Here is a 56013-nt window from a genome sequence, read left to right as displayed (position 1 = left end):
TGACAGACTCGGAATAGCCAAGAGTACCTATGCAGGTTACGAATCGGGCCATCGCCGTCCTTCATTGGAAACGGTAAATTTATTAGCAGGCTTATATGATACATCCACTGATTACATTCTAGGTCGAGTGGATTATCCATCTAAAGATATTACCACAGAGTCACCTCGAGCCATGGAATTGACGGATTCACCAAATATGAAGCTTGCTGTCGATGGAATCTCTCTTTCTGAAGAGGAAACGATTCAATTCATCGCTTTTATTAGAGCTAAACGAGAAGTTGAAATCATTCTCCATAAACAAAAAGAAACATAGCAGACATTGAGCTTAAGAAGTTATGGGGAATGAACCGCACTTCATCACCAGGTACTTATAATATTCACGATGTGACTGGCATGACTGTAAAATTCCATGGCTTTAAACAGTTAGGATATGACGGTTATGATTAATGGCTGAGTTCTCCCTTTTGACGCTACATGTAATTTATCCTGGATGACAGCTTTAACTTACTGACAGGTCTTTGCAGCTGTTTGAATTCTAATAGTGCCCGAGTTTAGAAAATTTAGTTTTATTAATTATAATAGAAGAAAGTCGGCTAATTAAATGCATCCACCATCATTATTCTGTCATCTTCTTTAACTTACTTCAAGGGAAGATGAGTATTCCGCTGTTTCTCGCAACCATCTATGCTTATTTAAGTAATCTCCGACTTTCCCTCTTGATTTATTTGCAATCAAAGAAAAACCACAGCAAAGCTTATGGTTTTCCCCGTATATAAATGGAAATTGCAGTCTCATTTTTAAACCTGAAAGCGAAATTTAAAAATTGCTCAATATCTTGGTATGTTTAAAACTTTCTCATTCGATACACTGTTTCTCAAAAATCAAGGCATCTCGTCATCTTTTTCCCGATTTTTAAAGGCTTCATGTGTGACAATATCCTCGATTTGTTCATATTGCCGGCTATGTTCCTTCTCTTCGCTAATTCTATTATCGGGTAGATTTCCTGGATGTCCTTTTTCTTTGTGATTAAAACTTTTACCACGACTCATACTCATTCTCTCCTTTCTAATTGTTTGTTTAGTTTTCCCAAGCTATCATAAAATATGATTTAATTTCTCTTTTTCCTTTTTTGCAGCAGGTTTGGATACACCTGCAACGCCGGGCGGCATAATTATGAAAGGCTGTTTTCGCATACTTTGTTGCTATTTACCAAGTAAAGCGGTGTGGTTGATTTCCCCTCCAGATGCTCGCTTTCCGCGAGGCGGGCGGTGAGCCTCCTCGGCGTTAAATCGTTTGATTTTAAAAATAACAATCTTTACGAAAAGAGCCTTATGAAATGGTTGCTCAATTTCGAACAGCCGCTTACCGCATTAAAATTGCAGATGAAGCTAACTGGGATAATTTGATCTAAAAAAATGGCACCATCTTAAAAAGATGACGCCATTTTTTCTTTCTTATCACTTAAGGACGTTCTATTTCAAATAATTCCCCTAGTTTTGTATAAGTATGACCCGCTAATCTTGCTACAGGTTTTAGCCCATTCTGATCAATTCGACCGTTATGGTAAATATCTTGCTCTATATGATAACAGACTATTTTCCCTATCAATAAATCACAACCTGGTTTATCCTTGGAACCCGCCATTGGTATCGCATGCTCTAATGTACATTCAAAGCGTACCTTCGCTTCTTTCAATCCTGGTACGGATACCTTATCACTAACAGCTGTCGTGAAATGGGTCAGACCCAATTCACTTTCGTCAGACGGGAGTTCCTTCGCCGTTCGATTTGCATCAGCCACATTATTTTCATCAGTGATATGAACAACGAATTCACCTGTTTGAATTGCATTTCGGGCAGTGTCCTTTGAAACCCCTTCTTTACGCTGGACAGAAACGGAAATCATCGGAGGATTTGAACTGACTATGTTAAAAAAGCTGAACGGCGCTATATTGACTGTGCCTGTTTCGGATTTTGTCGTAACCAAGGCTATAGGTCTCGGTATGATGCTTCCAGTCAAAAACTTATAATTATCCCGTTCAGTCAGACTTTCAGGATTAACAGAAATCATCTTTCTTCATTCCCTCCCATTCTTATAAAAAGTTCTTTTGAAACCATGAAGCCGCTGCCTCAACCTCTGACCGTGTTAACTGATGACCGTAATTTTCCCACTGAACATCCACTATAGCACCCGCTTGCAGCAAAAGTTTATTAAGTTCATCAGTTTCTGCTGACGGGCAAATCGGATCGTTTTTACCTGCAGCAATAAAAACAGGTATATCCGAAAGGGATGGCAATGCAATCCCTCGTCTAGGCACCATTGGATGATGAAGACTCGCTCCTAGTAATGCCCCTTCGAAATGGAACAGCAAACTTGCCGCTATATTTGCACCATTGGAATAACCTAATGCTACCACTCTTTCACGGTCGAAGTCATACTTTTTGGACGCTGATTCCAAGAAGTCATAAAGCTCCTTCGTACGAAAGATCAAATCTTCTTCATCAAAAACCCCTTCGGATAATCGGCGAAAAAAACGAGGCATTCCGTTTTCAAGCACATTTCCCCTTACGCTCAATACGGATGATCCTGGTGAAACCAATTCCGCTAATGGCAAGAGATCTGTTTCCGTTCCTCCAGTGCCATGTAGAAGCAAAAGCAATGGCGCTTCTGGATTACTTCCTTTTTGAAAAATATGCTTCATCATTTATCCTCCTCAAGTACTCTCGGCACTGCCGGCAGTAACGTTTTCTCCATGATCGCCCTTTTTTCTTCCAGCCATGGCGGCAGCATTAAATTACTGCCCATCGTTTCCTTCGTTTCATCATGAGCGAAGCCAGGTGGATCTGTGGCAACTTCAAAAAGTATGCCTCCATCTTCCCTGAAATAAATGGCATCGAAGTATTGACGGTCTGTAAAGGGTGTCACACCATAGCCATGGTTGGCGATATGCTCCCTCCATTCTTTATGATCTTCATTATCGATTGCACGCCATGCAACATGATGGACAGTTCCCACTCCGATTTTCCCATTTGGCAAAACCGTTTTTTTAACATCTATCAAATTTCCGATGTCCGATGTGGATTTAAAGCGGATGTAATCGCCCTCCTCCCCAATTTTTTGCAGGCCCATCACTTTCTCTAATAGTTCCATCGTTTTGATCGGTTTTGACGTCAATAATACGGCACCACCGAATCCCTTGACCGCCTTGGCAGCTGGTACACCGCCGAATGACCACTCGTTATTTTTCCCTTCTTTACGCTCAACCAGTTCAAGTTGCAAACCGTGTGGGTCTTGGAATTCCAGATATTCCTCGCCGAAACGAGAAACCTTTTTAAAGTCTATGTTAAATTTACCTAAACGCATTTCCCAGAAACCCATTGATCCTTCCGGAACAGCATATGTTGTAATCCCCACTTGTCCTGAGCCAATTCTCCCCTTGTATGCCCCAGGCCAAGGAAAGAAAGTGATGATAGTTCCCGGAGAACCTGATTCATCACCGAAATACAAATGATAGGTTCCTGGGTCATCAAAATTAACGGTTTTCTTCACCATACGCAGTCCCAATACTCCAGCATAAAAATCCACGTTCTCTTGAGGATTGCCTACAATTGCGGTTATATGATGTATTCCTGCATTTTGCTTTTGCATGCCCAATACTTCCTTTCCCATTGATTAATTTGTTGGTTTTGTATTCAGTGGTTTTAAATTCGCTTCAATATCCTTTCTTTTCGATTCTAAAAAAGGTGGCAGGGCAAGGTTTTCTCCTAAGTGCTCCTCTGCTTCATCCACTGCAAAACCTGGTCCATCAGTAGCCAATTCAAATAAGATGCCATTCGGCTCCCTAAAATAGAGTGAATGAAAATAAAAGCGGTCCACATAACCCGAGTTCACGAATTTTGATTCACTAATTTTCTCTATCCATTTCCTCAGTTCCCCTTCATTTTCCACCCGGAAAGCAATATGGTGTACTCCACCCCTCCCCAACCTTTCCCGTGGTATGTCATTCCTTTCTTCTATATGGAGTTCGGAGCCTGTTCCTCCCTCACCTGTTTCGTAAACGACTATCGGATTTTGCCCCCTGATTGAGGATGGGTATGTGCCTGACTTCCTGAAACCCAATACGTCGGTAAGAACGCGTTCTGTTTGTACAATATCAGGTACAGTAAGTTTTACTGGCCCTAATCCAAGAATGGAAAACTCTTGCGGCACCGGGCTTCCATCCCACGGTAATCCTCCTTGAACGCCTTTATTATCCTGATCGGAAACCAAAAGAAGCCTCTGCCCTTCAGGGTCTTTAAATGAAAGCACCTTCCTTTCAAAACGGCTCGATATTTCATCCTGCTCAACATTAAATTCAACAAACCGTTTTTTCCAATATCCTAGTGCTTCATCATTTCTTACCCTTAAGGAAATTTCTGAAATACTATTATTCCCCTCATGAGTGCGGGCTGCATTGGGAATTTCAAAAAACGTCAATTCCGTACCCGGTGAACCAATTTGATCTCCATAAAATAAGTGATATACACGTACATCATCTTGATTCACCGTTTTTTTAATTAATCGCAACCCTAAGACTTTTGTGTAGAATTCAAAGTTATTTCCCGCTTTAGCTGTAATCGCCGAAACGTGATGTAATCCTTTTAATTCCATCCAAACCACTCCTATCTTTATAAATCTCCCCTTACGGAAATGAATTAATCCTAAAATAATATCTCGAATTCAAGGTATTTAACCTTCAAAATACTTTTAATACAAATATCTTGATTTAAAGATAAACGACATAGATAAATTTGTCAACCATTTTCATACAAATAATTTTACCCGTTTTCACTTATCATAAAATATGTAAATCAGGTCAAAATAAATCGGTAGTATAAAGAATGGAGGTGTGATATATGGTTAAAGATTTTTTTAGCGCAATTGAAGATAGACGCTCTTATTATTCCCTTAGCAAGGAACGTGTTGTTCCTAATAAAAGGATTAAAGAAGTTATCGATCATGCCGTTCAATATTCCCCTTCCGCTTTCAACTCCCAAAGTGCAAGAGTGATTGTATTAACTGGTCAAAACCACGAACAATTATGGGATATCACAAAAAAAGCATTAAGAAAAGCAGTCGGTGCCAAAGATTTTGAAAAAACTGAAGAAAAAATGAATTCATTTATAAATGGTTATGGTACGGTTTTATTCTTTGAAGATCAGGCCATTATAGATAGGCTTCAAGAACAATTCAAAACGTATGCCGATAACTTTCCGATTTGGTCGGACCAATCATCTGCCATTTTACAATTTGTCGTATGGACTTCCTTGGAAATTGAGGGGTTTGGTGCAAGTCTTCAGCATTATAATCCTTTAATCGATGACGAAGTGAGAAAGACATGGGATATATCACGTGATTGGAAACTCATCGCACAGATGCCCTTTGGAAAACCAACTGCAGAGCCAGATGATAAAGACTTTTCACCACTTGAAGAACGTGTGAAATATTATCATTGAAACAATAGGGGCTGTCTCTGCATAACGAGCCAGCCCTTTCATTTATTTCACTTTAGTAATCCGGAAATGCAGCAAGAAATTTTGAAAATACCAATGTCGCAAAGCCTATATATTCTGCAACCGGCATGATTTTGATATCCTCAATGGCGTTCAACATGTACATTTCGCATCCCCCCTAGTAAACTATTGAATTGGTGAAGAACGCCCTAGTAGCCATTCCTTCAAATAATATGGGAGTACACCGGAATATTGTTTAGCAGCATGTCCACTTTTCAGTAGGCTATATGTCTTATCCTTACATTTCAAATGCTTCATTACCGGATAAATCATTTCCTGTGGGACCAATCGATCATTCTTATTCGCTATTACTAAAACACTAGCATCAATTTTCGATAGCTTCGCTTTTTTTCCCCTTACCTCAAAACTCCCATTAACCAAGCTGTTATTTATCAAAAGGTCTTGGGTTATTTGTTTTGCGGCTGCTCCGGATAATGGTACATGCCCATTAGCCCAAGCATTGAAGCGGCGCCAATTTTGAACGTATTCATCATCATCCGCTTGATTCAATAAAGATAGATAGGGTGATATATAGATAGGGGATGTCATTAATCGGATTCCATATTTAACTGCACTGGCTGGGAGCGTTTGATAAATATCAATCGTATCGTTAAAATCCGCGGTACCTTCCTTTAACGCTACCTGCCATTGATCAAAAAATTCTGAGGCACTGAAATCTACAGGTGTAACGGAAAGGATCAAATTCTTGATTGGCTCGTCTGAAATGGCAGCATATAATGCGGCTATTGTACCGCCGAGGCAAAACCCCATAACTGTAATTTCTGATGCTCCAGAATGGCGTAATGCACGCTGTACTCCTTTTTGAATATAATCGGCGATATAATCTTCGATCGATATTTCACCATCTTCAAAGCCCGGACTTCCAAAATCAAGCAAATACACATCAAAACCTTCATTTACAAAAGATTCTATTAAACTATTGCCGGGGGACAAATCAAGAATCAAAGGAGTATTGATTAGTGAATATATAAGAAAAACCGGCACCTCATATTTTTTCTGTGCTGATGGATAATACCAGAGCGTTGATTTGTTTTTTTTCCACACTGCAATTTTCGGCGTCAGTCCCATTTCAGGCATTGGCTGATTGGGAATATCCATAAAACGTTTCCATTTAGGTATGGATTCGGATTGATTTTTCGGCACTTTCCGCTTAGACATTTGAATTTCCCTGTCCATGTAAATCGAACCCAGGTAACTGTGAGCTTAACAATAAGGAGTTATTTATAATATCCACCAATCTTTTTTTACGCCCTTCCATTTCATTGGATTCCCAACTTGACTTCTTTTTCTTACTGAGCGATGAAGAAGAAGTGCGTTTATTACTAACTGAAGATTTACCTCTGACATTCCCGCCCCTATCCTCTACAAGTCTTGAGACCAGCTCTTCTAAACTATCAATCTTTTCTTCGAGCTGGATGACTAATTTCGCTAAACTCGCTACATCTTTTTTTGTTGGATAATTCATGATGATGGACATTCTTTCTGAGGCTTCCTGCATTCTATTTATTCTTGGAATCTGCAATCGGGCATTGTCGCTTACTGCTTCTATCAACTCACGGTTATTTAGCAAATTCTGAATTTTATCATTAAGCTGTTGCTCTTTTTGTGTGCCTAGTAATTTAAGCCCTTTATAAAAATCTGATTTTCCTGTCATATATTTCTTCCTTCCTCTCTCCGTTTACGCTAATGCCGAAACTCCACCGTCAATGATTAAAATATGACCGATCATATAGTCAGAAGCCTGTGAGGCTAAAAATACGGCGGCACCCTTTAAATCATCTTCATTGCCAAACCTGCCAGCCGGAGTATTACCTAATATGTCGTAGTTAGACTGTTCAAGAATATTCTTTGTGATTTTAGTCGGGAAAAATCCAGGTGCAATTGCATTGACTTGGATTCCGAATCTAGCAAGTTTAACTCCTAAATCCTTGGTCATTGTAATGATGGCACCCTTACTGGTGTTATAAGCTATCGTATCCAATACCTCAGGAAGCGACCCGCCAAGACCTGTCACCGATGCAATATTTATGATTTTTCCGGAATTTTGCTGCTTCATGACCTTCGCTACAGCCCGTGAAAATAGGAATGTACCTGTAACGTTAACATTCAATACTTTTTCCCACTTATCCTTGGGAACATCCAAAAGCGGACCTGACCAGGACGTACCGCTATTATTGACAAGAATATCAATCGTGCCGAATTGAGTAACCGTTTCCTTGACGACATGGTCAATGGCACTCTCATCCGTGATATCACATTCAAAGGCAACGGCATTTACTCCCATCGATCGCAAGTCTTCACATGTCTCTTCACATAAAGGAAGATTTCGTGAAGCAATGACTATATTTGCACCAGCCTCCCCCAACGCGATGGCAATCTGTTTGCCCAGTCCCCTGCCGCCGCCGGTGATGATAGCCGTTTTATTAGTCAAATCAAACATATTACTCAATGTAGTCAACTTTTCAGCCCTTTCTTTATGAAGAATTTTTTATATAAAACTGTCTATATCATTATAGATAAGCCTATCCAATATTGTGCTTAAAATAGCCAAATGCCCCTGCCTTTTGTTTCATCAACATGTATCTTTTATATCAATGAGAATGCTTCGGTCAGCTGTCGGAAATTCGGCCTACCGGAAACTTAATTTGTCCTGCTGGAAGTAGATCCTTCGAACATTTCGTCACTTTTTTCGACCGATAACTGGATTATTCGACTGAGTGAGCAAAATCGGATACTTAACCTGTTAAATCGTTTACACTATAGAACAGTAAGGAGGTTAAAAAATGACTATACATCACTTTCATTTAACCGCCGAATGGCCCGGCGGCAGAAATGATATCGGCACGATTCATTCAGGGAATCTTCAAACACAAATAAGTATTCCTACTGGAATGGAAGGACCAGGGATCGGGACTAATCCCGATGAAATGCTTCTTGGGGCGGCATCGACCTGCTATATCATTACCTTTGCTGCCATGTTAGAGCGAGCCCATATAGAAAAGGCGAGCTTATCCATGCAATCGGAAGCGTTAGTGGATGTTACGAATGGTGTATTCACCTATAAGAAAATCATCCATCGCCCTGCACTTGTATTAGTATCGGGCACTTCTGAAAAAGTGGTTGAAAAAGCGAGGAAACTTGCTGAAAAAGCTGAAACTTCATGTATGATTTCTAGAGCGATCAAAGGTAATGTAGCGGTGGAACTGAATGCGAAAATTTCCATAGCACAGCAACCTTGAAACAGAAAAAGTGCCTAACCCTATGTTGGTTTAGGCACTTTTTGAACTATTGAATCAAGTTCACTTTATTTTCAACCTCTTGGCACACTTCATCAGCCGTTAAACCATTTGCCTCAATGATGGACGCTTTCAATGAAGTATCGCTTATACCCATCACATTACTTTCCAAACCTGTTACCACACAACAATCCACGTTTTTTGCGTCAGCTTCTTGTTTAATCTCCACAACATCAAAACCTTTTTCGCGAAGTGCTTCCTGAATATTCGTTAAAGATTCTTCAACACCGATTTTTGACATCAACACACACCTCCTCTACCTTCTAAGCTGTCCTTTTCACCTTCAATATATGTATAGGATGCAAAGGAAATAGGGAAAGTAATATCGAGGTGATAAACATGAATGGGAAAAACAAGAAAGATGCTTCACAAACTCGTTTAGGTTCTTCTCAGATAGAGGGGCAAGGTACCACTACGAAAGAAACCGGGGCCTTCACTCAACCTTCTTCACTTAAAAAGCAAAAACGCTCCTGATAAAAAAGTATCTTAAATCAATCATGGAACTCCGCCTTCATGATACGCAAAAAAACGCTTGGTTTAACCGCCAAGCGTTTTTCCTCTGAATGACCCTTTCTTTTCCTTACATTCAATAAGGGTCTTATATATTTTGTTTTCTGATTTCCCTTTGAATTTTTAGATCATTCAATTGATCTCCATCAATTGTTTTTGAATCCATTTTTGCATTTTCGGCTTCACATGGGTTTAAATCACTTGCCCTTAAATTATTATTGGGCGCTGCTTGCTCGTTCCATTTGGTCATCATGATCTCCTCCTCAGTCCTTTATTCTTCCCAAACCTAAGAATATTCATGAATACACCCCATCATTTATTGCAAAGATAGGAATGGAGGTGGTTTTATTGGAACCAAACAAACCCGGCAATAAGAATGTACCGGATTTTAAAGAGTTGAACGACCGTATCATCAGAGAAGCATCACAGAGTCCCCGTTTAGTGATTCAAACAAATTTGGATGCAAAGAATGTAAAGGATGAGAACCCTTATGCGGATCGGATTAACAGTGAAGGATTTTCTGATTTTTTTGAGGAATAAAACAAACCACTTTGTACAATTTGGACGTTGATTTCCACTCCAGGCACTCGCTTTCCGCGGGCTGTCCGGGAGCCCCTCGGCGCTTTTGCGCCTGCGGGGTCTCGCACTCCCTCTCCAATCAACTTTGTTTTAAAATTTGGCTGTTTTCGCATACTTTGTTGCTATTTACCAAGTAATGTGGTGTGGTTGATTTCCCCTCCAAATGCTCGCTTTCCGCGGGGCGGGCGGTGAGCCTCCTCGGCTTAAACGCCTGTGGGGTCTCGCCTGTCCCGCTGCTCTCGCAGGAGTCTCGCACTTACGCTCCAATCAACCTTAAATCATTTAGTTTTAAAAACAACAATCTTTACGAAAAGAGCCTAAATTTTAGATAAAATCCCTTTTGTCTACAAAATGAAACCGGCTTAATAAGCCGGTTAATTTTAAAAATATTTTTTCTTCCAAAAAATGAATGCCGTCGTCCCAGCCAATGTGATGGCAATTAATAATGTGAAAATGAAAGCAAACCGATTATGTTCAAATGGTAGTTCGACATTCATTCCGTAAAAACTTGCCACCATCGTCGGAAGTGTTAAAATAATGGTCACTGAGGTTAGAAACTTCATGGCATTGTTGACATTATTGGAAATGATCGAAGCGAATGCATCCATCATACCGCTAAGAATGGATAGATACACTTCCGCCATTTCGATTGCCTGAGCATTTTCGATGATTACATCCTCTAGCAATTCTTTATCTTCTTCATACATTTTCAAATAATTGAAACGGAGGATCTTATCAAGTACTACTCGATTGGATTTCAATGATGTCGTAAAATAAACCAGGCTTTTTTCCAAAGCAAGGAAAGTGTATAATTCTTTATTTTTCATGGACTGATGCAATTCCCGTTCCGCTTCATTAGTCATCTTGTTAATCTGTTTGAGGTAACGTAGATAATAGGATGAAATCTCAAATAATAATTGTAACGCAAACCTGGTTTTCTTATTGGTGAAAAACCCTTTGATTTTATTGTTTTTGAAATTCGCCAATATCGGTGTTTCTTTCAAAGACACTGTAATGAAACAGTCTTTGGTAAAGATCATACCGATGGGAATCGTTTCAAAGATCGGTAAGTCGGCTTCGTCCCTGGTCAAATATGGGAAGTCGACAATAATTAAAACATTATCATCCTCTTTTTCAATTCGCGGCCTTTCCTCATCGTCCAGTGGGTCTTTCATGAAGTTGATCGGTAATTGCAAAGTCGTGCATATATAATCTATTTCAGCTTCTGTGGGCGCAACGATGTTCACCCAGGAACCTTTTGTCATTTCCTCGATATTGATTAGGTGACGGCTTTCATCCGTCTTGTAGATTTCAATCATTTCTTGACCTCCTCTTCTATAGAGAAAGCCTTATTTACCTTCTTCGAGCGGATACTCAGGGAGAATAACAGTCTCGACTTCTAGCATCATATCGGCTTTCTCTTTCTTTCTGGGTTCAGGATCATAAGAACTGCTGCTCACTTGTATCCACTTCCTTTCGATTCTTTAATCTTAATCCTTATTCATTTAAAGCACAATAAAGAATTTAATACCATGAATCCAGCCGTGAAATTCGCAATTATCTGATTTTTTAATTTGAAAAATATAATAAAAAAACGCTTGGGGATACCCAAGCGAATCTGTTTGCATTATCCATGCTTCACATTATTATAATAGTGAACACCATACATGGCGCCTTCATCTACCATCTTATTATCGTCATGATCATATGGATCAGGGTGACCTGCCTTTTCAATTACGGGATCCAGCTCGGAAGCCTTCCTATTCCAAAAACCTACTGCTTTTGCTTTTGCATTGGACCATATGTCCTTCACTTTTCCTCTATTCGTTTTATTCGATAAAAATGAGACTCCGGCAACTCCGACTCCTATTAATACAACGTTTTTTCCTAATGCCATCATTACCTTCCCCCTTATTTATTGACTTGCTATATCTATACCCCACGCCAGTTAATTTAAACCTTTATTTATATGGAGGATTTTGATAAAAGAAATTAGGTTTCATTATTTCATTGTTATATGGCTGATGAAAAACGTGTGTCGTCGCTGGGGACACCGGTGGAATCAACCAGGTCCAGTCCCCCGTTACTTTCCGGGCACAAGAGGCTTCTTTTTCTTCGAATTTCTTGAATTGTTTAGCTGCTGTATGGTGATCTACGATGCTGACTCCGTATTTTTTATATGAATGAAGGACTGCTTCATTCAGTTCGATCAGGGCTCTATCTTTCCATAAATTCGAATCACGCTTAATATCCAAGCCCATTCTCTCCCCGATTGCCGGCAGCATATTGTAGCGTTCTTCGTCCGCAAGGTTCCTGGCACCGATTTCCGTTCCCATGTACCACCCATTAAATGGCGCAGCCGAATAAGTAATACCGCCAATTTCCAATCTCATGCCGGAAATGATTGGAACCGCATACCATTTGATTTGAAGATCTTTGAACCATTTTAGCTTAGGGTGGGTGATTTGGACTTCTTTAACGAGGCTTTCAGGTATATCATGAAAACTAGGGGGGTTACCGTCCAATTGGACTACAAGGGGTAAAATATCGAAAGGTCCGTTTTTCCCTTCCCATCCTAATGCCATACATTGCTTGGTGAATTCGATTGAACTTGAATCACCGATTACGCCATGTTCCGTCTCATATCCTGCATATCGAATGAGCTGATGATTCCAAATATCCACTTTTCGATCATGATCTTTCTGTTTAAAAATTGTAATCACAGGTCTGATGCTCCCATTATTCGTAGCATATTCGATATGCTCAAAGAGAGCCGATACTATTCCTTCTTCGCTTTGAATCATCCTTTTATCAATCACCCTCAGCGATTCCCAAAAAAAGCGCCCAATGCAACGATTGCTATTACGCCAAGCTAATTTAGCACCATATACCAATTCTTCATATGTATGTTCATATCTGCCTGTTTCATTTATTTCCTCGTTAATTTGTTCGATCCTTCCATTTATGTCCTCTTCCGTTTTCAACAATTCAGGATAACTTGTCCTGATAAAGGATACGGCCTCTTGCAGTAAATCATTCATCATTTCCACGGATCCTTCCATTTGCAAAACTTTGACTATAATATTAAAATAACATATTTTTCATTGTATCTCTAAAAAACACAATTTTTTAAAAGCGCATTTTTTTAAAATGTGGCAATTCAGAGGCGGATTACTTTTCATGATACTTAAAGTAAGCTCATAAATTTCTTATACTATAACATCTCTAGTAACTAAATAATTATCGGTAAAGTTGTTACATATAAGGTAAATGGATTATAATATATTAATAATGAGGTGATATGATGAATAATACGACACTTTGTCCACGATTTGAAAAAGGAATGCAAATCTTGAGTAAACGCTGGACTGGCTTGATTGTCAATCAATTACTTAATGGCCCTCAACGGTTTTGTAATATTGAATCTGCATTCCCGATAAGCGGCAGGATTCTTTCTGAACGTTTAAAGGACTTGGAAATTGAAGGTATTGTTAAAAGGGACGTATATCCAGAGACACCGGTCAGGATTGAATATTCCTTAACTGAAAAAGGAAAGGCACTTGCACCGGTAATGAACGAAATTCAAAATTGGGCACAAGAATGGCTTGAACCAATACAGAATCAATGACATTGGAATGAAAGGAAGGAGGAAGTTCCGCCAGCTGCGGACTCCCTCCTTTTTTGTTTAAGCGCCAGAGACTAGTGGTATATTTTTTACAGATAGAATAACACTAGGTTTATTCCAAATTTATGGGCGGTGAATTCATGAAACAAGCAGATTGCATTATTATTGGTGGAGGGATAGCCGGTATTCAGGCAGCCATCCAGCTCGGAAGATATAAACATGATATTATCGTCATTGATTCTGCTCAAGGCCGATCTTCCATTGCCAAGGCTTACCATAACATTCTTGGATGGCCTGATGGGGTAAGCGGCAAACAATTAAGGATGCTTGGCAGACAGCACGCTGAAAAATTCGGTGTCGAATTCTTGGATGATACAGTGAAATCTCTTGAAAAAAAGCAGGACAAGTTTTTTATCCGAACAAAGAATGACATGGATTATGAAGCCAAAATGATTTTTCTTGGTACTGGCATTACCGATAACATTCCTCCAATCAAAAACATCTATCCAACCCTTGGGACATCCACATATATATGCCCTGATTGTGATGGGTATGAGATCATGGATAAGCAAACCGTTGTCATCGGAGGCGGAAATGCGGGAGCGGGCATGGCGCTTACTCTATTATATTGGTCAAAAGATATCATTTACGTAAATCATTCGAAAACAAAAATTGATGATGAGTATAGGGAAAAGTTAAAGAAAAATCAGATTCCTGTAATTGAAGAGGAAGTTTGTGAAGTTCATGTTAATGCCAAACAGCAGTTGACAGCCATTCAATTAGCATCCGGTAAAATTATCGAAGCTGAAAAAGCATTCACGGCATTTAAAGGTAACAAACTTAATAATGAGCTAGCCTTACAATTAGGTGTGCAAGTAAATGAAAACAATCATGTGGTGATTCATCCCAGAACTAAAGAAACCAATATTAAAGGAGTCTGGGCAGGCGGCGACCTCGTTGCCCATTCCGAACAAGTCACCATTTCGATGGGGGATGGCACCCAAGCAGCGATATGGATTCATAAAAGGCTGTTAGGCCAGCCACTTCCATACGATTGACAACCTGATGGAAAAACACAAGGCGACCTGTCCACCAGGCCGCCTTTTACATTGGTATTTATAAAGTTTTCCACGTTAGCCTTCCATACACATCTATCTTCGATTCCTTCCCTTAAAAACTTTAACCAAAATGAGAATGACCGCGATGATAAGCAAGATATGTATAAATCCTGCAGCCACTTTAAAGACTAAACCAAGAACCCATAATAATAATATTACACCAATAATTGTCCAAATCATGATAATCCCCCTTCTTCCCTTCTTTAAATGATTTTTTATTAATAAGAAGCTACAACGAAATTTTGTGCTTACATTTAAATTACCCATATCTTTCTGTAACAAACCCTCACCCTATTTTTTTACATAAAACTGTAAATGCTGTAAATGATAATAAAGAAATAAGGAATCTTCCATATTGAAAAACATCCACCATCAGGAAGAGACTTACAAGCTTTATAGGTTCCGCAAAAATCAATTAGAAGGAGTCGTTCATTCATGAAAAAGTTTTTAGTCATCTGTCTAACAGCCTGTTCCCTGTTCTTGGTTAACCTGAATCATCCGGCTGCACAGGAAAATAAAGTAAAACAGGAAAGTGTCCAATTCACTGAAGCGCAAAAATCGGAAATCGCTAAGATCCAAAAGCAGATACTCGCTGACAAAAAGTTATTGATCGAAAAATATGTCGAGTTTGGCGCGCTCTCTAAAGAAGAAGCCGATAAAATGGTTTCACATTTTGAAGAACATTATAAAATGATGGAAGAACATAATTTCCAAATTCCGCCGCACCTCCCACATGCTCGACACATGCATAAGTAATTGTATGTTTTTTTGCCTATATAGCTAATAATCCGACCTGATGAATAGGCCGGATTATTTTCATTCTTTTGTCCTTGATAAATAAACATTACGCGTTTACCATTTACTAAAGGATTTATATTTCTCTTTAGCGAAATACATAACTATGAGAAATGAAAGGGTGAAAAGGATGAACAAAATAGGCATTACAGCAAGAGACTTATTTCACTTGAAATCAGTAACCGATCCAAAGCTATCCCCGGATGGCAGCATGGCGATTTATGTCCAAACCAGAATAGATGAAAAAACGGAAAAATACATTTCCAATCTGTATATGTTCAGCCTGATTACGAATGAAACCAAGCAATGGACGTTTGGGGATAATCGTGATACATCACCAGCCTGGTCCCCCGACGGCAAGCATATCGCCTTTATATCGGACAGATCAGGTAAAAAACAAGTTCACATTATTGGAAGCATTGGTGGGGAAGCTCGACAGCTGACACATTTCGTTAACGGCGTAACAAAACCTATTTGGTCTCCTTGTTCCACCAAGTTGCTGCTTTCAACCGGATTAAAGGTGGGCGAAAACCTTAATACGGTTAAGGAAAATGATTTGTCCAAAGAAGTTCATAGGTATGACCGAATTAAGTATAAATGGGATGGGAAAGGCTATTTTGATCAGTTATATCAGCAGCTGGTTATAGTAGGAATTTTTAAGGGAGATTCCACATTGCTAACAGAAAACAATATTGATCATCATCCGAATGCATGGTCCCCAAACGGACAGCATATTGCCTTCATAAGCGGAGATGCGGAAAGAAGTGATGATGAACTTTTTTCCGATATTTTCATCATGGAACTAGAAACGAAAGCTTTAGAGAAGATAACGGATGGCGAAGGTTTCTTTAGAGATCCGAAATGGTCACCAAATGGTGAATATCTATCATTCATTGGCCATAATAAAGAATTTGCCGGTGCCACCTTTTCAAATATCTGGTTATATTCCATTTTCGATCAAACGACTCAGTGTTTGACCGATGGATGGGACGTCCAAATTGGAGATTCCGCAATTGGTGATTTCCAAATCGGAGCCGTCGACCCAGGTATCTTATGGACAAACGATAGCCAAGGCTTTTATTTTTTAATAAGCGATTACGGAAATACCGGAGTTTATTATGGTTCCATAGAAGGAGCCATGTATCCATCGATCCTTGACCCGCAGCATATATACGGCCTGACTATAGATCCCGAAAGCCATCGTGCAGTCGTGGCCATAAGTACACCTGTTCATCCCGGCGATCTCTTTGCTTATAACCTTACCAATGGCGATAAGAAACAAATCAGTTTTGTTAATGAGGATTTTTTGAAGGATAAACATTTGTCCATGGCTGAACCCATTACATTTCCATCTGTTGATGGACTTACCATTCACGGCTGGGTCATGAGACCGACTGATTTTAAAAGTAATCAAAAATATCCGCTCATTTTAGAAATCCACGGCGGTCCGCATATGATGTATGCCAATACCTATGTTCATGAATTCCAGACATTGGCTAATGAAGGATATACTGTATTGTTCACTAACCCGCGCGGAAGTGTTGGATATGGCCAAGATTTCGTAAATGCCTGCCGGGGCGATTATGGAGGCATGGATTATAAGGACTTAATGGCTGGAGTTGATCACGTTTTAGCTACGTATGATTTTATCGAGCATGAAGATTTAGGGGTATCCGGAGGAAGTTATGGAGGGTTCATGACAAATTGGATCATCGGACATACCAACCGCTTCAAGGCCGCTGTAACTCAGCGGTGCATCAGTAACTGGTTAAGTTTTTATGGTGTCAGCGACATTGGTTATTATTTTACAGAATGGGAAGTAGGCGGCGATATCGTTAACTCTGCTGAAAAATTATGGCAGCACTCACCTTTAAAATATGTTTCCAATGTGAATACCCCTTTACTTTTACTTCACGGTGAAATGGATTTCCGCTGTCCCATTGAACAGAGCGAGCAATTTTTTGTCGCTTTAAAACGGCAAAAAAAAGAAGCAGTGCTTGTTTCATTCCCAGATGAAACTCACGAAGTATCCCGAAGCGGATCTCCAAAAATGCGCCTGCAACATGTTGAGGAAATCAAAGGATGGTTCAATAAGTATCTTTAAAAACAAAACTCTGTTAGCAAAAGCTAACAGAGTTTTGTTCTTAGTGTTGAATTTGGTCTCTGTCTTCGGAAATTGAACTTAAAGCATTTCCCGCCATTGAATTTGTCTGTTGGTGTACAGCAAGATCACCTAATGCCACGACTCCCACCAGCGTGTCATTCTCAATGATAGGGAGCCTTCTGATTTGCTCGGTAGCCATTAACTCTTCAGCTTCCTCCACTGACATACCTGGCGTGCCTGTTACAAGGTTCGTGGAAATGACATCAGTAATTCTAGTTGAATTCGGCTTTTTCTCGGCCACACAGCGAATGACGATATCCCTGTCTGTGATGACACCAATTAAATGGTTATTCTCCAAAACAGGAATGACACCAACATCATCATCCTTCATTTTGACTGCTGCTTCATATATATTATCTTCCGCAGAGCAACAATTCACGTCTGTTGTCATGATATCTCTTAATGTAGTCACGGATATCCCTCCATTTTCATAAGTTGCTTGTTTATTTTTGACTTCTGAAGAGAAATTATTCATGAAACATGCCATGTTTCATTCTACATATTTCCCATGATCCGGCTTAGCTAATGAATCGAATTCCTTTGCAAGCTTCGATAAACCCATTTCCAGCTCATGCCCTTCAACAGGATACCCGTGCCCCGTTATGGCAACAGCCGGCTTCATACTTTCCAATAACTTTACAGATTCTTTTGCAGCCTCCCAATCGGTTGTTAAATACCGCGGTGGGCCCGCTATTTCTTTCTCCTGAGTGATGACCTTGTATAGTGAATCTTGCCTGACATTCACAAAAGCATCTCCAGCAATCAAACTTCGGTCACTATCACGGAAGAGTGAAATATGTCCATTTGAATGGCCAGGGGTGTGAACCCATTTCCAATCACGAAGTCCGGGAACACTATGGTCATCAGGCAATGGCTGAACTTTTTCATCAAGGTTGATTCCCTCATTCGGAAATATCCATGAAATTTTTGCGATCATCCCTCCTTCAACAGTAGGATCCGGTTGGGGGTAATCTTCCTGACCCGTTAAATAAGGCATTTCTTTTATATGGGCATAAACTGGAGCTTCCCAATGCTCCATTAACTCAATCAGTGCGCCAACATGATCGAAATGTCCATGTGTCAAAATAATGGCAGCAGGTGGATTTTGTGGTCCATATATTTCTTCAGCCGTTTTCTTTATTACCTCTGCTGAGCGTGGCATCCCTGCATCTATCAATACCCATTTATCATCTTTGGGTGACCCTACAAATATTACATTAACGATTTGGACGGACAGACAATATATATTCTCATTTATTATCTGTACATCACCACTGGAGACTGAAGTCATTGGCATGAATTTTTCATTCAAATGATTATCATCCATTTATAATCCTCCTAATTTTGAACATGCTTTTTTTAAAGGATACCCAGTACAAGAAAATAAAAAACAACCTATTATTTATATAGGCTGTTTCAGACAGAAGACAAATTCAAGGTAAAAGACGAGTTTGCCTTCTGTTTTTTATTTTTAAGAATGAAGATGATTTCAGAAATCCGCTCCCTTTTCCCCGAGTGTCCGCCGGGGGTCTCGGCTAGCCATTAAACCGGGTCTTCTTTTGAAATTGGTTCGGGGTGCGACACTTCCGGAAGCCCTTTTGTCAACACCAATAATCTATTTAGGCTATTTCTCAGAATACATCCTTCCGGGTAAATACTGTAAAAGATACAATTAAAGCAAGAGCCCACCAAACGAGCAAGGTAATGACAGATGATAATAAAGTCATCCCTTCTATCGGTGGAGCCGTGCCGCTAATATAAGCGGTCAACTTCAAATTCACCATAAAGAAATACTTCGCTGATTCCCATGATGAAACCATATTGTTCAATATAGCCCCGGAAATTAATGCAGCCAGCATGATGCCCATGCCTGCAGGAGTGCTCCTTACTAAAACCGAAAGCATGAAAGAAAGAGTCCCTACAACAACCGCCACCAGCCAGACAAGTCCCAAATCCATCAATAGGAATTTCCATTGTTCAACTAACCTTACTTGACTGACATCCACATCAGCACCATTCAATTCGAATCCGGTTATTACGGGGGCCCCCCAGCCTTGGTACCCGAAAACGATTCCTGATAAAAGGTAAGACAATAAGGCTGTCATCGCCACGATAATCGAAACCGATAATAATAATGTTACATATTTGCTCAATAAGATTTTCCAGCGCTCCACTGGCCTTGTCAACAGAAGTTTGATCGTGCCTTGTCCATTTTCGGAAGAAACCAAATCACTGGCCACAATCATGATCAACAGCGGAATGAACAAATCAATTGCATTTTCCAAAAACATGCGTGTAAAAGTAGCTGCGCCTGGTTCTGAGGGATTAATATCATGATCGAGATAATATTGCTGCTGCTTCAGACTTACTTGCAGCTGTTCACGCCACTCATCCAGCATCCTATTCGAGCCCAATCGATTTTGAGTATCAATGATTTGCTGCTGAAGAGCCGCACGCCAATCATCAGTTCCCAACTTCTCCCGTTGCTCTTCCACTTGTTTGTATTGGGCATATGTAAACATCAAAACTAAAATTCCAACGATGATACCGATTATGATCAGCCGTTTTTTTGCCAGCATCTTCATCATTTCATTTTGGACCAAGTTATTCAATGCCTGCACCTCCGACACCGGTAACTTGCAAAAACAACTCTTCCAATCCCGGGAGCTTTCGATTCATTTCATGCACCCTCACCCCTGCTTGGTTAAGTGCTGCATTCCATTCAGGCGTTTCGGATTCATCATAAGCTGTAATGATATATTTTTGATCTAAGGTAATATCGGTGAAGCGGCTAAGAACTTCCGCTCCCTTTTGAATAGGTTCCACCCGCCAAATTATCCGCTCCTGCTGGGATAATAAGCTTTCCACTGTATCCGTTTTAATAATTTCCCCGCCTTTAATAATTGCGACCCGGTCACAAAGTTGCTGTATTTCACCTAATAAGTGTGAGGAAACCAGAACACTCATACCTTCTTCTTCAGCCAGCTTCCTGATGAATTGTCGCATTTCACGGATTCCGGCAGGATCTAGACCGTTAGTCGGTTCATCCAATATTAATAGCTTAGGACTGTTCAGCATTGCCTGCGCGATTCCTAAACGCTGCCTCATACCTAACGAATAGGTCTTCACTTTATCGTGAATTCTCACTTGCAGGCCGACGAGTTCAACAACCTCGATCATTCTTGTTTCATCGACTTCAGGTAACATTCTTGCAAAGTGGAGTAAATTATCCCACCCACTCAAAAATGGATATAATTCTGGATTTTCAACGATGCAGCCCATTTGCTTCATGGCCTTCGTAAATTCCTGACGAACATCATAACCGCATATTTGGATGGAACCCGATGATGGCTTAATCAATCCGACCAACATGCGGATTGTCGTCGTCTTACCTGCCCCGTTCGGTCCTAAAAAGCCGAAAACCTCACCTTCATTCAACTCAAAATCTATTCCTTTAATAATTTCCCGTTTGCCAATCTTTTTTCTCAAGTCCCTAACAGACAATGTCACCTGTTTCATCGTTCCACACCCTCCCATTTTATTAAAGGAGCAACTCTATCAGCAATTAAACGATACCCTTTCTTATTAGGGTGAAAATTGTCCGAATACAAATACTCATTTACCGACAATTGAAATAAATCGAATGTTGGAACAAAAATTGCATTTTCATAATGAGCCACGACTTCCGCCGTTTCATTATTCCATTCCCGTACGATGCGGTTCGTATCAAAGTCTTTATCCAAATCTATAAATGGATTATACAGACCAAGTAACAAAATAGTAGCTGAATCATTGACTTTATTTATATCTTTAAAAATTTCATGTAAATTTCCCAAGAAATTCTTTTGTGATACGGATGTAGCTTCACGATCATATTCAAGCAGGGTCTGCCCTTTTTGAAATAAATCGTTACCCCCGATTGTAACTAAAATAACATCAGCTGCCTGGATTTGGCGCTTAACTTCCGGTTGTTTCACTTGCTGCACCAATTCTTTAGACACTTGTCCATTAATTCCGAGGTTATGAATGATTGGTTTTCTTTTATATTGACTCTTCAACTCTTCAACAACAAGTCCAACATAGCCTTTGCCTGTTTCATCACCTGTGCCACGTGTTAATGAATCGCCTATCGCCAATACCGTAAAATCAGCAGGAAGGTCACTTTTAATGGGGGTTTCTTCAATTACTTCCATATCGGACGTTCCTTTTCCATAATGGTCCATCATCGCCCATCCTAGGCAAAATACAAAAAAAAGGCTGATTAGGGCTGATACGATGGTAGTAGCCAACACTTTTGGTTTACTCAAAAACACTCACCCTTCCATTCATTCTCTATCTTCCATTAAATCATATTATTTCCAAAAATAAAAAAACGTTTACTTATGGATAAAATTCCCACAACTTATTAAAAAAAAGGCTGTTTTCGCAACTTTGTTGCGATTTCAAGTAATGCGGTGTGGTTGATTTCCCCTCCAGATGCTCGCTGTCCGCGGGGCGGGCGGTGAGCCTCCTCGGCATAAACACCTCTGGGGTCTCACCTGTCCCGCTGCTCCCGCAGGAGTCTCGCACTTGCGCTCCAATCAACCTTAAATCTTTTCGTTTTAAAAACAACAATCTTTACGAAAAGAGCCAAAAAAAAGACAGAATGGGACATATGTATTCCCTTTCTGCCTTTTTGAATGACTGTTTAATCGATTATTGACCCTTCATGTAATTCCCTTTGATATTGTCTAATCCTTTTGACCTGAAACATGATGCCACGCACTAAAGAAGGCACTCGGGGGCCGCGGTAGTTAATCCAGCCCTAGACCTGAGTTTTGCATGCCCACTTTGATCTTCCTTATCAGAACTGTTCTCTCATCATTTTTCCATTATACCTATGGGTTTCCCCATTACTTTTACATTCTTTTCTACCTTCATGAGCCAAATTGTAAGCAGCATCCCGATCAGTGTGAGAAAACCATAAAATAAATAGACTGAATATATCCCTGATTTTTCCAATATTATCCCGCCGCTGAAGGTACTGAACCAGTTCCCCAATCCGTTGCCAATGGCGGAATAAAGCGTTATTGCTGTTACTGTTATACGTGCTGGGACAACTTCCCTGATATATTGTAAAGCTGCTGGAATGAATAGGCCAAGTGAAAACCCTTGAATGATCGAAGTCACATATACGGTAGCCAAACTTGGTTCCGTGAAGTATAAACCCCAGCGGAGCAATGAAGCCGTGCCAGCCAGTAAGGTAATTGGCAGCAAGCCTATCTTATGAATCCAGGCACCTGCCATTCTCATAAAGGGGATTTCCGATAATACAGCTAATAGGAACGCAATGCCAATTCCTGTATATGTACCGCCTCTTGCCTCGATAAACAAACCATAGTATACATTATTTGCAAGATTAGGACCAAAAAGCAAGAACGTTATAGCAAGAAAGATAAGAAATCGCTTCATGGTAATCAATTCTTTCATTCCACCAAAAAGGTTCACTTTCCCCCCTGGTGGTTCTTCGGGCAAACGAAGAGCCAGACTAGCCGCTATCAGCAGGCCGAAGAAAAAGGCATAAAATATAACGGAAGGACCCATGAAGGATTCAGATAACTTTCCCATTACAAAAACAGCCACACCGTAACCAAGTGATCCGAATAAACGGATTTTCCCATAATTCGATTTGATTTTTGTTGTATATTGAAGGGTGATGCTATCAGAAACTGGTATTATCGCACTTTGAAAGATGGCCAAAGCGATTGCGACGGATACGAAAAGGAAATAGTGTTCGAACAGCAAGTAGCCTAAACCGAATAGACCAGCAAGAAACGACGTCATTGCGAGTATTTTTGCTGGTCTCCCGCTCCAATCACAAACAATTCCCCAAAAAGGTTGAAAAACGATCATCACTATCGGTCCAACAGACATGATCGTCCCTATCTCAATACCGGATAAACCTGCCTCATTGGCCAAATAAACGCTTAATAGCGGTGTTAAACTTCCCACTGCAAAAAAAGAAAAAAGGTAAAATACCTTCAAGCTAATAATATTGTCATACTTTTGTTTTTCCAAATCCCGTTCCCCCACGCAGATATCTTCTAAAAAGTTGATGATTTTTTTTTCATTGCTTCCTATTAGACATTTTAAATAGGGAGCACGATATTAAAGACTGTTCCTTTATTGACTTCGCTCTCGACAAAGACATTTCCAGAATGGCTTTCTACGATTTTAAAGCTGATCATGAGACCTAACCCATTACCAGATTTTTTCGTGGTGAAAAATGGTTCTCCCAATCTCTTAAGCTGCTCTGGCGGCATCCCGATTCCTGTGTCGGTTATGGATATATGCACATTTTCCTCTTTAAGTTCAGTAATGACTTTTATGAAACCACCCTCAGGCATAGCTTCCATACCATTTTTAATGAAGTTTAATATGACCTGTTTTAACCGATTCTCATCACAACGAACGAGGATTTCTTCGTCATTACATTCCGAAATCAGCGTGATGTTCTTCTTCCTGGCTTCAAACTCCGTCAAAGATACAACGTTTTGAATGATCGACACAAGATTCTTCGTTTCCAATATCAATGCCTGTGGTTTGGCCAATTGTAAGAACTCTTCAACTATCTCATTCACACGATTGATTTCATCCATGATTATTTCTAGATATTCTTGTTTATTTTCGTCCGTTTCATCCAGTTGCAAAAATTCCGTATACCCTTTCATGGAGGTCAGCGGATTCCTTATTTCATGTGCCACCCCAGCAGCAAGCTGTCCGACAGCGGCTAATTTATCCTGCCGATGGAGCATCTCTTCAGATTGTTTACGCTCAGTTATGTCATATCTCAGTGCCAAAAACTGAAATGGCTTTCCTTCTTCGCTAAAAAATGGAACAATTGTTGTATCGACCCAATAAAAACTGCCATCTTTCGCCTTGTTTCTAATTTCACCTTTCCAAACTTTCCGTTCATGGACGGTCTTCCACATTTGTTCAAAGAATTCCTTTGAATGGTATCCGGAATTAACCATTCTATGGGTCTGGCCTATCAATTCACCTTTGCCATAACCTGAAACCTCCGAGAACTTTTCATTCACTTCAATAATGACTCCTTTATCATCGGTTATCGCCACAATCAAAGATTGGTTGATTGCATAATGCATATCTTCTAGTTCCTTGATTGACCCCTTTAAAGCATTTTCTGCTTTTTTACGAGCGGAAATGTCCGAACGGATGGAAATATATTGATATGGTTTCCCCTTTTTCATGAACGGAACGATTGTTGTATCCACCCAATACACATTACCATCTTTAGCCCGATTGCATATTTCACCATGCCATGTTTTCCCTTGGCTGATCGTTTGCCATAAGTCAGTGAAAAATTCTTTTGCGTGATAACCAGAATTGATTATCGAATGATTTTTTCCAATTAGTTCATGTTTTTCATATTGTGATATTTCCAGGAATTTTTCGTTAACATATGTAATGATTCCTTTTGCATCCGTTATGGCGACGATTGCCGATTGATCTAAAGCATAACGGATATCACTCACAGTATTATCACTTTTTGCTAGCCGACGGCCCACGATCGTACTTGAAGCTATCAAGCTGGCAAGGATGAATATTGAAACGAAGCATGTAAGATAAAGCATAAGTGGAGTGAGTGGAACAAATTCACCCGTTTCATTTTTCACATTCATCGGTAACACTCTTACAAAAAGATAATAGCCTTCAATGATTGCGCCACTCATCATGAGCGTACTGACTGGCTTTAGCGAAGATTGACTTAATTTATTAAAATAAAATAATATTGCAAGCGCTGCTACAAATAATATAAAGATACTGAAAAGCGTACTGAGTACCGACAATGGGCTAAAGTGCAAAGTATGATTTAACGAAGATGTTCCCATAATATAATTTGATAAAATGGCCATCGTAAACATGAAGCCGCAAAAAACGATTTGCAGAACTTGTGTTTTATACGATATGGCCAGTAACCCAGCCCCTGCAAGAGCGATCGCTAATGCTAACGAAAAGATTATTGTAGAAAAGTTGTATGCCGCCATTCCTGAATTATCGAGTGTGTATATGACCACAAAATTAAGCGTCCAGATTGCCACTCCCATAGAGCAGCTGCTCCCTATATATACCAGGCGTTTATATCTCTCTATCGTCAGTAATGTTGTCAATAAATCCAAAGCCGTATAACACGCCATTATTATCAATAGTACTGCAATCATAAAGAGGACAGGATTTGATGCCACAATTGATTGTTCCATTTTTTTACTTGATCACCTCTAACGTTCTATTCTCCTATATTGTAATGTAAATTCATAGGACCTCAAAGGTTTTTTATTTCCTTACTCCTGTATATTTACACTCTGATTCTTTCGGCGCACCCCCTTCCTCAAGAAAATGCAGGTTTTTTCATAAAATCAATTAAATGAGAAATACTATTGTTTTATATGGAGTAGAATATGAATACATGGTACTGACAAGCATTCACACCCCTGCTTCATCATTGCAGGGAATGATAAATAATACCAATAATTATTCAGGAATATAATAATTAGGAATGTTAATTTCTTTATTTAATTATACCTATAGGTTTATAATTAAATAGAACTTATATAGAGAGAAGGAGTGGGGGCATGATTATGTCAGACCTGGCAGGTGCAAGTACAACAGAAATTATGCAAAAGAAGACCCAGCATAAAAGATTAACACTTAGACAAATTTTACAGAGAGGTCTATTAATTACAATCGGTGCAGTTTTAATGGCTGTCGGCCTCGAGATTTTTTTAGTGCCGAATAACGTAATCGACGGGGGCATAACGGGTATTTCGATTATGTTATCTTACATCACTGGATGGAAGCTTGGAATCTTTCTTTTCATTTTGAATCTTCCTTTCTTTTTTATCGGTTATAAACAAATTGGAAAAACCTTCGCATTCTCTACCCTTTATGGAATTTTAGTCCTTTCCATTACCACTGCATTGCTTCATCATGTACCAGCTTTCACTCAGGATATCCTTCTAGCGTCCGCTTTCGGCGGTATGATTCTTGGAATTGGTGTTGGAATGGTCATTCGATATGGCGGCTCGTTGGATGGCACAGAAATACTTGCTATTCTCGCTAGCAAGAAGCTCCCTTTTTCCGTTGGGGAGATCGTCATGTTCTTTAATTTATTCATCCTTGGCAGTGCGGGCTTCGTATTCTCGTGGGATCGTGCCATGTATTCGATCATAGCCTACTTCGTGGCATATAAAACGATGGATATCGTCATCGCAGGTTTGGACGAATCTAAATTTGTTTGGATCATCAGTGATGAATTTAATGATATCGGCGAAGCGATAATGAATCGTCTTGGACGGGGCGTAACCTTTTTAGCTGGAGAAGGTGCTTATTCTGGTGATGATAAAAAAGTCATCTTTTGTGTAATAAACAGGCTTGAGGAAGCAAAACTTAAAGAGATAGTCAAAAGCTTCGATCCATCTGCATTTCTTGCCGTAGGGGATATCGCGGAAGTTCGAGGCGGTCGATTCAAGAAAAAAGATATCCACTAACCTCACCTGCTTTTTGCTTCATCCAATTGGCAAAAAGATAAAAAAAGCTGAAGGGAGAATCCCCTTCAGCTTTTTTTATCTAGCCTTAATAGTTCCTTGGATTGTTGATTGCTTGAAGCATTCTGGTGCCGGGTTTCATCTCGCTGCTACATAACGGACAAACATGTTCATCATTACTTGTAAAGTTATCGCGAATCCAACCTTTGCAATCTTCTGATGTACATTCCCACACCTTAGTTTCTTCAGGAATGATTTCTTCCGTATTATTTCTTCTATACATATATCTCACTCCTTAGAATTGAATTGACTCCGTCCTGCATAACAGATCACAAGCCATAAAGATAAAAGAAAGAATAGATGGCGTTTAATCTAAATTGTGAGTAAATAACCATTCGCAAATCCAAGTATGATTATTGTTTTCTTTCAAACAAACTTTTGAATGGTAAGAACTTGAGATTACGACATGAATTTTTCATATCTCACTACCCATTATATCATATATATGCTTTATTTATTTGAAGAAAAATTCTAAAAAAGAAATGATTCCCCAAAATGAAACACAGTCCCTGACTTACCCTTCAAGATAATCGGGACTGCGCTGTTCAAGAATCCATTCCATATGGTTCTTCCTGCTCGTTCAATGAACATTTCAAAGCGTATCGAGCATGAGAGTAATTTTTAATGCCAAAACCTAAAACAATGAAAGCCCTGCCTCTCTCCCATCCATACGGTTCCTAGACCGTGCCTGCGAGAATCAGATAAAAGCTTGTAAGTACATGTTTATTAATTAAAACCGTCCGTAATTCCAATTGGGTAGATTAAATTCCAAAAGACAAATGGTACATAGAAGTAAGTTAATGAAGAACAGAAATGGATCGAGGAAAATAATTACATGTAGTTCTTTTTTCTAGATGTGTTTAACTTGTTTCTACTTCATCATGAAAATGATGAAAAATTATTTTATTAATAAAAATGTTACTTTAAATTACCCTCCAGTGCTTTATTTTCTCAACACTGAATCTTAATAATACCATAAATATTTTTATGTGTAAAGCGTTATTGTCATACTTCTTTCTTAAAATAAAAAATAAAGAGGCTATGATCCACCTCTTTTATTTAAACGCATTATACTCATTTTCAATTTTTGGAAGTTCCCTGACTTCCTCAATTAATTGACTTCCGCACATTGGGCAATCATAGTTTTCCGAGGCAAAATCTTTTCTCATCCAACCATTGCAATCTGCTGATCCACATGCATATACTATCGTATCTTCCATAACGATTTCTGGTTCCTCTGAATTCTTTTTACCAAAATACATGAGCAACCTCCTCTTTTTTATATAAAGACTCTGATTAAAGGCGAAAATTCCTCCTTTTTATCATTCCTAGTATACGCAATAAACTAAATTCTTATTTATTCAATGAAAAAATTATCCAAAAAAACCTTATCACCCTTCGTTTTCCAACCCTGCTTTAACCAATATCGCTTTAATCATGAAGTAGGAAATATGTTCAGGCAAGGCTTCTTTTAGCGGTTTCAATTTTTCAGAATCCAATTGTTTCGCAGTTTCCAAAACAAGATCAAACTCTTTATCCGAGAAAATCTCATCCCATTTGATATCCAAGTGTTCTTCTGCACACTTTAATAAATGATTTTCAATTGAAACGGAAGACAACCCTCTCAATGTTCCTATTTCCTTGATTGATTTGCCTTCCCGATATAAGCGGTAGCTTTCTAAATGAGATGGTTTAGTAGCTCGCTTTACCGTTTCCTTTGTAACCATAGTATTCATTTCTAATTCAGGATGTGCCTGTACATACTGGGAAATACCTTGTAAGAACACAGATCCGAAGCGTTCAAATTTCTGCATCCCTACGCCTTTAACTTCCAGGAATTCCTCTTCTGTCCTCGGCAATTTGACAGCCATATCTTTCAAAGATGCATCGGAAAAAATAATGAATGGAGGTACATTTTCCTTACTTGCCAATTCTTTTCTTAACTGTCTTAAATCTTCGAACAACCCATGATCTGCACTGATGCTGCTTACTTTTTTCATTTCCTTACGCAGGACCTTTTTCTGTCCCAGTAACACTTCCCTGCCAGCATTGGTGACCTTGAGGACCGGAAACTGCCCGCCCGTCATTTCGATGTACTGTTTTGCGGTCAGGAAATCAATGAAATCACCTACATCCTTCGCAGATTGATCATTGATGATACCATAGGTTGAAAGCTTCTGGAATCCAAACTCTTCAATTTTCTTATTGCGTGATCCCGTAAGCACTTGGGAAATCATCGTTTTACCGAATCTCTCACCCATTCGCAACATGCATGAAAGGACCATCTGTGCCTGTGTAGTTACTTCAACAGAGTCACGTTTATCTGTACAATTTTCGCAATGACCGCAATCTTCCGGGTTTTCTTCTCCAAAGTATCGAAGGATGAAGGCTTGCAAGCACCCTTCGGTAAAACAATAATCCTTCATTCTGTTCAATTTCTTCAATTCCTGGGATTGCCACTCCTGCGAGGGATTAGATTGATCAATCAAGAAACGCTGTATCTGCATATCCTGAGGGGAATATAAGAGGATACATTCACTTTCCAATCCATCCCTCCCTGCACGGCCCGCTTCTTGATAATAACTCTCCATGTTCTTTGGAGTTTGGTAATGTATGACGTATCTGACATTCGACTTATCGATTCCCATCCCAAAGGCGGATGTTGCTACCATCAAGGGAACGTCATCCCGAATGAATTGGTCTTGCTGTTCCGATCGGTCTTGTTCATTCATGCCAGCATGGTATCGACCTGTTTTGAACCCGGCTTTAATAAGTTTGGCATACAAGGTATCGACTTCTTTCCTAGTGGCTGCATATATGATACCCGATTCACTTTTGTTTTTCTCTAAATAGCGCATTAAAAACCGTCCGCGATTCTCTTCTTTCACAACGGAAAAGAACAGGTTATCCCTGGAAAATCCCGTTGATACTGTATGCTGCACTGATATTCCTAGTGACTGACATATATCATCGGTCACATGCGGTGTGGCTGTTGCCGTTAATGCCAGTACAGTCGGAGCTGATGGCATGTTTTTCAATAAGGTTTTGATTTTTAAATAACTTGGTCTGAAGTCATGTCCCCATTGAGATATACAGTGGGCCTCATCAATGGCAACCAATGAAATTCCCACATTAAATAGATCCTGTTGAAATGCGGGATTTTCCAACCGTTCAGGTGCAACATAAACCAGTTTATATCTCCCCTGCTTAATATCGTTCATTCTATTGGATGATTCTATCCCAGAAATGGAGCTATTAAGAAATGTGGCATCAATCCCATTTTGTTCGAGGGCATCTACTTGGTCCTTCATCAAGGAAATAAGTGGGGATATCACGAGTGTTACACCTGGTAACAGAAGGGCTGGAATTTGGTAACATATTGATTTACCTCCGCCAGTAGGCATGATTCCCGCCGTGTTTATTCCTTCTAAAACTTGTTCGATAATCTGTTCCTGACCTTTTCGGAATGATTCATAACCAAAGTATTCCTGTAAATATTCACGAGCTTTTTCCATCAATTTATTACTCCTCCTATTTTCCTTGTTAGGATTCATAAGGATCTATTTCTTTCATTGTACCTGCTTTTCCCGTGAACCAAAAGGACAAAAAAAGCAGACACATTATGTCTGTGTCTACTTTTTTCAATATATAAACATGTTTTGGATGGTTTAATTAATTCAGGATTTGAACTTTGACGTTTTTAACGCCCCAATTCACGGCATCTTTTTCGTTAGGTACAAAGATGTCCACTCTATTCCCTTTGATGGCACTGCCTGTATCAGCTGCGGTCGCGTAGCCATAACCCTCTACATAAACTTTAGATCCAAGCGGAATGACTGATGGATCCACTGATATCACCTTTGCATCGGGATTAGCTTTCAGGTTAACTCCTGTGGCTGTAGTACCGCTGCAGCCTTGACAATCAGCCGTATAGGCAGTTGCCCTAACAGTGATTTCCTTTTTGATTCCTGCTTGATCGTTGGATTCATTGTTTGTGTCTGCTTTTTCAGATGATTCTGCTGGTTTCGATTGTTCAACCGGCTTTGATTGTTCTGCTGGTTTCGATTGTTCAACTGGCTTTGATTGTTCAACTGGCTTTGATTGTTCAACTGGCTTTGATTGTTCTGCTGGTGCAGCTTGCTTTGATTCCTGCGCTGGCCCTACACTCGCAGCTTCTACTTTATTAGCTGCAGGTTTAATGACCAGTTTCTGGTCAGGATGGATTGTATCTGAATTTAAACCGTTCCAAGATTTAATCTCATTTACCGCTACATCATATTTGTCTGCAATTTCCGATAATGTGTCCCCTGACTTTACTTTATAATGCTCCTCTTGAGAAATATGTAGGGTTTCTCCGGCATAAATCACGTCTGAAGACAAATTGTTCCAAGACTTAACATCTTCTATTGATACTTTATATGTTTGAGATATCCCCCATAATGTGTCTCCATCTTTCACTTTGACATCTTCTGCTTGTACCGGGATTGTAAATGCACCGGATATTGCAGCCGCTGCCGCTAACGATAAGATTGATTTTTTCATATGTTGTTACCTCCTTGTGAGCTGCTTTATAAGCTACGAGTTAAATCTTAACATAGTTTTTTTCTATACAAAGAACAAACAGATAAAGAATAGATGACAAACATCACAGTAAGATAACGGGACTATAACAAGATTTTATAATATTCTGAAAAAACATCATTTTCCAGTTAATTTCCTTTCCAGACCAGAGAAGTCATATTATGCATTACCCAGGCATAAAAATTAAAGGCTATATCTTTACAAAGGAGGTATTTTTTTTGACTCGCGAAAAGACTTTTACATTAGTTAAGTCATATAAACCTTTCCATAGTAAATTCGATCCTTGTCCGCCTATTGGGAGAAAGTATTACAGGACACCTCCTAATTTGTATATTAATTTTCAACCGCCTAATATGGAGCAGTTCACACCGGAAGAAGCTTTGAAATACGGTACACTTTGGAAATTCTTTTATGATTTTTATGATAATCCATATCGGGAAAGGGAGACGTAAATGAATAAGAAACTGGATGATGAATATTATCAGTTGCTTGAACAAATACAGGCTGCCGATTTCGTACTGGTAGAGTTGACTCTTTATTTGGATACACATCCTAACGACCAGCAGGCTTTACAGCAATTTAATCAATTTCATGAATATTCCAAACAGTTGAAATCGGTTTTTGAGCCTAAATATGGACCATTATTGGGATTTGGAAACAGTCCAGGCGGTGAAAATAAATGGGAATGGGGCCAAGGCCCTTGGCCATGGCAGGTATAAGGAGAGATGAGCTATGTGGGTTTACGAAAAGAAGCTGCAATATCCAGTTAAAGTCAGGGACTGTAATCCTCGATTGGCTAAATTTTTAATAGAACAATACGGGGGTGCTGATGGTGAGTTGGCTGCAGCACTCCGATACTTAAATCAACGATATACAATTCCCGATAAAGTGATTGGCCTGCTGACGGATATCGGAACGGAAGAATTCGCTCATCTGGAAATGATTGCCACAATGATTTATAAACTTACAAAAGATGCCACACCACAGCAGATGGCAGCAGCCGGCCTTGGTGAACATTATGTCAATCATGATAGTGCTCTTTTTTATCAAAACGCGGCAGGAAGTCCGTGGACTGCCACATATATTCAAGCTAAAGGCGATCCGATTGCTGATTTATATGAAGATATTGCCGCTGAAGAAAAGGCCAGAGCAACCTACCAGTGGTTGATTGACATCTCGGATGATCCTGATATCAATGATTCACTCAGGTTTTTACGTGAAAGGGAAATTATCCATTCGATGAGGTTCAGGGAAGCTGTGGAGATTTTAAAAGAAGAAAAAGGTAAAAAGAAGTTCTTTTAATGAAATTCACATAAAAAAAGGCAGCGGAGAAAATCCGCTGCTTTTTCATTTTCGGTCTGAAGAATATGTCCATCCATCTTCCTGGTAAATCTTTTCTTCTTTCATCAGTTTGCCAAGGGCACGCTTGAACGCTCCCTTGCTCAAACCGAAGTGAAACTTAATATCATCAGGTGGCGTTTTGTCACCATAAGGCATTGCACCGCCGCGATTCATTAAGTAAGTGAAAATGACATCAGCATCTTCCCCCATTAAATCTTGTTTAAAGGGGATTAATGAAACGTTAAGCGTTCCATCTTCTTTACTATCAATGACGCGCCCTTCAACTAATTCACCAAGACGGGGCTCCTCCTTGCGTTCACTTTCGTGAATGAAACAGCGGTACCCTTCTTGTGAAATAAAGAAAGATCCAACCATAAGCAAACGATAGACATTTCCCTTAATACTGGTATTACGGACTCCTTTTAAAGGAGCTTTTACTGCAATCTCCTGAATAACATCTTCCGTTGCAAGTTTACCAAACAGGCGATCATGACGATCTGTCTTCAGGGATACATATAAACGATCACCAACCTCAGGCCATAAGCGATCTATATTTGGAAGGTCATCCAGGGATACAAGAATGTCTTTGGAAAGACCGATGTCCACAAAAACCCCCAGTTTCCTTTTCACATTGACAACTTCCGCCCAGCCATATCGATCAATCTGAATTTCGGGTATCTTCATTGTCGCTGTTAGCCTTGCTTGTTTGTCATGGTAGATGAACACAGTTACTTCATCGCCAATCTCTAGTTCCGTTCCTTCATTCATTTCATTATGATGAAGTAAGACATCTTCTGAACCATCCGTTAAAAACCATCCAAAATCAGCCTTACGTTCCACTTCTAACTCTACAGCCATGCCGGCCTGAATGTTTTGCATGAATAAAAATCCTCCTGTTACTTACCTTTACCTACAATTGTACCCAATTATTTATTTTTCCAACATATTTGAATTTATCATTTTTTTGATGTTCTGTATACCTATTACGGTTTTTTATTTTTTAATCCTTCTTTTCTTCATGGAATACTTGCGGAATCAGAATCTGCCCTTGTTTACCGTTACTTAACAAGGTATGCATGATCACTTTGGATAATTGGCTCGGTTTATAAGGTTTAACTAAATAATCCTTCGCTCCCAAGGAAATTCCCTTCTCCCTTTCGTCAAGTGCGGTCGATACAAAAACGGGAATCTCATTCAAGTCAGCAGATCCTTTTAATTCCCTCAGGATCGTCCAGCCGTCCATCTCTCCCTCTTCAAGAAGGATATCCAGTACAATGGCATCCGGAGGTGAGGTTTTCAGTTTTTGAAATGCCTTTCTACCACTGTTGAAATAGCTAACGTGGAAGCCACTGTCCATCAATTCATATTTTAGCAGTTCCGCTAAGTTTATATCATCTTCAATGACCATGATTTCATGGTTAAGTTTTCTTGGCTGTCCATCATTGTTCTGCCCCAATTCTTTCAGAGTTACTCTAGGTAAGGATATGGTAAATGTACTTCCATGTCCATAATTGGAAACCACCGAAACATTTCCGCCGTGTGACTTTATGATTTCATCAACAATGGCTAATCCAAGGCCCGTTCCTCCAATCCGCCTGCGATCTGAATTATCGACCCTATAAAATTTCTGGAATAAATGCGGCATTGATTCTTTTGGGATGCCTAAACCCTCATCCTGGATATCTATGAAAAGCATATCGTTCCTGCTATATACTCGGACAGAGATCCCGCCCCCATCAGGAGAATATTTGATTGCATTGCTTAAAAGGTTTGAAAATGCTTGTTCGATTTTCAAACGATCCCCTAGGATCATTAAATCCTTGGTTTCGATATTGAGCCGAATATCGTGCTGTGCTGTATTTATTTCCAAATGTTCAATTACCTTTTGAATTAATGGAATGATTTCCACATATTTTTTTTCATATATTTGTTTACCGGACTCCATTTTTTGAACATCCAGGAAATCATTGATAAGTGCGGTGAGCCTTTTTGCTTCATTGTAAATTGTCTGTAAATATTTTGTCTGTCTTTCGGGTTTCAATGGTTTGTTCAGCATCAATTCGGTAAAACCAAGGACGCTTGCAAGCGGTGTCCTTAATTCATGACTAACTGTACTGACAAATTCGGATTTCATTTGATCCACTTCATATTCTTTTGTAATATCACGATAAACCAAAATTGTGCCATAGCCTTCATTGTGATAATGCAGTGTTTCAAGATATACCTTTATGACCTGATTCGTCTCTTCCTTTTTAAATGTAAAACTTCGTTCTTCATAATTCACTCCCTCCGGATTATTAATCGCTTCATCCATTGCATGTAAAAATCTCTCCCCCTCCATTTGAGCAGCCATTTCAACACTCCACGTTTCCCATGGCATGTCAATTATTTGCTCAGGAAAAGAACCTATTTTAAAAATATCGCAAAATGGCTGATTGACCTGAATGACCTTTCTTTCCTGATCAATCAATTGGATACCTTCCTGAATCGTGTTCAGGATATCCTGATTCAGCTTCCTATTCTCTTCTGTCTGTTCGTAAAGCTTGATCTTGTCTAGCGACGTTGAGATTTGCTTAGCCAAGGTTTCGCATTCTTCCACTTCCTGATCGGTAAATAGGGTCCCGTACCTGCTGTAAACCATGATAGCTTCTACTTCTTTAAACGTGGATAAAACGGGAAGATATAAATCATAACTGTAATTCTTATTTTCGTGATACCCTTTCTCAGCCACATCTTGTTCTCTCTTTATAGTGAAGGGTTTCTTCTCTTCAAGGAGTCGATGATTCAAACCGCTGTTTATATTATTCCGGAATTGCCGTATTCCATTTTCCGATATTCCAAATGATGAGGAGACATCTTCATGTACTAAAGCAATCATCCCACGATCAGCAGAAATCAACCTGCTCATATTAAAGACAATGCTTTTTAGCACTTCCTTTTTATCTAAAGTCGATGATATACCATTGATTAGTTCATTTCTCCTCGTGAGCTTCTGCTCATTATCAGTGATGATTCCAAGTGTTACTTGAAGTTCATTTTGCTGGGCTTGAAGTTCATCCTGCTGTGCAAGCAGTTCTTCATTATGCGCCATCAATTCCTGCTCTTTTTCCTGAACGCTTGTAAACATTTTTTTGAATGCAATCGACAATACCCCTAGCTCATCCTTCCGGTTTTCCTTGACGGAAATAACAGCCTCCCGTCCGGCTGCAATTTCATTCGCCGCTATTGAAAAATCCGAAAGAGGTCTTCCTATGTTCCGGATGATCGATCTGACGATGAATAAGAAGATGAATAAGAAAATAAGGACGAACCCGACAAAGGCTCCTTGAATATAGGACTGCTTTTTCGTTAGATCCTTCACACTTTTATCGAGCCTTTCCGTTAAAGTGCCCGAGTATGATTTAATAGTACTGCGAAGACTCGTAATTTGTGCCGTAATTTCAGTACTATCCATTTTTTCAACCTCTAACTTCCCCCCTTTTTTTTCGGAATCAAATAAGGATGGAAGAACCCCACTAAAATAATATTCAGTAAAAGTCCCAAGCTCATTGGAGATATCCTTATCCTCCTTTGTATTGGCAATCTCCTTAAACGCTTCAATATTTTCCGTGATTGAAGTTTCCTCATTTAATGCTTTATCCTTTAATGCATCATTATTGAAAGCTATATATCCCTTAATATCTAAAAAGACGGTATTAAATTGATCGAATATTTCATCCATCATCAATTGTTTATCCACAATGCTTTGCCTCTGTTGGATATATTCAGCATTCAAAGACTGCAAAAAATAAAATAAAACCCCTGTTCCGACAATAAATAAAATGATGCAACCCGTCATTAAAGAAACTACTTGCCTAGAAAGGCTCTTAGTAAAGTAAGGATTCAGTTTCATGCAAAATGACCTCGATTTTTTCTATTAATTTTAACGGGCTAAATGGTTTGGACATGAAATAATCCGCACCCGCTTCCAATATCCTTTCTTGTTCAAATTGTTGGCTTTTTGCAGATAACATCAAGATTTTCCCTTGGTTTTTAATTTCAGACGACTGGATTTTTTCAATGATTTCCAATCCGGTATATCCGGGCATCATATAATCAAGAATTATAAGATCGTACGTATTGCTTTCGAGAAGCTGTACGGCCTCCATTCCATCCGCTGCTTCGTCAACGTCATAATCTTCATCTTCTAAAGTATCAACTACTAGCATTCGTAACACTTCCTCATCTTCCGCTAATAAAATACGCTTCATCATTCATCCTCCTAATTAACCCTCATGCGATTGGTGACTTGACTCCTGAAGTGTTCATGCACCATTTTGCAGATGGAATTCCATCGCAATACATGACCGTAAAATCCCCTTGCCTAGTTAAATTAACTTCGTCAATAGCCGCTCTATCCTAGCCTGAAGTTCCCTAATGCTAAATGGTTTCGTTACATAATCATCCGCACCAAGTTTCAAAGCATTTGCAATATCATTTGTACTTTTCCTTCCAGTTAGCATTAAAACGGTGAAAAACTCAGCATTACTGCTTTGTTTCACATTTTGCAGCACTTCAATTCCATCCATGATGGGCATCACTCCATCCAGGATTAAAAAATGCCCTACATCTTCTTTTGCTCGATTGGATTTCAAAAATGATGGACCATCTTCATATACAGCGATATTCAAATCAAAATGCGGAATTTGAAGCGAATGCAAGGCTTTAGTTAAGATGGTCCGGATAATGAAATCATCATCGATAACGGACACATTGAGGGATTTCTTGTTATTTCCCGCTATTTGCATGCTTCCAACTCTTCCGCGGCCTGAGCGTTTCGCTTCATATAAAGAAGTGTCGGCTTCCTCCAATGCCTTCTTTGGCGTAACATCTTCATTATCAACCGTAAAAACACCCCCAGAAAATGTAACAGAAAATGTGCGACCATTCTGGTTGAATTTCTTTGCAGAAAAGTCCTTGATTAACTTTGTTAACTTGTGTTTAGCTTCATCATTCGATGTATCGGGGAAAATAATGACGAATTCTTCCCCTCCATACCGGCAAATCAAGTCCGAATTCCTTATATTGCTTTTCATGAATCGGGCAAACTCAGCCAGTACAAAGTCGCCCACCGAATGTCCATATTGATCATTCACCCTTTTAAAGTGATCTAGATCAATGATGCTTATCGAAAAATGACGCCCTGACCGCTTATAATCATTAAAATAGCGTGGCAGTGTATCTTCTAGGAATCTTCTATTATATACCTGTGTCAACTCATCAATAAGCACCGATTGATCAAAGGTTTTCTTCCGCTGTATATGCCTTTCCATCTTTACAATAAACTCATCGATATCAATCGGCTTACCAATAAAATCATCCGCACCCATCTTGAATGCTTTTATCCGGGAATCTTTATCGTTCTGAATGCTGATCATGATCTTCGGTATGAAATATTTCTCGTTATGAAGATGAATCTCCTGAAGGATTTGAAAACCATCCTTTGCAGGTAACTGAATATCAAGAATTAGGCAATCCGGCTGCATTTCAAAGTATTGATTTGTCGCTTTGACAGGGTCGGCGTTCGTTATGACCATCCATCCCTTATCCTCCAATAGATCTTTCAATAAAATCAACATGGAAATATCATCATCAATGATCTGGATGAGCGGGGCTTGTGAATCGCGGACAGGTTTTGCTTTTATTTCAACTTCATCAAAATGCTCATATTCATATGTATGTTCAATGAGCTCAAAAAGGAAATTACTAAGTTCCGTCCGATCCCAGACCTGCTCACTATCTTCATCCATCCCTTCCAATAGCTGTTCGGTGATGGCCATAAGTCCACACAATTGCAGGGTACCAGCCGTTCCTTTGATTGAATGCAGAAAACGGAATATCTCTTGGGCAGGAATGGTCTCCCCTGCATCCAGCTCTAACCAATCAGATAGTTTGTTTTTTATATTCCCAAATAAGCTATTTTTGTATTTTTCCATATTTACAAGATTCACTTCTTATCACTTAACCCTTTCTACCTAAACGACCCTACTGTCATCCTACTCCCAATAATTTCAACAATGACTTTTAGACTATGCAAAACTGTTTAATTCATTTTTTATTAGGTCTAAAGTATATTCTTTAAGGAATATTTTACATCATAAGGGCTAGTCTGATAAATAGAATATTGCCATCTTGCACAATTTATTTAAAATTTGTCATAAAGTTTACTTATTTACCTGACTTATTCATCCAAAACCACAATTTCATACTCAGGTATTTCGGTGATATAATTTAATGATCAACAGAAAGGAAAAAGAAATCATTCATGACAAAAAAATTGTATTACACATCCACAAAGACTTCCCAATGGGATACCAAAATTCAGGAGAGCTTTGAAAAAGATGGCTTTTATTACATCACTCTTGAAGAAACCGCTTTTTATCCCGAAGGGGGCGGTCAGCCTGCAGATACTGGTTTAATAGAAGGGATCACCGTTCTTGACGTTAAAAAAGGCAATGATGGAACGATTCTGCATAAGACGGAAAAAAGGCCAGATTCAGAAATCGTCCACTGTGAACTTGATTGGTCCCGTCGCTTCGATCATATGCAACAGCATAGCGGCCAGCATTTACTCTCTGCTGTCTGCAGGGAACTGTTCTACTCTAATACGGTCAGCTTTCACCTTGGAAACGAATATGTAACGATCGATATAATGTCAGGAGTTCAATGGACTGAAGAACATACGGCTGCTGCTGAAAAGCTAGTTAATCAATATATCATCGAGAATCGCGAAATACTTATCTATTACGTGACAAACGAGCAATTACAAACACTTCCTGTCGTCAAAATGCCTAAAGTTTCAGAGAATATCCGTATTGTCGAGATTGAAGGAATCGAATATAACCCTTGCGGTGGAACCCATGTAGAGCGTACAGGTGAGATTGGCTTAATAAAAATTTTCAAAACGGAAAAGCAGAAAGAGCATACCCGTCTCTATTTTAAGTGCGGCTTCAGGGCATTGAACGATTATTCCGAAAGTCTAGGAATTCTTTCAGCATTATCGAATAAGTTCAATACCGGACGTACAGAGATTCTGAATAGGGTGGAGAAACTGGAGAATGACTATAAGCAGTTACTATCGGCTAATGAAAACTTAAAACTTGAAAATGCAAATTTTCTTGCTGACTCCCTGCTTGCAGAAAATGCAGGGGGATTCATCTCTCATATTTTCGAAGATAGATCAATGAAGGAACTGCTTTACCTTGCAGGTACGATTGTAAAAAAGGAAAAGGTTACCGTATTATTAGCATCACTTAAGGAGCAAAAGGTCATCCTTTCGCACAGTGGGGCCATGCCCTTTCACTGCGGACAATATTTCAGGGCCGAACTCGGTTCTTATAACGGGAAAGGCGGAGGGAACGAACAGACTGCACAAGCAGGTTTTGCGTCACAAAATGACTTAATTGCATTTTACCAATACACAGTTGAAAAATTAGGCCATAATCTTGGTGTATAAAACCTTTGCGTAGTGGTTGAAGTCGTTCGTGATGAACAAGGAAATCATGACTTCTCATGAGAAAAAAGAGGACAAACTATGTCCTCTCTCTTTTTATTCTTCAATTTTCAATTTCACTAATCCGTGTTCTTCAATATGAAGATGATATTTTTCTTCAAGCTCCATGATCCGTTTAAACGCCTCCTCCTGATTGTATTCATGTTTTTCCGACTCCTCGGCAAACTCTTTTCTAGCCAAATGGTATGCAAGCTTATCCCTGAACACTCCTTCTTCATACTCATTTATGACTTCATGAAGTTGCTCCTCCAATTCCCTGCTTATATCATAAATTTCATATTCCTTCACAAACTGGACACCTTCCATGCCGAAATCTTTGGCAAAGGAATTGAGATACTGTTCCACTTCACTGAACTCTTTATTATTTTCAGTATCGGAAGCAACCCAATATCCGTACTGAACCATTTTGAATAATGTCTCATACTGTTTCTTGGTAAAATTGATTTTCATGTCGATACTCCTTTTCCGGTTTCCTTACAACAAAAAGAATAAACCGCAATGGAACAAAAGTCCAATGCGGTTTATTCTCAATCCAATAATTCCGTTACTGAAAAATAAGCTGCTTTTTCCGTATCTACGACATAATGGCAATCGCCTTTAACTAAATTATAATAGCGGTGCTTTTGAATATTTGAAATCATTTGAGTTGAGTCATCGCCTTCAACCTCATGCTCTAGCTCTTTGCCACCCGGAAAATAAAAACTAACTTTCAATTTCATCTTTCTCATCCTTCCCCTCATCTGGTTGAATCACTCTTTTATTTCTTATCCTTTCTCATGCAGTTTTAAACATAAATAAAATGCTTATTCACTTTTTCCATGATATTCTAGGGAAAAATACGAAAATCAGAAGGTGTTTTCATGAAGATAAGGAAAGCCAAAGAAAAAGATGTAATTGGAATAGCAAATGTCCATATTAACAGCTGGAAAACGACTTATAAAGGAATCCTCCCGGACCAATATTTGTCCTCCATGAATCTGGAAGCCAAAAAGAAAAACTGGCTAAGAAATTTAAAGATGCTGCATAATGCCACCTTTGTAGCGGAAAACGCCAATGGGGAAATTATCGGTTTCGCTGCCGGCGGGCCTGAACAAACGAATGATCCGCATATTCAAGGTGAAGTATATGCCATTTATTTTTTAAAAGAATATCAACGACAGGGACTCGGCCGAAAAATGATAAAAGCGGTCATACATGAGCTTATTGAAATGGGACATAAGAATTTAATAATCTGGGCATTAAAGGATAATCCTTCATGCGGTTTTTACAAAGCCCTTGGCGGTCAAGTGATAGCTGAAAAAACCGTTAAAATGGCAGGCATCGAGCTCATCGAAGTCGGTTTCGGGTGGGAAGATATTCAGGATATCCTTTTGCATTTGTAATCGTATCCCGAAGAGGGTGGTTACACTCCACCCTCTCTTTCATGTCTCGATAAGGAAAGCCTTTTTCTCATTACCTAAAAAATAAAGCCTGTGCAATGGCCTTGTCATTGTTACGTACAGCAATTTGATATCAAGTTCATTTCCATGGCAATACGCTTCTTCCAGGGATATTGCAAAAACGACATCGAATTCGAGACCTTTGGCTTGATAGGAAGGAACAATCAACGTTTTATCTTTAGGGATGTTTCCAGCTTCATCTATTAAATGAAAGCCTTGATGGAATCCCTTTAGTTTCTCGTTAGCCAGTTTGCAATCTTTCATCGTTTTAGCAATAACGGCAAACGTTTTAAATCCTTCTTCTTTAAGGCTTGCAATAAGTTCGAAAAGTTCTTCTTCCCAACCTTCCTTTTCAATGGAAATGAATTCTGGATCTTTGCCATGACGGACTACAGGTTCAACTTCCGGGAAATCATATGTTAACAACTGAAGTATTTCATTAGCTTGTTTCATTATTTCAACAGTTGTTCTGTAGCTTTTTTGTAATTCAGTATACGTTGCCCGAGGGAAAATACGACTGTGAACCTCTTCCCATGTTTGAAGTCCGCGGTATGAATGGATGCCTTGTGCAAGATCGCCTACAAGTGTGAACATATCGGTATCCACTGCCGTCTTTAGTGCCTGTAACTGCATGAAGCTGTAATCCTGTGCCTCATCAATGACGACATTTTTTGCTTTGTTTTCTTTATCGACACCAAAAAGCCGCTCCTGAAGATATAATAATGCTCCTAAGTCCTCCAGCTCGTAACTTTTAACAGAAAATAATTTATGATTATACTCACATAATACACTGGCATCTTCAACAGTGAGTTTACCGTTGCTGTAAGAGGCAAGACGCTCCGGATCTTCGTATAACCCCTTATAGTAATCCAGGAGATCTTTACTTTTGAATTGCTTAAAATACCCTTTTACGGAAGTACGGATCGCCTTTTGGATCTGACCAATCCTTTCCTCCTTTTTATCGAGGCATTTTGTAATAAAATCCTTACGAATGACTGGATCAATATTTCTATAGAGAGCTTTCTCAATTTTGGCATCATAAAGATCAACAACACGTTCAAGCATTATTTTCTTTTTCAATTTCACTTCATTTTGTAAAATGGCCTTCAGTTTGTCCAGCCTGCTGTATAATGGTAAATACCAATAATCCTCTTCCAATAATCTAATGAACTTCTTAGCGGAATAGAGGCGATATTTATCACAATAAAAATCAGCATTAGGGTGGAAACCCCTGAAAATATCCTTTACATATTCGTCCAATATATATTTAAAGACAGGGGAGCCCTTCAGACCTGATATCCAGACGGCTGAATTAATTGCTTCATCATCCTTTTCCAGCAATCGAGTTAATTTATCATCCGCTACAAGCTTCACCTGCTTTCCTATCGCTGCCTGAACATATTCGGAAAATATGAATTGTTTTACCTTTTCTACACCCAATTCAGGTAAAGCTTCAGATATGTAATCAATGAAAACCCGGCTCGGAGCAAGGATCATTAATTGGCGCGGATCGAACAGGTCTTTATAGTGATAAATGAAATAAGAGATCCTATGTAAAGCAATTGTAGTTTTACCACTGCCCGCTGCGCCTTGGACAATGATAGGTTTATTCAAATCCGCACGAATGATTTTATTTTGTTCTTCCTGGATCGTGGTAATGATATCTGTCAGTCGATTGCTGGAACTTTTGGAAAGGGATTCTTGCAATAATTCATCCGTTGTTGTCAAATCAATGTCCCTTATCTCCTCCAAGACACCTTCTTCGATCATTAGCTGTCTTTTTAAAGTGATATTCCCGCTGAATGTCTCTCCTTCGGCTTCATATTCTATTTCACCAATCCGTCCCTCATAATAGAGGTTTGCAATCGGCGATCGCCAATCGACGATGATCTGCTCCTGGCTTTCCCTCTGATAAAGCGATGTTTTTCCGAAATAAAGGACTTCGCCTCTATCACCGTCATTCCTTTCAAAATCCACTCTTGCAAAGTAGGGCTTTTTACTTGCTTTGCGTAAACTTTCAAGTTCGGTTTTGGACATCTCAAAAAAGTTGGCCGTCGTCAGTAACTGTGAATATAAGCCCGATTCAGACCAATCGGCATCGCCAAAAGCTTCTTGCATATTCCGCTGAAACTGATCTTTGCTTGTTTCTGATGTTTTGATGACTACATCGATATAACGTTTCGTAAAATCCAGCCGCTGCCGTTCCTGTTCAAAATCAGGGTGATTACCCAATGAAACCACCTCCCCTTCCTTATTTAGTTATCACACTCATAAAAAGCCGATGCTAAGACGAAATGGACATTTATACTATCAGAAAAGCCAATGGTTGACAAATCTGGAGACATAGAATTATATAGTTGAAATTTCACCTTCCCTGATACTTCATATAATTTGTAGAATGCGCTAATTATTCCAGATTGGATTTTGCTATAATATGTTGACTTATGAAGGAACATTCAAACTTCCAGTAGGAAAATCATTGAATGCTTTTTTTACCATTCTGGGAATGGGAAGTTTATTTCCATTTCATCAGTTGGATATCACATGATCCGATGCTATTAGTTAATGACAATTATACTATCCTCTTTATACATAATGATATGCAATCAATTTATGTATATCAAAAAACAAATGCCCCCTCCCCTATCAAAGCTCCTATAAGACTGCACAGCAGTTTCCATTGTTAGCAATAGGCAAACCCTGATATTGCATGAATTAGGGGCAACCATACCACCCGTCTTACTTCATTTTATTTATATATTAGGAAAGGCTTAATTCAGGCACTTTGCCGCCATTGGATTAATCATTAGCGTAGTTATGTCTGTGATGCACGCTTTAATTGACTTTTTCTTATCCATGAAAGCCGTCCAGTGAAAAGAAATTCAATCAAATAAAGGTGGCCCAGGTAAAAGGGGCGGAGATCATAGAAAGATACAAATTGGGCAGGTATAGGCGACCGGGCGTTAGGCATCATCATGGTTATGTTGGATTGGGATATCCCAATAGACTGCAGGTGATGACATACCTTTATTCGGAAAGGAATTTACTTCAAGATACATTTTTCCAGATAGGGTCTGACTAAAAATATTTTAATGTTTGTCCTACGGCTATAACTAATCAAGTCTCTTGGCTTCAGTAATGTATGGCCCTCATGATTCTCTGGAATGACCCAGCACTTCCATTAGGATAAAATACTCGATTATACCTTTCCTCTACAATTGTCATCATCTCTTAACATAAATAACGCTAATTTAATATTTTTATTGGAAACTCCCATTATATACTTACATTACAATTAAATTTTTTTTTAAGAAAGTGGGTACTGTCATGGAAATAAATGAAAGACAACCAATGCTATCACCTAAACTAATCCATGAACTTGAAATTTTATCATCCAAAACAAATATGCCTATCTCCGAACTATTGGAAATATCTGTAGCGTCACTGCTGGAAAAGGTGAATAATACCAAAGAACTGAATGTTGGACTCAATAATAAGGAAATGATCTTAAGAAATAAAATCATCATCAATCAAAATAAAGAAGTTTTGAATAACCAAAGCACTTGACCATATAGGTGAAGTGCTTTTTGCTTCCTAACTGCCACTGTTTTAATGAATAAATATTCTATCGTGGTTTCCAATATAATATTTCTTAAAAATATCCCAAAATCCCCTTCATATTTGATGAAGATACCCTGCAGGGTTCCGAAAAAATCATGTGGGTTTGAATATGTAATTACGCAGAAAAAAAGCAGCTATTAGCTGCTTTTCAAAAGGATGGCTATCTAAATGTTAAATAAATTTGATTGGAGACTCCCGCATAGAAAAGTTCGTACAAGCGAGTGCCCTCCGTTCCAATCAACGTTTGAATTTTTACAAACCCTCAAAAAACTATAGACAAACTTGATCCCCAAGTTTGCCTACAGTCTGAATCAGCTATTAAACTCTTATCAATGAATCATGGTTTATTTGATGTCACGTATGTACCAGCTATGAAATCATGTATCGCTCTATTGTCTTTCCTTAGGCCGACCATGAATGCACTAACAATAAACCCTATCCCCAATGTAATTGCGTAAACCAAAGCAGCAACTAAATACCTCAATAGCATTGTGCCGATTCCTAACTTTTTGCCGTCCATCCTTACTATGCGTATTCCCATAATCCGTTTACCTACTGTATAGCCATACCATAATATCGGGACAAGCAGCATGTAAAGAAAGTCGAAGAACGTTGAGTAGTTTTCATTTTCCCAATCTCCAGTAATCAACCCGAAAATTATCGCTAATGGTAAAGATACTATTATTCCATCCAATAATCCTGCCAAAAAACGTTTCCAAAAACCTACTGAATCACTCATTTATGATCCTCCTATCGTGTTAGTTACAGTTACCTATATTACCAATTAAAAGGTTGATGCGTAATGAGTCTTTATGCCTATAATTATTTTTGTTAAAAAAATAAAACATACTTTAAAATGCTACAATTTTAAAATAAAATTTAATCCTTGTGTAATTTTTGCCTATAAACGTTTGTTTTTGCTAATCTGCCTTTAATTTTCATAAGAAATAAGATACAATTTAACGAACGGCATTTAAAAATTATTGGAAACTGCTGTTTGTATGAATCAGCGTATAACTAATGAAACAAAGTGTTGGACACGTTGAAACAAAAGTATTTTGGAGGAATGTAAATAAATGATTACAGTAAATAATGTTGGTTTACGCTATGGCGATCGTAAACTGTTTGAAGATGTTAATACTGTATTAAAACGTTGATTCTACGCTGTGCAGTTTACGCTCTTGTTTACGGTGTGTCGTAAACTATATAGGGAGCGTATTTATTATGAAAAGGACTCGTTTTTTAACTAAGGATGAACAACAAAAGCTTAATACAGTAGATAAAAAGGTAAATTACGTTACTGATTGGACAAGTGCTATGGAAATATTCTTAAAGGATTGTGAGATAAGGGGCTTACGTGAAGCAACTTCTTTCTATTACGTTAAAGAAACTCGCATGATATTTCGTTACTGGGAAGAACAAGAACTAGATATCTCACCAGATCAATTAACTAGTGAACACATTACCGATTTAATTCTCTACATGAAAAACAAAAAAGAGTTGTCTCCTTCTAGTATTAACATTCGTTTAAGAGCATTTAAAACTGTCCTCAAATGGCTTTATGACAATAAAAAAGTACCCATTAATGCTGGCGATGGCGTAAAGCGTCTGAAATTCCGACGTGCTGCTATAGAAGCATTTTCAGTTGAACAATTACGACTATTTTTCAATGAGATAGAAAATAATACGTGGATAGGCGTTAGAGATACAGCTATTTGCCTAGTGTTACTTGAATGTGGTCTGCGCCAAAATGAAATATTAAATTTAAACGTCTTTGATGTTGTGTTTGAACAAAATTATATTATGGTTCGTCATACAAAAACATACCATATGAGAAAAGTACCGATTACTGATAGGACTAAAAATGCTATAAGAAGATGGCTTACTGTCCGTGGTGAAAGCAAATACTCGCAACTATTTATTAATATAGCAGGTAATCAACTCACTAATCGTGGTTTATATCAACTAATTGAAAAGTATGGGAAGCGAGCTAAGATTGAAGGGATTCGTTGTAGCCCCCATACTTTTAGGCATACATGTGCAAAACTCTATTTAAAAAATGGCGGCGATTTATTCAGTTTACAGGCGATTTTAGGTCACATGAACATCGAACAAACAAAACGCTATGTGACCCTTAATCACGATGATGTTGCAGACTTACATGCTGACCATAGTCCGTTAAAAGCAATATGGAAAAAATAATATGGATTATTAGGTAGTCATCTTGACTGCCTTTTTACTTTGGAGAAAAAAACTATACTGCCCTACATCCCCGTATACCAAAGTTATAAATTTCACCTTGTCTACTACGTTTTGGGAGAGACTTTTGCATTTCCTCATAAGATGTTAACTTCCTCATCGTAGCGAATAACACTTCCACCGTGAGTTTTGCAGCTTTTCTATTACCTTTCCTATCGTATTTATCAAGTTGCTTCTTTAACTCGGTAATCTTTAACTCGGTAATCTCTAACTCAGTGGCTGTGATAATTTCTTGGAGGATATCATTGGCAAGAGCAATGGAAGGAAGATATCTGTTATTCATTAGTTGATCACCCTGTATTCACAGATATAATCAAGTGGAGATTCTTCTGGGGATTTCTCAGTGTGCCATTTAGCAACACCTTCTGCAGTTTCAACGTTGTATGTAAAGTATTCACCACAAGCTGCTACGTAGTCGTGAAGGTCTTCAATTGATGCAAGTTGATAATTGAAGCCTGCTTGCATTTCTTCTTCCAATACGATCCACTGAGATGAGTTATCAACTGATACAAATACCTTTGTAGCTTCGATTGTTTGATTTGTCATTTTTTATTTATCCCCTTTTAAATTCAAATTTTTATATAACGGATGCCTTCAAGACCCCTCGCTTGACTACTTTTCGTTGTCGTTAATCAAAGTATATTACGACTACGTTTAATGGTCAACAACATTCCGTAGTTCGTTTTACTACTTTCCGTAGTCAATCTTTTTTTATGTGATATAATTTATTTATGAAGAAGGAAAAGGTGGGTTATTCATGGGGATCAGAGTTAAGTCCAATTTAAAAAAGATTCTTGATGAAAGAAATATATCTATAAGACAGTTAGCTTCCATGACTGATTTGAAATTTGAAACACTTAGAAGACTATATAATGACGATACAAAACAATATCAAAGGGATACCATTGGTAGGATTTGCGAAGTTTTAGAAATAAATATTCATGATATATTGATATTAATTAACGAAGAAAACCACCAATCGTAAATGACTGGTGGTTTTAAGCTATAATTAATTCCATTCAAACCTAATAGTGATTTATTGGTGAACCAAGGTTATCCAAGTCTTGTGAAATATTTAAAATGATTAAATACCTCCACTCGTTTTTAAGTTTTCCTAAATCCACAACCTGATGAACCTCTACTTCATCATTTTCATACTCTTTACTAGTCCCGCAAATCTCATATAAACTTTCTACTAACTCTGTATTATCCCAATTCCTTACGTCTAACTGTACGAACTTTTGGCTTTTTTTTATTTTCATTTTCTTCACTCCTAGTTTTTATTTAAAGGATAAGGGATATTGAGTACTCCTAGTTGATTTAGTTTTGTTAATTACAACCCTATGGTTTTTTGTTGATGTATCCTTAGTGCTTATATTAGAATCATAACTCTTAGCATAGTGAACTTGAACTTGACCAGAGTTGTCCTTAGTTGTCCACTTATTATCATAGTTGGCCATTGTATCTTCTCTTAATTTTTTTACATCAACATCTTTTCCATATTGAGTAGCCGTAGCTGATGATTTTTTCTTAGAATCATATTTATGCTTATTGTAAGCATGATCATTAATAAAGCTCGCTTTGTTTGATCCCCCATTCAATTTATATGGTACAGGATTTGTTTTGGTTTTTGGATTCTTTGGCTTCTTTTTTTTAAGAATGTCCATTGTCATTAATGATGCATCTGATTCGACAGCTGTAATATTACCGTTTATATCTGTTGTAACCATTAACTTTACATCTAAAGTTGTCCCATCTTCATACATGGGGTTGTACATAACTTCACTTGTTGTATTCTTTTCGAATGCTTCTTCTTCTTGAAGTATATCTAATCCATAAAATTCTATGGTATCTAATAATTTTAATCTCTCAAACTCCGCCCAATCCCAATCATCTGTTTCTTCTGCATAAGAAACATTAACACTACTAAACATGAATACCCCTACTAATAATAGTAAAACTAAAAAACGATTCTTTAACACTTTTGTACATCTCCCTTTGAGTTATATTGGTAACAAATACAAATTATACCACAAAAATAATATTTATGTATTATTTTCATCAAAAGTAAAAAATTACAATAAAAAAATCACCAGCGAATGGTGACCTATTGTTCATTTGGTATATTTAGTTACAATCAATTTAACTTCTTTTCTTAAATAATCATCTACTGTAAATCCATTTAGGAATGTTCTGCTTTTTATCCACAGTTGTTTCTTAGGTTTTGCTTTGGTCAACTTTTTCACTCCCTTACCTCTACCGCTACAAGATCCTCAAACTTCACCTTAATAATATGCCCCTTCTCATTTTCCAGCTCTAAATAAATAAGCTTTGTAAACTGATCTAGCCTATGTATCATCCCTGTATACTCCCAATCAAATCCATCTTCCCAAACTGTAAACTTTACAGGTGAAGCAAACTCCATTGCGGTATGTATCTTGTTTTCAAACTCCTCTAATTGGTATTCATCTAATATCGGTTTACTTGACGGTAATAATCCTTATTTACATCATTAAGTAACTTAACGTATTCAGGCAGCATCAATGCTGGTTGCCATTTAAGCTTTCCACGATCTTTTATAGACATAAGAACATCTCCATTTCATTCTATAAATTCATTATAGAACATTTGTTCTTAATTTAGTCAAAAAAATGAAAGGGAAAATTCCCCTTCTAAAGATAACGTAGGTATTTTTCCTGTAGCAATGTTTTAATTAACCCCTCTAAATCCAGATTCCCCTCTTCAGTAGCTGTACCAATCCCTTCTATGTAAGTGTATTCTTCAGTATCAATTATTTTTAGTCCTTCTTGGTTGCGCATGTTTATCCCTCCAAATATCAATCGATAGACGTCAAAATTACATTATTCAGTTTTTCAAATTCCTTTATTGCAAATTGAATTGCTTCTTCTTCACCATATTTTTCACGGCACAACTTCACAGGCATACTATCCTCGGCCATTAGAAATACATGATCATCAAATAACTGTAAGTTAGCCTTTATATTACCGATTCGCTCAAAACTCAATTTCACAAAACCAACCTCCCCCATTGCCTATATATTCATTATATAGGTAAAAAGTCCTCGTGACAGTATTGTGAAGAAATTAGGAATTATTTTTTAATTGTGACAAAAAACGTAACAAACCCTTTTTAATTAGAGTGTTTCTTTTGTATTTCTGATTCAATTCGAGTAATCACCTTGCTCATATTACCATTGATTGTGCTTCCACTAAACCGCAGCGTTTTCCATCCAATTGATCTTAGGTATGCGTCTCGCTTCCTGTCGTGTGCTTTAGCTTTTTTACTTGAATGAAAATCTTTACCATCACATTCAATGGCTAACCGATACTCTGGTAGTGCTATATCAATTCTATACCTTCTTATTGGATACTGTGTAGTTACTTTATAATCCCTCATCCATAATGCTTTCAAGACCCTCTTCTCAATAGGACTTTGACATTTATCCAATTCCACAAAGTATGGGGGAATGTATCGATCCACAGTCACTCCTCTGCTTCTTCGTATGTCCAAGCCTAGAAAGACAAACCCTGATAGGTCAAGTCCAAAAAACACCACATATTCTACCATTGTAAATAAATTTCCTCTTTCTCGTAGGTACAAGCAACTTCTACGAACTTTCTACATATCATTTACCAAAGTAGATACGATTCCATTATTGAATCACCTACTGATTATCTAAAATAAATCAACTAATTATCGACTAATCAGTTACTTTGTTTTTTACTTATTATCATTACCAATGAAAAACAAGTTTAATCCGTTGGTATGACTGAAACAAAAGAATTTGTTATGAGTGAACGGAGTGAGGGATTAAGGGGGAGCGCGAGGGGGATTTATTTAATTCAGAGTTTACTGATTATCAAAAAGGAGGGATTATTTTTATGAGAAGAAAGCACACTATAGAGTTGCATTCATTTATGGACGGAAGTTTTAAGGATAAAAAGAAGGTAAAAAGGAAAGCCAGTCCGAATATTAACCTATATTCAGTCAGTCCATTTATTTTATTTGATCCAACAATTTGCCTTATGGGTGTTGGCCTTGTATCCATTGCCTTATTGGAAAAGTTTTTTGAACATCAAGGAAATTATGACGTAGCTGAAGCACTCCACACAGGCTTTAATATTGCTATACCTTGTATAGCATTCGGATTTATATGGAAACTAACGCTCGCTGTTAATGGTGCGTTCCTATGATGAAACTATGGAGAGCAAAGATGAAGCTGCGTGGTTCGTTAATGAGGGCATTTAAGCTTGGTGGAATTCATAAACAAACAACAACAGAATCAAAGACTTATACACGCTATCCTAAGATTCACGAAGTCCATATTGACGAGGAAAATAAAGCTGTTCGATTTACATTTACTTTACCCGATGGCGCTAATCCTGATTTAGTTTTAAAACAAGAATGGGTATTCAAACAGTGCTTTGGAAATAACATTGAAATAGATGGTAAGGTCAAAAAGTTCATCCTTTGGTGTTATGCAAAAGAAATGAAAACTAATATTCCTTATGAATTTAAAATTATCCAGCCACATTGCAAGGATAAAATAATCCCTATTATGTGTGGTGTAGATAGGTCAGGAAAGATGAATGTAAAAGACATGTTAGAAGAACATCATATGTTGCTCACAGGGACTACTGGCAGTGGAAAATCATCATTGATTAGGGGGGTATTGACTTCATTGATTCTGCATAGCTCACCTGATGAAGTACAATTCTTGCTTGGTGATTTGAAGTATTCGGAGTTTGGTATATACAAACGATTACCTCATGTATTGGGTGTTTTTATGGATGCTAAGTCACTCCTCCCTCCTCTTCAAATGATTGAAAAAGAAATGGTTCGAAGAGGTAAATTACTTGATGAAATGGACGTTGAAAGTATTTATGAATTAGAAGTGAAGCTGCCTACAATCGTGGTTTGTATTGATGAAGTTATATTGCTTAAAGATAATCCAAAAATAATGAAGATTATTGAAAGTATATCTTGTATAGGTCGTTCTAATGGTGTTTATCTGATGTTGTCAATGCAACGTGGTGATGCTAAATCGCTGGGTGGACAATTGAAGAATAACCTTACCTTTAGAATATCAGGTAAACAGTCAGACGAAACGAATGCAAAAATAAGTGGATTAAAGCAATCAGTTGAATTGGTTAATGCAGGTAGGATGATACTTTCAACTCAAGGTAAAGAAAAAGTGATTCAAGTACCTTACATGGATAAGAAAACATCTAAAGGGTTACTTGATCCATTAAAAGTGAAACAAGAAAAATCAGAGCTTGAAGATGTCGCAGTTCGAAAGGTAAATGAATTTTCATTAGATGAGGTGTTCGATAGTGAACCAAAGGGATAAAGCCATTATTAATGACTTGAGACAATTCAGAATGATGTCAAGAAACCAGATAGTTAAATTACATTTTAAGCATCTTAAGAACCCTATAAACTCTTGCAATAGCGTTTTAAAGCGTTTAACAAGGGATAACTTTATCAAGTGCAGCACACTTCACTCTCCATACGTTTACTTCACCGTTGACTGCAATATTAAACCAGACTCAACTAAAATCCCCCACTTCCTTGAACTTGTAGATACTGTTATTGAAATGAAAGCACACAGAGAAACTAAAAACCTCATGATTGAGCCTAAATATGGTGACAAAGGAACCATTGAACCAGATATTTTTGCTATTTGGTTTAATCCCATATTTATCGAAGTTCAACGCAATGTTTATACAAAAGAAGTAATGCAAAAGAAAATTGACCTGTATGAAGATTATTATGATACAGGAGATTGGAAAGATGAACCTTGGCAAAAACCAGATAAAAAGGTGTTCCCGTCTATCCTAATTATTACCCCTACTCGATATGCTGTTAAAAGTACAAAACTAGAAATATATCAATCCCCTTCTATAACTGACTTCATTGAAAGTAGGTCAGGTGAATCAACACTACAAATCAAACCTAAAAATGTTAAAAATGTAATTCAATCTAATGGTGGATCGTTGAAGTTTAAAAAATAAAATGGATTTACAAAACATATCTATTACTGTTAATCTTCAAATGTAATGGATTTATTTACCTTTAAATCCTAGAAAGGGAATTAAATTCATTTCAACTAAATTATAATAGGAGATTAATTGTGAAAATTAAACCATATAAAAATCCACTAATTGCAGCAATTGAAAAACAAAATAAATTAATTAAACATTCTATAGATCTTGCAAATTCAACCAAAGACATAATACCTCCTGTATTTAGAGAAATACGAGAAAGTGCAATAGCCGTTGGAAATGTTGACCAAATTATGAAATCCGTAATTCCACAGTATAAAATTCAAGATACTTTTGAAAAGATACGCAAAGGGATTAAACAAACTGAGGAAGATATGGAAATATTTCAGGCTACAATTGTTGAATTAGGATATCCACCTCACTATGATGTTGATATTAGACAGATGAGAATTATTATTAGAGATTTCATTGAGGATAAGAAACAAGTAGTGGAATATATTGATGAATTTATGGCATGGAATTATGATACTACTGCTATCTATGAAATGCTGATAAAGTGGGAAGATAAACCATTTCTTGATAAAAGAATTCAAATTTTAAGAAATGTAGTTAAATCTCACAATCAAGGAATGTATCATTTATCTGTTCTGGGAATTATTTCTCAGTATGAAGGACTTATCGTAGATGCTTTTAAAATTACTGGGTATGTAAATGGAAACATTCAACAAATACTTTTAGAGCATTTACTGAAACATGAAAGTATGAGCAGTTTGGGTTTTGACAAGGTAATATTTGATTATTATAACTCAAATATTTTAGTATCTTTCCGACATGGAGAAGAATTAGGTAACGATATTAGTCGACATGCTATATTACATGGCGGTCACACAGATTTTGGCACTTTACCTATATCGCTGAAAGTCATTTTGCTTTTCGATTATCTAGTAGACGCAATTGAAGATTTAACTCCAGAAAGAATATTAGAATGTCAGATGGCTGTTGAAAAAAAGAGAAAGAAAAAATGATTGTTTTAAAGTGAAACAAATTTCAGAGGAGAAGAATGCATGGATGACAAAAGGTTATTATTAATTTGGACAGATATTCTTAATGAACATGGCGGAAATGAAACAGTAGATAATTATAAGAATGAATATAAAGATTTGGAGAATTCACAACTTATTAAGTTAATAGATGAGTTGATTATTACAGAATCAGAAAACAAACCATTTCGTTCAAGAGCAGAAGTTAGAACCACTAAAATTTTACTAACTAACGGAGAAACAATTATTTATGATGAATCAGATATAGATTATAATGATTTACTAGTGTCGTTACTCACCACAATGTTCTTAACTAATATTGAAGATAGGGCTCAACTGATTGTACAATTGTCATATTGTTTAAAGGAAATGAATGAAGATGTGTGTGAACAATTTAGGTTAGATATTGCTGAACGTGTATATAGGACTTATAGGAAATAATTAGTTGTAGGTGAGAGAAATGAAAGATGAACTAAAAAGTCGGTTTAACATATTTATGGCTATTTTAGACCTTATCGAAACAAGTCAAAATGAAGACGGTATTTCTAATATATCTCAGAAAGAGCTCTCATCTCGCTTGAGTATTAGTCCAACAAATGTAAGTAATAGATTAAAAATTCTAGCTAAGTATAATGCCATAGTCAAAGTGGCACCAGGAGCTTACAGATTACTTCACAATGATATAAATTACACACCATATCCAAATGTAGTCAAAGTTGTTGAACTGTTAGAAGGCGATCCTTCATTAATTGGTAAGTACAAAAAGCAGGCTGAATTATTGGGATTAGAAATAAATGAAGTACAACAAGCATGGGGATATATTTACGATTTAATATTGAAAAAAGTATGATAATAATATTATTAATAAGGCTAGAGATTACTAAGCCCC

At 38.1% G+C, this 56013-nt stretch carries 65 protein-coding genes (1 of these 65 only partly in view); 24 read left to right on the top strand and 41 right to left on the bottom strand.

Annotation, left to right across the window (positions count from 1 at the left end; genetic code table 11):
• Positions 1 to 313 carry the 3' portion of a helix-turn-helix domain-containing protein gene (locus tag ACFRAK_RS21915; RefSeq protein ID WP_394572507.1) on the top strand. Its footprint begins 62 nt before the window's first position, so 313 of the gene's 375 nt are visible here — the last part of the coding sequence; its start codon lies beyond the left edge, outside the window; the stop codon is at positions 311 to 313.
• A 568-nt stretch (positions 314 to 881) separates the two neighbouring features.
• Here ACFRAK_RS21915 and ACFRAK_RS21910 read toward each other — a convergent pair.
• The 5 genes from ACFRAK_RS21910 to ACFRAK_RS21890 all read right to left on the bottom strand — a co-directional run bounded on the left by ACFRAK_RS21910 (position 882) and on the right by ACFRAK_RS21890 (position 4650).
• On the bottom strand, positions 882 to 1049 hold the full coding sequence (locus tag ACFRAK_RS21910) for a hypothetical protein (protein WP_192205058.1): 168 nt from the start codon (positions 1047 to 1049) through the stop codon (positions 882 to 884).
• Positions 1050 to 1461: 412 nt separating this feature from the next.
• Positions 1462 to 2070 (bottom strand): flavin reductase family protein, encoded by a 609-nt coding sequence (locus ACFRAK_RS21905; RefSeq protein WP_394572506.1) that lies wholly within the window; start codon positions 2068 to 2070, stop codon positions 1462 to 1464.
• A 22-nt stretch (positions 2071 to 2092) separates the two neighbouring features.
• On the bottom strand, positions 2093 to 2701 hold the full coding sequence (locus tag ACFRAK_RS21900; RefSeq protein WP_387599362.1) for an alpha/beta hydrolase: 609 nt from the start codon (positions 2699 to 2701) through the stop codon (positions 2093 to 2095).
• Positions 2701 to 3648: a ring-cleaving dioxygenase gene (locus ACFRAK_RS21895; RefSeq protein ID WP_387707760.1), complete on the bottom strand. Its 948-nt coding sequence runs from the start codon at positions 3646 to 3648 to the stop codon at positions 2701 to 2703. Before ACFRAK_RS21895 ends, ACFRAK_RS21900 begins: the two co-directional genes overlap by 1 nt.
• A 24-nt stretch (positions 3649 to 3672) precedes the next feature.
• The gene (locus ACFRAK_RS21890; protein ID WP_387599179.1) at positions 3673 to 4650 is read right to left on the bottom strand and encodes a ring-cleaving dioxygenase; all 978 of its coding nucleotides are present in this window, start codon (positions 4648 to 4650) and stop codon (positions 3673 to 3675) included.
• A gap of 245 nt (positions 4651 to 4895) precedes the next feature.
• Between ACFRAK_RS21890 and ACFRAK_RS21885 the strand changes: the two genes are divergently transcribed.
• Entirely contained in the window at positions 4896 to 5495 is a 600-nt protein-coding gene (locus ACFRAK_RS21885) for a nitroreductase family protein (RefSeq protein WP_387599182.1), read from the top strand.
• Between the two features lie 183 nt (positions 5496 to 5678).
• Here the strand turns inward: ACFRAK_RS21885 and ACFRAK_RS21880 are convergent, their stop codons facing one another.
• Genes ACFRAK_RS21880 through ACFRAK_RS21870 form a run of 3 tightly spaced genes read right to left on the bottom strand, consistent with a single transcriptional unit; the run spans position 5679 to position 8013 of the window.
• Positions 5679 to 6731, bottom strand: coding sequence for an alpha/beta fold hydrolase (locus ACFRAK_RS21880; protein ID WP_387599185.1), 1053 nt, complete (start codon positions 6729 to 6731; stop codon positions 5679 to 5681).
• Positions 6724 to 7227, bottom strand: coding sequence for a hypothetical protein (locus ACFRAK_RS21875; RefSeq protein WP_387599188.1), 504 nt, complete (start codon positions 7225 to 7227; stop codon positions 6724 to 6726). The genes ACFRAK_RS21880 and ACFRAK_RS21875 overlap by 8 nt, the downstream gene beginning before the upstream one ends.
• 24 nt (positions 7228 to 7251) lie before the next feature.
• Positions 7252 to 8013, bottom strand: a complete 762-nt coding sequence (locus ACFRAK_RS21870) for an SDR family oxidoreductase (RefSeq protein WP_387599365.1) — start codon at positions 8011 to 8013, stop codon at positions 7252 to 7254.
• 343 nt (positions 8014 to 8356) lie between these two features.
• Here ACFRAK_RS21870 and ACFRAK_RS21865 point away from each other — a divergent pair, with 343 nt between their 5' ends.
• Positions 8357 to 8812: an OsmC family protein gene (locus ACFRAK_RS21865; RefSeq protein WP_192205065.1), complete on the top strand. Its 456-nt coding sequence runs from the start codon at positions 8357 to 8359 to the stop codon at positions 8810 to 8812.
• Between the two features lie 46 nt (positions 8813 to 8858).
• On the opposite strand, the gene ACFRAK_RS21860 is transcribed toward ACFRAK_RS21865, so the two are convergent.
• Positions 8859 to 9110, bottom strand: a complete 252-nt coding sequence (locus ACFRAK_RS21860; protein WP_192205066.1) for a YkuS family protein — start codon at positions 9108 to 9110, stop codon at positions 8859 to 8861.
• A 98-nt stretch (positions 9111 to 9208) separates the two neighbouring features.
• Here ACFRAK_RS21860 and ACFRAK_RS21855 point away from each other — a divergent pair, with 98 nt between their 5' ends.
• A complete protein-coding gene (locus ACFRAK_RS21855) occupies positions 9209 to 9343 on the top strand; it encodes a YuzL family protein (protein WP_098369432.1) in 135 nt (44 codons plus the stop codon).
• Between the two features lie 124 nt (positions 9344 to 9467).
• Here the strand turns inward: ACFRAK_RS21855 and ACFRAK_RS21850 are convergent, their stop codons facing one another.
• On the bottom strand, positions 9468 to 9632 hold the full coding sequence (locus tag ACFRAK_RS21850) for a hypothetical protein (protein WP_192205067.1): 165 nt from the start codon (positions 9630 to 9632) through the stop codon (positions 9468 to 9470).
• A gap of 95 nt (positions 9633 to 9727) precedes the next feature.
• Here ACFRAK_RS21850 and ACFRAK_RS21845 point away from each other — a divergent pair, with 95 nt between their 5' ends.
• Positions 9728 to 9919: a hypothetical protein gene (locus ACFRAK_RS21845; protein WP_260286457.1), complete on the top strand. Its 192-nt coding sequence runs from the start codon at positions 9728 to 9730 to the stop codon at positions 9917 to 9919.
• Positions 9920 to 10338: 419 nt separating this feature from the next.
• Here ACFRAK_RS21845 and ACFRAK_RS21840 read toward each other — a convergent pair whose 3' ends face one another.
• The 3 genes from ACFRAK_RS21840 to ACFRAK_RS21830 all read right to left on the bottom strand — a co-directional run bounded on the left by ACFRAK_RS21840 (position 10339) and on the right by ACFRAK_RS21830 (position 13002).
• On the bottom strand, positions 10339 to 11277 hold the full coding sequence (locus tag ACFRAK_RS21840; RefSeq protein WP_260286456.1) for a magnesium transporter CorA family protein: 939 nt from the start codon (positions 11275 to 11277) through the stop codon (positions 10339 to 10341).
• A gap of 308 nt (positions 11278 to 11585) precedes the next feature.
• Complete coding sequence (locus ACFRAK_RS21835) at positions 11586 to 11858, bottom strand: hypothetical protein (RefSeq protein ID WP_387599200.1); 273 nt, start codon at positions 11856 to 11858, stop codon at positions 11586 to 11588.
• Positions 11859 to 11919: 61 nt separating this feature from the next.
• Entirely contained in the window at positions 11920 to 13002 is a 1083-nt protein-coding gene (locus ACFRAK_RS21830) for a nitric oxide synthase oxygenase (protein WP_394572505.1), read from the bottom strand.
• 260 nt (positions 13003 to 13262) lie between these two features.
• Here ACFRAK_RS21830 and catR point away from each other — a divergent pair, with 260 nt between their 5' ends.
• Together catR and ACFRAK_RS21820 are read left to right on the top strand one after the other, a co-directional pair.
• Entirely contained in the window at positions 13263 to 13586 is a 324-nt protein-coding gene (gene catR / locus ACFRAK_RS21825; protein WP_048678030.1) for a catDE operon transcriptional regulator CatR, read from the top strand.
• 137 nt (positions 13587 to 13723) lie between these two features.
• The gene (locus ACFRAK_RS21820; RefSeq protein WP_387599206.1) at positions 13724 to 14641 is read left to right on the top strand and encodes an NAD(P)/FAD-dependent oxidoreductase; all 918 of its coding nucleotides are present in this window, start codon (positions 13724 to 13726) and stop codon (positions 14639 to 14641) included.
• Positions 14642 to 14734: 93 nt separating this feature from the next.
• On the opposite strand, the gene ACFRAK_RS21815 is transcribed toward ACFRAK_RS21820, so the two are convergent.
• Positions 14735 to 14881 carry a lmo0937 family membrane protein gene (locus ACFRAK_RS21815; RefSeq protein WP_387599209.1) on the bottom strand — a complete coding sequence of 49 codons (147 nt, stop codon included), beginning with the start codon at positions 14879 to 14881 and terminating at the stop codon, positions 14735 to 14737.
• 255 nt (positions 14882 to 15136) lie between these two features.
• Between ACFRAK_RS21815 and ACFRAK_RS21810 the strand changes: the two genes are divergently transcribed.
• A complete protein-coding gene (locus ACFRAK_RS21810) occupies positions 15137 to 15457 on the top strand; it encodes a DUF2680 domain-containing protein (protein WP_394572503.1) in 321 nt (106 codons plus the stop codon).
• A gap of 169 nt (positions 15458 to 15626) precedes the next feature.
• On the top strand, positions 15627 to 17600 hold the full coding sequence (locus ACFRAK_RS21805; protein ID WP_387599215.1) for a S9 family peptidase: 1974 nt from the start codon (positions 15627 to 15629) through the stop codon (positions 17598 to 17600).
• 40 nt (positions 17601 to 17640) lie between these two features.
• On the opposite strand, the gene ACFRAK_RS21800 is transcribed toward ACFRAK_RS21805, so the two are convergent.
• The 7 genes from ACFRAK_RS21800 to ACFRAK_RS21770 all read right to left on the bottom strand — a co-directional run bounded on the left by ACFRAK_RS21800 (position 17641) and on the right by ACFRAK_RS21770 (position 25921).
• On the bottom strand, positions 17641 to 18072 hold the full coding sequence (locus ACFRAK_RS21800; protein ID WP_387599218.1) for a CBS domain-containing protein: 432 nt from the start codon (positions 18070 to 18072) through the stop codon (positions 17641 to 17643).
• A gap of 78 nt (positions 18073 to 18150) precedes the next feature.
• On the bottom strand, positions 18151 to 18987 hold the full coding sequence (locus ACFRAK_RS21795) for an MBL fold metallo-hydrolase (protein ID WP_387599221.1): 837 nt from the start codon (positions 18985 to 18987) through the stop codon (positions 18151 to 18153).
• A gap of 304 nt (positions 18988 to 19291) precedes the next feature.
• The gene (locus tag ACFRAK_RS21790) at positions 19292 to 20272 is read right to left on the bottom strand and encodes an ABC transporter permease (protein WP_387707991.1); all 981 of its coding nucleotides are present in this window, start codon (positions 20270 to 20272) and stop codon (positions 19292 to 19294) included.
• On the bottom strand, positions 20265 to 21179 hold the full coding sequence (locus ACFRAK_RS21785) for an ABC transporter ATP-binding protein (protein WP_387599226.1): 915 nt from the start codon (positions 21177 to 21179) through the stop codon (positions 20265 to 20267). The genes ACFRAK_RS21790 and ACFRAK_RS21785 overlap by 8 nt, the downstream gene beginning before the upstream one ends.
• The gene (locus tag ACFRAK_RS21780; RefSeq protein WP_387599229.1) at positions 21176 to 21967 is read right to left on the bottom strand and encodes an SGNH/GDSL hydrolase family protein; all 792 of its coding nucleotides are present in this window, start codon (positions 21965 to 21967) and stop codon (positions 21176 to 21178) included. The genes ACFRAK_RS21785 and ACFRAK_RS21780 overlap by 4 nt, the downstream gene beginning before the upstream one ends.
• 553 nt (positions 21968 to 22520) lie before the next feature.
• On the bottom strand, positions 22521 to 23717 hold the full coding sequence (locus ACFRAK_RS21775) for an MFS transporter (RefSeq protein ID WP_394572502.1): 1197 nt from the start codon (positions 23715 to 23717) through the stop codon (positions 22521 to 22523).
• A 71-nt stretch (positions 23718 to 23788) separates the two neighbouring features.
• Positions 23789 to 25921 (bottom strand): PAS domain S-box protein, encoded by a 2133-nt coding sequence (locus ACFRAK_RS21770; protein ID WP_394572501.1) that lies wholly within the window; start codon positions 25919 to 25921, stop codon positions 23789 to 23791.
• A gap of 372 nt (positions 25922 to 26293) precedes the next feature.
• Between ACFRAK_RS21770 and ACFRAK_RS21765 the strand changes: the two genes are divergently transcribed.
• Positions 26294 to 27208 (top strand): YitT family protein, encoded by a 915-nt coding sequence (locus ACFRAK_RS21765; RefSeq protein WP_228467431.1) that lies wholly within the window; start codon positions 26294 to 26296, stop codon positions 27206 to 27208.
• Between the two features lie 85 nt (positions 27209 to 27293).
• Here the strand turns inward: ACFRAK_RS21765 and ACFRAK_RS21760 are convergent, their stop codons facing one another.
• From ACFRAK_RS21760 to ACFRAK_RS21745, 4 genes are all read right to left on the bottom strand, one after another.
• Positions 27294 to 27488 (bottom strand): cold-shock protein, encoded by a 195-nt coding sequence (locus ACFRAK_RS21760; RefSeq protein WP_034307294.1) that lies wholly within the window; start codon positions 27486 to 27488, stop codon positions 27294 to 27296.
• 832 nt (positions 27489 to 28320) lie between these two features.
• Positions 28321 to 28527: a cold-inducible protein YdjO-related protein gene (locus ACFRAK_RS21755; RefSeq protein WP_192205082.1), complete on the bottom strand. Its 207-nt coding sequence runs from the start codon at positions 28525 to 28527 to the stop codon at positions 28321 to 28323.
• Between the two features lie 129 nt (positions 28528 to 28656).
• Positions 28657 to 30780 (bottom strand): DNA helicase RecQ, encoded by a 2124-nt coding sequence (gene recQ, locus ACFRAK_RS21750; RefSeq protein ID WP_394572510.1) that lies wholly within the window; start codon positions 30778 to 30780, stop codon positions 28657 to 28659.
• A 157-nt stretch (positions 30781 to 30937) separates the two neighbouring features.
• Positions 30938 to 31807, bottom strand: coding sequence for a LysM peptidoglycan-binding and 3D domain-containing protein (locus tag ACFRAK_RS21745; protein ID WP_387599241.1), 870 nt, complete (start codon positions 31805 to 31807; stop codon positions 30938 to 30940).
• A 257-nt stretch (positions 31808 to 32064) separates the two neighbouring features.
• Between ACFRAK_RS21745 and ACFRAK_RS21740 the strand changes: the two genes are divergently transcribed.
• From ACFRAK_RS21740 to ACFRAK_RS21730, 3 genes are read left to right on the top strand one after another with little or no spacing between them, the layout of a single operon-like run.
• Positions 32065 to 32298: a spore coat associated protein CotJA gene (locus tag ACFRAK_RS21740; RefSeq protein ID WP_048679115.1), complete on the top strand. Its 234-nt coding sequence runs from the start codon at positions 32065 to 32067 to the stop codon at positions 32296 to 32298.
• Positions 32299 to 32565, top strand: a complete 267-nt coding sequence (locus ACFRAK_RS21735) for a spore coat protein CotJB (RefSeq protein ID WP_063234474.1) — start codon at positions 32299 to 32301, stop codon at positions 32563 to 32565.
• A gap of 13 nt (positions 32566 to 32578) precedes the next feature.
• Positions 32579 to 33148, top strand: a complete 570-nt coding sequence (locus ACFRAK_RS21730; RefSeq protein ID WP_192205086.1) for a manganese catalase family protein — start codon at positions 32579 to 32581, stop codon at positions 33146 to 33148.
• 45 nt (positions 33149 to 33193) lie between these two features.
• Here ACFRAK_RS21730 and ACFRAK_RS21725 read toward each other — a convergent pair whose 3' ends face one another.
• From ACFRAK_RS21725 to ACFRAK_RS21710, 4 genes are all read right to left on the bottom strand, one after another.
• Positions 33194 to 34066, bottom strand: a complete 873-nt coding sequence (locus ACFRAK_RS21725) for a CvfB family protein (RefSeq protein ID WP_260286441.1) — start codon at positions 34064 to 34066, stop codon at positions 33194 to 33196.
• 121 nt (positions 34067 to 34187) lie between these two features.
• The gene (locus ACFRAK_RS21720) at positions 34188 to 37079 is read right to left on the bottom strand and encodes an ATP-binding protein (protein ID WP_394572500.1); all 2892 of its coding nucleotides are present in this window, start codon (positions 37077 to 37079) and stop codon (positions 34188 to 34190) included.
• Positions 37054 to 37437, bottom strand: a complete 384-nt coding sequence (locus tag ACFRAK_RS21715; RefSeq protein ID WP_387707676.1) for a response regulator transcription factor — start codon at positions 37435 to 37437, stop codon at positions 37054 to 37056. Before ACFRAK_RS21715 ends, ACFRAK_RS21720 begins: the two co-directional genes overlap by 26 nt.
• Before the next feature lie 117 nt (positions 37438 to 37554).
• Complete coding sequence (locus ACFRAK_RS21710) at positions 37555 to 39177, bottom strand: GGDEF domain-containing response regulator (RefSeq protein ID WP_394572499.1); 1623 nt, start codon at positions 39175 to 39177, stop codon at positions 37555 to 37557.
• 314 nt (positions 39178 to 39491) lie between these two features.
• Here ACFRAK_RS21710 and ACFRAK_RS21705 point away from each other — a divergent pair, with 314 nt between their 5' ends.
• On the top strand, positions 39492 to 40682 hold the full coding sequence (locus tag ACFRAK_RS21705; protein WP_394572498.1) for an alanyl-tRNA editing protein: 1191 nt from the start codon (positions 39492 to 39494) through the stop codon (positions 40680 to 40682).
• Between the two features lie 93 nt (positions 40683 to 40775).
• Here the strand turns inward: ACFRAK_RS21705 and ACFRAK_RS21700 are convergent, their stop codons facing one another.
• A complete protein-coding gene (locus ACFRAK_RS21700; RefSeq protein ID WP_260286436.1) occupies positions 40776 to 41189 on the bottom strand; it encodes a hypothetical protein in 414 nt (137 codons plus the stop codon).
• 77 nt (positions 41190 to 41266) lie between these two features.
• On the bottom strand, positions 41267 to 41458 hold the full coding sequence (locus ACFRAK_RS21695; protein WP_230303418.1) for a hypothetical protein: 192 nt from the start codon (positions 41456 to 41458) through the stop codon (positions 41267 to 41269).
• Positions 41459 to 41599: 141 nt separating this feature from the next.
• On the opposite strand from ACFRAK_RS21695, the gene ACFRAK_RS21690 reads away from it, so the two are divergent.
• Positions 41600 to 42121 carry a GNAT family N-acetyltransferase gene (locus ACFRAK_RS21690; RefSeq protein ID WP_387599259.1) on the top strand — a complete coding sequence of 174 codons (522 nt, stop codon included), beginning with the start codon at positions 41600 to 41602 and terminating at the stop codon, positions 42119 to 42121.
• 39 nt (positions 42122 to 42160) lie between these two features.
• Here ACFRAK_RS21690 and ACFRAK_RS21685 read toward each other — a convergent pair whose 3' ends face one another.
• Positions 42161 to 44410: a HelD family protein gene (locus ACFRAK_RS21685; protein WP_394572497.1), complete on the bottom strand. Its 2250-nt coding sequence runs from the start codon at positions 44408 to 44410 to the stop codon at positions 42161 to 42163.
• Positions 44411 to 45505: 1095 nt separating this feature from the next.
• Between ACFRAK_RS21685 and ACFRAK_RS21680 the strand changes: the two genes are divergently transcribed.
• Positions 45506 to 45745: a ribbon-helix-helix domain-containing protein gene (locus ACFRAK_RS21680; protein WP_387599265.1), complete on the top strand. Its 240-nt coding sequence runs from the start codon at positions 45506 to 45508 to the stop codon at positions 45743 to 45745.
• A 391-nt stretch (positions 45746 to 46136) separates the two neighbouring features.
• Here the strand turns inward: ACFRAK_RS21680 and ACFRAK_RS21675 are convergent, their stop codons facing one another.
• Positions 46137 to 46538: an RDD family protein gene (locus ACFRAK_RS21675; protein ID WP_387599268.1), complete on the bottom strand. Its 402-nt coding sequence runs from the start codon at positions 46536 to 46538 to the stop codon at positions 46137 to 46139.
• Positions 46539 to 47023: 485 nt separating this feature from the next.
• Here ACFRAK_RS21675 and ACFRAK_RS21670 point away from each other — a divergent pair, with 485 nt between their 5' ends.
• A complete protein-coding gene (locus tag ACFRAK_RS21670) occupies positions 47024 to 48001 on the top strand; it encodes a tyrosine-type recombinase/integrase (RefSeq protein ID WP_394572496.1) in 978 nt (325 codons plus the stop codon).
• A gap of 52 nt (positions 48002 to 48053) precedes the next feature.
• Here the strand turns inward: ACFRAK_RS21670 and ACFRAK_RS21665 are convergent, their stop codons facing one another.
• Both ACFRAK_RS21665 and ACFRAK_RS21660 read right to left on the bottom strand, forming a co-directional pair.
• On the bottom strand, positions 48054 to 48341 hold the full coding sequence (locus ACFRAK_RS21665) for a hypothetical protein (protein WP_394572495.1): 288 nt from the start codon (positions 48339 to 48341) through the stop codon (positions 48054 to 48056).
• Positions 48341 to 48604: a hypothetical protein gene (locus ACFRAK_RS21660; RefSeq protein WP_394572494.1), complete on the bottom strand. Its 264-nt coding sequence runs from the start codon at positions 48602 to 48604 to the stop codon at positions 48341 to 48343. Before ACFRAK_RS21660 ends, ACFRAK_RS21665 begins: the two co-directional genes overlap by 1 nt.
• A gap of 211 nt (positions 48605 to 48815) precedes the next feature.
• Between ACFRAK_RS21660 and ACFRAK_RS21655 the strand changes: the two genes are divergently transcribed.
• Complete coding sequence (locus ACFRAK_RS21655) at positions 48816 to 49043, top strand: helix-turn-helix domain-containing protein (RefSeq protein WP_394572493.1); 228 nt, start codon at positions 48816 to 48818, stop codon at positions 49041 to 49043.
• A gap of 40 nt (positions 49044 to 49083) precedes the next feature.
• On the opposite strand, the gene ACFRAK_RS21650 is transcribed toward ACFRAK_RS21655, so the two are convergent.
• From ACFRAK_RS21650 to ACFRAK_RS21625, 6 genes are all read right to left on the bottom strand, one after another.
• Positions 49084 to 49320 (bottom strand): hypothetical protein, encoded by a 237-nt coding sequence (locus tag ACFRAK_RS21650; protein WP_394572492.1) that lies wholly within the window; start codon positions 49318 to 49320, stop codon positions 49084 to 49086.
• An 18-nt stretch (positions 49321 to 49338) separates the two neighbouring features.
• Positions 49339 to 50040, bottom strand: a complete 702-nt coding sequence (locus ACFRAK_RS21645) for a hypothetical protein (RefSeq protein WP_394572491.1) — start codon at positions 50038 to 50040, stop codon at positions 49339 to 49341.
• Positions 50041 to 50300: 260 nt separating this feature from the next.
• Entirely contained in the window at positions 50301 to 50534 is a 234-nt protein-coding gene (locus ACFRAK_RS21640) for a YolD-like family protein (RefSeq protein WP_394572509.1), read from the bottom strand.
• 196 nt (positions 50535 to 50730) lie between these two features.
• Positions 50731 to 50877, bottom strand: coding sequence for a hypothetical protein (locus ACFRAK_RS21635; protein WP_394572490.1), 147 nt, complete (start codon positions 50875 to 50877; stop codon positions 50731 to 50733).
• Between the two features lie 17 nt (positions 50878 to 50894).
• Positions 50895 to 51089, bottom strand: a complete 195-nt coding sequence (locus ACFRAK_RS21630; protein WP_394572489.1) for a hypothetical protein — start codon at positions 51087 to 51089, stop codon at positions 50895 to 50897.
• 119 nt (positions 51090 to 51208) lie between these two features.
• A complete protein-coding gene (locus tag ACFRAK_RS21625; RefSeq protein ID WP_394572488.1) occupies positions 51209 to 51646 on the bottom strand; it encodes an endonuclease domain-containing protein in 438 nt (145 codons plus the stop codon).
• 314 nt (positions 51647 to 51960) lie between these two features.
• On the opposite strand from ACFRAK_RS21625, the gene ACFRAK_RS21620 reads away from it, so the two are divergent.
• The 6 genes from ACFRAK_RS21620 (at position 51961) to ACFRAK_RS21595 (ending at position 55974) form a co-directional block, all read left to right on the top strand.
• A complete protein-coding gene (locus ACFRAK_RS21620; RefSeq protein WP_394572487.1) occupies positions 51961 to 52272 on the top strand; it encodes a hypothetical protein in 312 nt (103 codons plus the stop codon).
• Between the two features lie 20 nt (positions 52273 to 52292).
• A complete protein-coding gene (locus tag ACFRAK_RS21615; protein ID WP_394572486.1) occupies positions 52293 to 53429 on the top strand; it encodes an FtsK/SpoIIIE domain-containing protein in 1137 nt (378 codons plus the stop codon).
• Positions 53413 to 54093 carry a replication-relaxation family protein gene (locus ACFRAK_RS21610; RefSeq protein WP_394572485.1) on the top strand — a complete coding sequence of 227 codons (681 nt, stop codon included), beginning with the start codon at positions 53413 to 53415 and terminating at the stop codon, positions 54091 to 54093. Before ACFRAK_RS21615 ends, ACFRAK_RS21610 begins: the two co-directional genes overlap by 17 nt.
• A 119-nt stretch (positions 54094 to 54212) precedes the next feature.
• Complete coding sequence (locus ACFRAK_RS21605) at positions 54213 to 55109, top strand: hypothetical protein (protein WP_394572484.1); 897 nt, start codon at positions 54213 to 54215, stop codon at positions 55107 to 55109.
• Between the two features lie 39 nt (positions 55110 to 55148).
• On the top strand, positions 55149 to 55565 hold the full coding sequence (locus ACFRAK_RS21600) for a hypothetical protein (protein WP_394572483.1): 417 nt from the start codon (positions 55149 to 55151) through the stop codon (positions 55563 to 55565).
• Between the two features lie 19 nt (positions 55566 to 55584).
• Positions 55585 to 55974, top strand: coding sequence for a winged helix-turn-helix transcriptional regulator (locus ACFRAK_RS21595; protein WP_394572482.1), 390 nt, complete (start codon positions 55585 to 55587; stop codon positions 55972 to 55974).
• Positions 55975 to 56013: the final 39 nt, after the last annotated feature.

Source organism: Peribacillus sp. NPDC056705 (assembly GCF_043656335.1).
The sequence above is the reverse complement of the archived record's forward strand: the minus strand, read 5'-3'. Positions and strand labels throughout refer to the sequence as shown.

What these genes read in the sequence shown, in the direction of transcription:
- ACFRAK_RS21910 (WP_192205058.1), bottom strand. Translation starts at nt 1,049, where the DNA reads ATGAGTCGTGGTAAAAGTTTTAATCACAAAGAAAAAGGACATCCAGGA.
- ACFRAK_RS21905 (WP_394572506.1), bottom strand. Translation starts at nt 2,070, where the DNA reads ATGATTTCTGTTAATCCTGAAAGTCTGACTGAACGGGATAATTATAAG.
- ACFRAK_RS21900 (WP_387599362.1), bottom strand. Translation starts at nt 2,701, where the DNA reads ATGAAGCATATTTTTCAAAAAGGAAGTAATCCAGAAGCGCCATTGCTT.
- ACFRAK_RS21895 (WP_387707760.1), bottom strand. Translation starts at nt 3,648, where the DNA reads ATGCAAAAGCAAAATGCAGGAATACATCATATAACCGCAATTGTAGGC.
- ACFRAK_RS21890 (WP_387599179.1), bottom strand. Translation starts at nt 4,650, where the DNA reads ATGGAATTAAAAGGATTACATCACGTTTCGGCGATTACAGCTAAAGCG.
- ACFRAK_RS21885 (WP_387599182.1), top strand. Translation starts at nt 4,896, where the DNA reads ATGGTTAAAGATTTTTTTAGCGCAATTGAAGATAGACGCTCTTATTAT.
- ACFRAK_RS21880 (WP_387599185.1), bottom strand. Translation starts at nt 6,731, where the DNA reads ATGTCTAAGCGGAAAGTGCCGAAAAATCAATCCGAATCCATACCTAAA.
- ACFRAK_RS21875 (WP_387599188.1), bottom strand. Translation starts at nt 7,227, where the DNA reads ATGACAGGAAAATCAGATTTTTATAAAGGGCTTAAATTACTAGGCACA.
- ACFRAK_RS21870 (WP_387599365.1), bottom strand. Translation starts at nt 8,013, where the DNA reads ATGTTTGATTTGACTAATAAAACGGCTATCATCACCGGCGGCGGCAGG.
- ACFRAK_RS21865 (WP_192205065.1), top strand. Translation starts at nt 8,357, where the DNA reads ATGACTATACATCACTTTCATTTAACCGCCGAATGGCCCGGCGGCAGA.
- ACFRAK_RS21860 (WP_192205066.1), bottom strand. Translation starts at nt 9,110, where the DNA reads ATGTCAAAAATCGGTGTTGAAGAATCTTTAACGAATATTCAGGAAGCA.
- ACFRAK_RS21855 (WP_098369432.1), top strand. Translation starts at nt 9,209, where the DNA reads ATGAATGGGAAAAACAAGAAAGATGCTTCACAAACTCGTTTAGGTTCT.
- ACFRAK_RS21850 (WP_192205067.1), bottom strand. Translation starts at nt 9,632, where the DNA reads ATGATGACCAAATGGAACGAGCAAGCAGCGCCCAATAATAATTTAAGG.
- ACFRAK_RS21840 (WP_260286456.1), bottom strand. Translation starts at nt 11,277, where the DNA reads ATGATTGAAATCTACAAGACGGATGAAAGCCGTCACCTAATCAATATC.
- ACFRAK_RS21835 (WP_387599200.1), bottom strand. Translation starts at nt 11,858, where the DNA reads ATGATGGCATTAGGAAAAAACGTTGTATTAATAGGAGTCGGAGTTGCC.
- ACFRAK_RS21830 (WP_394572505.1), bottom strand. Translation starts at nt 13,002, where the DNA reads ATGATGAATGATTTACTGCAAGAGGCCGTATCCTTTATCAGGACAAGT.
- catR (WP_048678030.1), top strand. Translation starts at nt 13,263, where the DNA reads ATGAATAATACGACACTTTGTCCACGATTTGAAAAAGGAATGCAAATC.
- ACFRAK_RS21820 (WP_387599206.1), top strand. Translation starts at nt 13,724, where the DNA reads ATGAAACAAGCAGATTGCATTATTATTGGTGGAGGGATAGCCGGTATT.
- ACFRAK_RS21815 (WP_387599209.1), bottom strand. Translation starts at nt 14,881, where the DNA reads ATGATTTGGACAATTATTGGTGTAATATTATTATTATGGGTTCTTGGT.
- ACFRAK_RS21810 (WP_394572503.1), top strand. Translation starts at nt 15,137, where the DNA reads ATGAAAAAGTTTTTAGTCATCTGTCTAACAGCCTGTTCCCTGTTCTTG.
- ACFRAK_RS21805 (WP_387599215.1), top strand. Translation starts at nt 15,627, where the DNA reads ATGAACAAAATAGGCATTACAGCAAGAGACTTATTTCACTTGAAATCA.
- ACFRAK_RS21795 (WP_387599221.1), bottom strand. Translation starts at nt 18,987, where the DNA reads ATGGATGATAATCATTTGAATGAAAAATTCATGCCAATGACTTCAGTC.
- ACFRAK_RS21785 (WP_387599226.1), bottom strand. Translation starts at nt 21,179, where the DNA reads ATGAAACAGGTGACATTGTCTGTTAGGGACTTGAGAAAAAAGATTGGC.
- ACFRAK_RS21770 (WP_394572501.1), bottom strand. Translation starts at nt 25,921, where the DNA reads ATGGAACAATCAATTGTGGCATCAAATCCTGTCCTCTTTATGATTGCA.
- ACFRAK_RS21765 (WP_228467431.1), top strand. Translation starts at nt 26,294, where the DNA reads ATGATTATGTCAGACCTGGCAGGTGCAAGTACAACAGAAATTATGCAA.
- ACFRAK_RS21760 (WP_034307294.1), bottom strand. Translation starts at nt 27,488, where the DNA reads ATGTATAGAAGAAATAATACGGAAGAAATCATTCCTGAAGAAACTAAG.
- ACFRAK_RS21755 (WP_192205082.1), bottom strand. Translation starts at nt 28,527, where the DNA reads ATGTATTTTGGTAAAAAGAATTCAGAGGAACCAGAAATCGTTATGGAA.
- recQ (WP_394572510.1), bottom strand. Translation starts at nt 30,780, where the DNA reads ATGGAAAAAGCTCGTGAATATTTACAGGAATACTTTGGTTATGAATCA.
- ACFRAK_RS21745 (WP_387599241.1), bottom strand. Translation starts at nt 31,807, where the DNA reads ATGAAAAAATCAATCTTATCGTTAGCGGCAGCGGCTGCAATATCCGGT.
- ACFRAK_RS21735 (WP_063234474.1), top strand. Translation starts at nt 32,299, where the DNA reads ATGAATAAGAAACTGGATGATGAATATTATCAGTTGCTTGAACAAATA.
- ACFRAK_RS21730 (WP_192205086.1), top strand. Translation starts at nt 32,579, where the DNA reads ATGTGGGTTTACGAAAAGAAGCTGCAATATCCAGTTAAAGTCAGGGAC.
- ACFRAK_RS21725 (WP_260286441.1), bottom strand. Translation starts at nt 34,066, where the DNA reads ATGCAAAACATTCAGGCCGGCATGGCTGTAGAGTTAGAAGTGGAACGT.
- ACFRAK_RS21720 (WP_394572500.1), bottom strand. Translation starts at nt 37,079, where the DNA reads ATGAAACTGAATCCTTACTTTACTAAGAGCCTTTCTAGGCAAGTAGTT.
- ACFRAK_RS21715 (WP_387707676.1), bottom strand. Translation starts at nt 37,437, where the DNA reads ATGAAGCGTATTTTATTAGCGGAAGATGAGGAAGTGTTACGAATGCTA.
- ACFRAK_RS21705 (WP_394572498.1), top strand. Translation starts at nt 39,492, where the DNA reads ATGACAAAAAAATTGTATTACACATCCACAAAGACTTCCCAATGGGAT.
- ACFRAK_RS21700 (WP_260286436.1), bottom strand. Translation starts at nt 41,189, where the DNA reads ATGAAAATCAATTTTACCAAGAAACAGTATGAGACATTATTCAAAATG.
- ACFRAK_RS21695 (WP_230303418.1), bottom strand. Translation starts at nt 41,458, where the DNA reads ATGAAATTGAAAGTTAGTTTTTATTTTCCGGGTGGCAAAGAGCTAGAG.
- ACFRAK_RS21690 (WP_387599259.1), top strand. Translation starts at nt 41,600, where the DNA reads ATGAAGATAAGGAAAGCCAAAGAAAAAGATGTAATTGGAATAGCAAAT.
- ACFRAK_RS21680 (WP_387599265.1), top strand. Translation starts at nt 45,506, where the DNA reads ATGGAAATAAATGAAAGACAACCAATGCTATCACCTAAACTAATCCAT.
- ACFRAK_RS21675 (WP_387599268.1), bottom strand. Translation starts at nt 46,538, where the DNA reads ATGAGTGATTCAGTAGGTTTTTGGAAACGTTTTTTGGCAGGATTATTG.
- ACFRAK_RS21670 (WP_394572496.1), top strand. Translation starts at nt 47,024, where the DNA reads ATGAAAAGGACTCGTTTTTTAACTAAGGATGAACAACAAAAGCTTAAT.
- ACFRAK_RS21665 (WP_394572495.1), bottom strand. Translation starts at nt 48,341, where the DNA reads ATGAATAACAGATATCTTCCTTCCATTGCTCTTGCCAATGATATCCTC.
- ACFRAK_RS21660 (WP_394572494.1), bottom strand. Translation starts at nt 48,604, where the DNA reads ATGACAAATCAAACAATCGAAGCTACAAAGGTATTTGTATCAGTTGAT.
- ACFRAK_RS21655 (WP_394572493.1), top strand. Translation starts at nt 48,816, where the DNA reads ATGGGGATCAGAGTTAAGTCCAATTTAAAAAAGATTCTTGATGAAAGA.
- ACFRAK_RS21650 (WP_394572492.1), bottom strand. Translation starts at nt 49,320, where the DNA reads ATGAAAATAAAAAAAAGCCAAAAGTTCGTACAGTTAGACGTAAGGAAT.
- ACFRAK_RS21635 (WP_394572490.1), bottom strand. Translation starts at nt 50,877, where the DNA reads ATGCGCAACCAAGAAGGACTAAAAATAATTGATACTGAAGAATACACT.
- ACFRAK_RS21625 (WP_394572488.1), bottom strand. Translation starts at nt 51,646, where the DNA reads ATGGTAGAATATGTGGTGTTTTTTGGACTTGACCTATCAGGGTTTGTC.
- ACFRAK_RS21620 (WP_394572487.1), top strand. Translation starts at nt 51,961, where the DNA reads ATGAGAAGAAAGCACACTATAGAGTTGCATTCATTTATGGACGGAAGT.
- ACFRAK_RS21615 (WP_394572486.1), top strand. Translation starts at nt 52,293, where the DNA reads ATGAAGCTGCGTGGTTCGTTAATGAGGGCATTTAAGCTTGGTGGAATT.
- ACFRAK_RS21600 (WP_394572483.1), top strand. Translation starts at nt 55,149, where the DNA reads ATGGATGACAAAAGGTTATTATTAATTTGGACAGATATTCTTAATGAA.
- ACFRAK_RS21595 (WP_394572482.1), top strand. Translation starts at nt 55,585, where the DNA reads ATGAAAGATGAACTAAAAAGTCGGTTTAACATATTTATGGCTATTTTA.